Source organism: Bifidobacterium vespertilionis, assembly GCF_008698145.1.
Lineage (GTDB): Bacteria > Actinomycetota > Actinomycetes > Actinomycetales > Bifidobacteriaceae > Bifidobacterium > Bifidobacterium vespertilionis.
Window position 1 is genome coordinate 1 of record NZ_RZNZ01000012.1, and the last position, 57,671, is coordinate 57,671.

45 protein-coding genes and 4 tRNA genes (1 of these 49 running past the window's edge) are annotated in these 57,671 nt (G+C 64.1%); 17 read left to right on the forward strand and 32 right to left on the reverse strand.

The annotated features are described in order from the left end of the window. The 3 genes from EMO90_RS12175 to EMO90_RS08595 all read left to right on the forward strand — a co-directional run. Positions 1–1,505, forward strand: a 1,505-nt coding sequence (locus EMO90_RS12175) for a hypothetical protein (RefSeq protein WP_190973680.1), incomplete at its 5' end; no start/stop codon positions are given. A 459-nt stretch (positions 1,506–1,964) separates the two neighbouring features. Next, a complete protein-coding gene (locus EMO90_RS08590; RefSeq protein ID WP_150355143.1) occupies positions 1,965–3,212 on the forward strand; it encodes a CAP domain-containing protein in 1,248 nt (415 codons plus the stop codon). Between the two features lie 6 nt (positions 3,213–3,218). Continuing rightward, the gene (locus tag EMO90_RS08595) at positions 3,219–5,804 is read left to right on the forward strand and encodes a DUF7657 domain-containing protein (RefSeq protein ID WP_150355144.1); all 2,586 of its coding nucleotides are present in this window, start codon (positions 3,219–3,221) and stop codon (positions 5,802–5,804) included. A gap of 470 nt (positions 5,805–6,274) precedes the next feature. On the opposite strand, the gene EMO90_RS08600 is transcribed toward EMO90_RS08595, so the two are convergent. From EMO90_RS08600 to EMO90_RS12180, 3 genes are all read right to left on the reverse strand, one after another. After that, positions 6,275–7,846, reverse strand: coding sequence for a hypothetical protein (locus EMO90_RS08600; RefSeq protein WP_150354949.1), 1,572 nt, complete (start codon positions 7,844–7,846; stop codon positions 6,275–6,277). Between the two features lie 549 nt (positions 7,847–8,395). Continuing rightward, entirely contained in the window at positions 8,396–8,773 is a 378-nt protein-coding gene (locus EMO90_RS08605; protein WP_150354950.1) for a MarR family transcriptional regulator, read from the reverse strand. A gap of 439 nt (positions 8,774–9,212) precedes the next feature. Further along, positions 9,213–9,377: a hypothetical protein gene (locus tag EMO90_RS12180; protein ID WP_190972106.1), complete on the reverse strand. Its 165-nt coding sequence runs from the start codon at positions 9,375–9,377 to the stop codon at positions 9,213–9,215. Positions 9,378–10,306: 929 nt separating this feature from the next. On the opposite strand from EMO90_RS12180, the gene EMO90_RS12185 reads away from it, so the two are divergent. Continuing rightward, positions 10,307–10,471, forward strand: coding sequence for a hypothetical protein (locus tag EMO90_RS12185; protein WP_190972107.1), 165 nt, complete (start codon positions 10,307–10,309; stop codon positions 10,469–10,471). Positions 10,472–10,650: 179 nt separating this feature from the next. On the opposite strand, the gene EMO90_RS08610 is transcribed toward EMO90_RS12185, so the two are convergent. Beyond that, complete coding sequence (locus EMO90_RS08610; protein WP_150354951.1) at positions 10,651–11,835, reverse strand: hypothetical protein; 1,185 nt, start codon at positions 11,833–11,835, stop codon at positions 10,651–10,653. Between the two features lie 192 nt (positions 11,836–12,027). Between EMO90_RS08610 and EMO90_RS08615 the strand changes: the two genes are divergently transcribed. Continuing rightward, a complete protein-coding gene (locus EMO90_RS08615) occupies positions 12,028–14,139 on the forward strand; it encodes an InlB B-repeat-containing protein (protein WP_150354952.1) in 2,112 nt (703 codons plus the stop codon). Here EMO90_RS08615 and EMO90_RS08620 read toward each other — a convergent pair. The 4 genes from EMO90_RS08620 to EMO90_RS12470 all read right to left on the reverse strand — a co-directional run bounded on the left by EMO90_RS08620 (position 14,126) and on the right by EMO90_RS12470 (position 20,822). Further along, positions 14,126–16,522 (reverse strand): hypothetical protein, encoded by a 2,397-nt coding sequence (locus EMO90_RS08620; RefSeq protein WP_150354953.1) that lies wholly within the window; start codon positions 16,520–16,522, stop codon positions 14,126–14,128. The two genes, EMO90_RS08615 and EMO90_RS08620, sit on opposite strands and share 14 nt — an antisense overlap. 405 nt (positions 16,523–16,927) lie before the next feature. Continuing rightward, positions 16,928–18,967 carry an InlB B-repeat-containing protein gene (locus tag EMO90_RS08625; protein ID WP_150354954.1) on the reverse strand — a complete coding sequence of 680 codons (2,040 nt, stop codon included), beginning with the start codon at positions 18,965–18,967 and terminating at the stop codon, positions 16,928–16,930. After that, positions 18,894–19,439: a hypothetical protein gene (locus EMO90_RS08630; protein WP_150354955.1), complete on the reverse strand. Its 546-nt coding sequence runs from the start codon at positions 19,437–19,439 to the stop codon at positions 18,894–18,896. Before EMO90_RS08630 ends, EMO90_RS08625 begins: the two co-directional genes overlap by 74 nt. Before the next feature lie 105 nt (positions 19,440–19,544). Next, the gene (locus tag EMO90_RS12470; protein ID WP_223849858.1) at positions 19,545–20,822 is read right to left on the reverse strand and encodes a tyrosine-type recombinase/integrase; all 1,278 of its coding nucleotides are present in this window, start codon (positions 20,820–20,822) and stop codon (positions 19,545–19,547) included. 200 nt (positions 20,823–21,022) lie between these two features. On the opposite strand from EMO90_RS12470, the gene EMO90_RS08640 reads away from it, so the two are divergent. The 4 genes from EMO90_RS08640 (at position 21,023) to EMO90_RS08655 (ending at position 24,995) form a co-directional block, all read left to right on the forward strand. Beyond that, positions 21,023–22,339: a DUF2142 domain-containing protein gene (locus EMO90_RS08640; protein ID WP_190972115.1), complete on the forward strand. Its 1,317-nt coding sequence runs from the start codon at positions 21,023–21,025 to the stop codon at positions 22,337–22,339. Positions 22,340–22,669: 330 nt separating this feature from the next. Next, a complete protein-coding gene (locus tag EMO90_RS08645; protein ID WP_263390674.1) occupies positions 22,670–23,983 on the forward strand; it encodes a GmrSD restriction endonuclease domain-containing protein in 1,314 nt (437 codons plus the stop codon). Positions 23,984–24,375: 392 nt separating this feature from the next. After that, complete coding sequence (locus EMO90_RS08650) at positions 24,376–24,627, forward strand: AbrB/MazE/SpoVT family DNA-binding domain-containing protein (protein WP_150355039.1); 252 nt, start codon at positions 24,376–24,378, stop codon at positions 24,625–24,627. Beyond that, positions 24,624–24,995: a type II toxin-antitoxin system PemK/MazF family toxin gene (locus EMO90_RS08655; protein WP_150355038.1), complete on the forward strand. Its 372-nt coding sequence runs from the start codon at positions 24,624–24,626 to the stop codon at positions 24,993–24,995. Before EMO90_RS08650 ends, EMO90_RS08655 begins: the two co-directional genes overlap by 4 nt. A gap of 591 nt (positions 24,996–25,586) precedes the next feature. On the opposite strand, the gene EMO90_RS08660 is transcribed toward EMO90_RS08655, so the two are convergent. Together EMO90_RS08660 and EMO90_RS08665 are read right to left on the reverse strand one after the other, a co-directional pair. Next, positions 25,587–26,903, reverse strand: a complete 1,317-nt coding sequence (locus EMO90_RS08660; protein WP_150355037.1) for a glycosyltransferase family 2 protein — start codon at positions 26,901–26,903, stop codon at positions 25,587–25,589. Positions 26,904–27,397: 494 nt separating this feature from the next. Beyond that, positions 27,398–29,371, reverse strand: a complete 1,974-nt coding sequence (locus EMO90_RS08665) for a DUF4422 domain-containing protein (protein ID WP_150355036.1) — start codon at positions 29,369–29,371, stop codon at positions 27,398–27,400. A 123-nt stretch (positions 29,372–29,494) separates the two neighbouring features. Here EMO90_RS08665 and EMO90_RS08670 point away from each other — a divergent pair, with 123 nt between their 5' ends. Both EMO90_RS08670 and EMO90_RS08675 read left to right on the forward strand, forming a co-directional pair. After that, positions 29,495–30,322, forward strand: coding sequence for an ABC transporter permease (locus EMO90_RS08670; RefSeq protein WP_150355035.1), 828 nt, complete (start codon positions 29,495–29,497; stop codon positions 30,320–30,322). Positions 30,323–30,447: 125 nt separating this feature from the next. Next, the gene (locus tag EMO90_RS08675) at positions 30,448–31,620 is read left to right on the forward strand and encodes a CPBP family intramembrane glutamic endopeptidase (protein WP_150355034.1); all 1,173 of its coding nucleotides are present in this window, start codon (positions 30,448–30,450) and stop codon (positions 31,618–31,620) included. Positions 31,621–31,886: 266 nt separating this feature from the next. Here EMO90_RS08675 and rpmB read toward each other — a convergent pair whose 3' ends face one another. Continuing rightward, on the reverse strand, positions 31,887–32,081 hold the full coding sequence (gene rpmB / locus EMO90_RS08680) for a 50S ribosomal protein L28 (protein WP_150355033.1): 195 nt from the start codon (positions 32,079–32,081) through the stop codon (positions 31,887–31,889). Between the two features lie 215 nt (positions 32,082–32,296). Continuing rightward, on the reverse strand, positions 32,297–32,563 hold the full coding sequence (locus EMO90_RS08685; protein ID WP_150355032.1) for a hypothetical protein: 267 nt from the start codon (positions 32,561–32,563) through the stop codon (positions 32,297–32,299). 237 nt (positions 32,564–32,800) lie between these two features. Here EMO90_RS08685 and EMO90_RS08690 point away from each other — a divergent pair, with 237 nt between their 5' ends. After that, positions 32,801–34,099 carry an MFS transporter gene (locus EMO90_RS08690; protein ID WP_150355031.1) on the forward strand — a complete coding sequence of 433 codons (1,299 nt, stop codon included), beginning with the start codon at positions 32,801–32,803 and terminating at the stop codon, positions 34,097–34,099. A gap of 1,266 nt (positions 34,100–35,365) precedes the next feature. Here the strand turns inward: EMO90_RS08690 and EMO90_RS08695 are convergent. Continuing rightward, on the reverse strand, positions 35,366–36,034 hold the full coding sequence (locus tag EMO90_RS08695; RefSeq protein ID WP_150355030.1) for a GNAT family N-acetyltransferase: 669 nt from the start codon (positions 36,032–36,034) through the stop codon (positions 35,366–35,368). Beyond that, complete coding sequence (locus tag EMO90_RS08700) at positions 36,016–36,411, reverse strand: HIT family protein (protein WP_150355029.1); 396 nt, start codon at positions 36,409–36,411, stop codon at positions 36,016–36,018. The genes EMO90_RS08695 and EMO90_RS08700 overlap by 19 nt, the downstream gene beginning before the upstream one ends. Positions 36,412–36,576: 165 nt before the next feature. Here EMO90_RS08700 and EMO90_RS08705 point away from each other — a divergent pair, with 165 nt between their 5' ends. Together EMO90_RS08705 and EMO90_RS08710 are read left to right on the forward strand one after the other, a co-directional pair. After that, a complete protein-coding gene (locus EMO90_RS08705) occupies positions 36,577–37,683 on the forward strand; it encodes an IS30 family transposase (protein WP_150394995.1) in 1,107 nt (368 codons plus the stop codon). Between the two features lie 95 nt (positions 37,684–37,778). After that, a complete protein-coding gene (locus tag EMO90_RS08710) occupies positions 37,779–38,504 on the forward strand; it encodes a hypothetical protein (protein ID WP_150355072.1) in 726 nt (241 codons plus the stop codon). A gap of 4 nt (positions 38,505–38,508) precedes the next feature. Here EMO90_RS08710 and EMO90_RS12480 read toward each other — a convergent pair whose 3' ends face one another. The 5 genes from EMO90_RS12480 to metK all read right to left on the reverse strand — a co-directional run bounded on the left by EMO90_RS12480 (position 38,509) and on the right by metK (position 42,584). Next, a complete protein-coding gene (locus EMO90_RS12480; RefSeq protein ID WP_223849862.1) occupies positions 38,509–38,886 on the reverse strand; it encodes a hypothetical protein in 378 nt (125 codons plus the stop codon). 446 nt (positions 38,887–39,332) lie between these two features. Beyond that, on the reverse strand, positions 39,333–40,061 hold the full coding sequence (locus EMO90_RS08720) for a class I SAM-dependent methyltransferase (protein WP_190972119.1): 729 nt from the start codon (positions 40,059–40,061) through the stop codon (positions 39,333–39,335). Between the two features lie 125 nt (positions 40,062–40,186). Then, positions 40,187–40,549, reverse strand: coding sequence for a hypothetical protein (locus EMO90_RS08725; RefSeq protein ID WP_150355074.1), 363 nt, complete (start codon positions 40,547–40,549; stop codon positions 40,187–40,189). A gap of 41 nt (positions 40,550–40,590) precedes the next feature. Beyond that, positions 40,591–41,394: a class I SAM-dependent methyltransferase gene (locus EMO90_RS08730; RefSeq protein ID WP_150355075.1), complete on the reverse strand. Its 804-nt coding sequence runs from the start codon at positions 41,392–41,394 to the stop codon at positions 40,591–40,593. Continuing rightward, on the reverse strand, positions 41,391–42,584 hold the full coding sequence (gene metK / locus EMO90_RS08735; RefSeq protein WP_150355076.1) for a methionine adenosyltransferase: 1,194 nt from the start codon (positions 42,582–42,584) through the stop codon (positions 41,391–41,393). The genes EMO90_RS08730 and metK overlap by 4 nt, the downstream gene beginning before the upstream one ends. 445 nt (positions 42,585–43,029) lie before the next feature. On the opposite strand from metK, the gene EMO90_RS08740 reads away from it, so the two are divergent. Continuing rightward, positions 43,030–44,445, forward strand: a complete 1,416-nt coding sequence (locus tag EMO90_RS08740) for an O-acetylhomoserine aminocarboxypropyltransferase/cysteine synthase family protein (protein WP_150355077.1) — start codon at positions 43,030–43,032, stop codon at positions 44,443–44,445. A 175-nt stretch (positions 44,446–44,620) separates the two neighbouring features. On the opposite strand, the gene EMO90_RS08745 is transcribed toward EMO90_RS08740, so the two are convergent. The 3 genes from EMO90_RS08745 to EMO90_RS08755 form a co-directional block, all read right to left on the reverse strand. Next, complete coding sequence (locus tag EMO90_RS08745; protein ID WP_150355078.1) at positions 44,621–45,442, reverse strand: ABC transporter ATP-binding protein; 822 nt, start codon at positions 45,440–45,442, stop codon at positions 44,621–44,623. Continuing rightward, the gene (locus EMO90_RS08750; RefSeq protein WP_223849863.1) at positions 45,439–46,623 is read right to left on the reverse strand and encodes an ABC transporter permease; all 1,185 of its coding nucleotides are present in this window, start codon (positions 46,621–46,623) and stop codon (positions 45,439–45,441) included. Before EMO90_RS08750 ends, EMO90_RS08745 begins: the two co-directional genes overlap by 4 nt. Before the next feature lie 105 nt (positions 46,624–46,728). Next, positions 46,729–47,790: an ABC transporter substrate-binding protein gene (locus EMO90_RS08755; protein ID WP_150355079.1), complete on the reverse strand. Its 1,062-nt coding sequence runs from the start codon at positions 47,788–47,790 to the stop codon at positions 46,729–46,731. Positions 47,791–48,211: 421 nt separating this feature from the next. Between EMO90_RS08755 and EMO90_RS08760 the strand changes: the two genes are divergently transcribed. Together EMO90_RS08760 and EMO90_RS08765 are read left to right on the forward strand one after the other, a co-directional pair. Then, positions 48,212–49,762 (forward strand): amino acid permease, encoded by a 1,551-nt coding sequence (locus EMO90_RS08760; protein WP_150355080.1) that lies wholly within the window; start codon positions 48,212–48,214, stop codon positions 49,760–49,762. Positions 49,763–49,936: 174 nt separating this feature from the next. Continuing rightward, a complete protein-coding gene (locus EMO90_RS08765; RefSeq protein ID WP_150355081.1) occupies positions 49,937–50,398 on the forward strand; it encodes a hypothetical protein in 462 nt (153 codons plus the stop codon). An 848-nt stretch (positions 50,399–51,246) separates the two neighbouring features. On the opposite strand, the gene EMO90_RS12485 is transcribed toward EMO90_RS08765, so the two are convergent. From EMO90_RS12485 to EMO90_RS08815, 10 genes are all read right to left on the reverse strand, one after another. After that, complete coding sequence (locus EMO90_RS12485; RefSeq protein ID WP_223849818.1) at positions 51,247–51,852, reverse strand: DUF2510 domain-containing protein; 606 nt, start codon at positions 51,850–51,852, stop codon at positions 51,247–51,249. A gap of 895 nt (positions 51,853–52,747) precedes the next feature. Then, positions 52,748–53,515, reverse strand: a complete 768-nt coding sequence (locus tag EMO90_RS08775; protein WP_190972076.1) for a class I SAM-dependent methyltransferase — start codon at positions 53,513–53,515, stop codon at positions 52,748–52,750. Positions 53,516–53,783: 268 nt separating this feature from the next. After that, positions 53,784–53,856: transfer RNA gene (locus tag EMO90_RS08780), tRNA-Ala, on the reverse strand. Between the two features lie 16 nt (positions 53,857–53,872). Then, positions 53,873–53,945: transfer RNA gene (locus EMO90_RS08785), tRNA-Val, on the reverse strand. Between the two features lie 46 nt (positions 53,946–53,991). After that, positions 53,992–54,063 (reverse strand) — tRNA-Val (locus tag EMO90_RS08790). A gap of 11 nt (positions 54,064–54,074) precedes the next feature. Next, positions 54,075–54,147 (reverse strand) — tRNA-Gly (locus EMO90_RS08795). 146 nt (positions 54,148–54,293) lie between these two features. Further along, on the reverse strand, positions 54,294–54,617 hold the full coding sequence (locus EMO90_RS08800) for a hypothetical protein (RefSeq protein WP_150354682.1): 324 nt from the start codon (positions 54,615–54,617) through the stop codon (positions 54,294–54,296). Positions 54,618–54,725: 108 nt separating this feature from the next. Next, entirely contained in the window at positions 54,726–55,967 is a 1,242-nt protein-coding gene (locus EMO90_RS08805; RefSeq protein WP_150354683.1) for an MFS transporter, read from the reverse strand. A 377-nt stretch (positions 55,968–56,344) separates the two neighbouring features. Then, a complete protein-coding gene (locus EMO90_RS08810; RefSeq protein WP_150354684.1) occupies positions 56,345–57,343 on the reverse strand; it encodes a sensor histidine kinase in 999 nt (332 codons plus the stop codon). A gap of 18 nt (positions 57,344–57,361) precedes the next feature. Continuing rightward, positions 57,362–57,671 carry the end of a response regulator transcription factor gene (locus EMO90_RS08815; RefSeq protein ID WP_150354685.1) on the reverse strand. It continues 383 nt past the right edge of the window, so only the last 310 of its 693 coding nucleotides appear in the window; its start codon lies off the right edge, out of view; its stop codon occupies positions 57,362–57,364.

The following is a 57,671-nucleotide window of genomic DNA, read 5'->3' on the forward strand; positions in this document are numbered from 1 at the left end:
GCATGGCGGTTTCGGGAGGCGTCGCGACGGCCAACGCCGACGATTACCCGAACTACAATTACGACGTCAAGGCGACGGCGAGCAACGCGCGGGTGTCCGAGGTCGGCGCCCACACGGCCAACGTGACATTCGATTGGAAGATCGACCTGCCGGCCGACCAGATCAAGAGCGTCTGCGCCGTTGCGTCAATCACCCGCGTCACGGACATCACGCCGATCGAGAACCGTTACGCACCTTATGAGCCTGAACTTGGTCCGCTCTACGACAATGACTGCACGAGCGGTACCATCGATACTGAGCTGACCCCGGATCTCTACGATCAGATCCTTGGTCTGCACGAGCGGAATCTGGATCTGCCGGCAGATGAAGATGGTAATGAATACTATACGGCTGCGAAATACACTGCGCAGAATTTCTTCGATTACGACAACCATCTGTGGGATGGCAAGTCCAACGGCGGCACGTTCTCCCTGCTGCTCGACGGTCTGACGCCGGACACCGCGTACGGCAACACCGGTAACACTTTTAACGACTTTGGGACCCTTACCCCCTGGTGGTGGCGGCTGGACGACACGTTCGAGACGCTGTGGCGTCAGGGTGTTCGCACCAAGACCCCGTTCGACCTGCGCGAGGCATCCATCGGCCTGCATGTCGAGCTCAAGGACGGCAGCATGATCCCCCTTGCCCTTGCGGCCACGAAGATCCCCGATTTCAAGACGACGTCCGAGCCGGCTGGCACTCCCGAGTCCGCGCTGACCGACGCTACCAAGGACAAGGTGTCGGTCGAGGGCGGCAAGGTCGAGGCCGGCAAGTCTGCCCGCGTGTACATCAACAGCCTCAAGGACGCGTGCAAGGGCGACAAGTCCTGCTTCTGGTACGGCTACGTCTACTCCGAGCCGACCAAGCTCACCGGCCCGGACGGCAGCCCGTTCCTGACCGTCCAGAAGGACGACGCCGGCAAGTACTACGTGGACGTGCTGGTGCCCGACGGGCTGACCGGCGAGCACAGGATCGCGCTGACGGACGAGACCGGTGCGCTGCAGGGTTGGACCACGGTGAAGGCCGAGGCCCCGGCGAGCGTGGCGGTGTACCGCCTGTTCAACCCGTACATGACCAGCGGCACGACGCATCTGTTCACCACCAGCAAGGCGGAGTACGACAAGCTGGTCGCGGCCGGCTGGCAGGGCGAGGACGTCAAGTTCCATGCCGCCGGCAGCGCGGCGAACGGCGCCAAGCCGGTGTACCGCCTGTACAACCGGTATGACGGCTCGCACCACTTCACCGTGGACGCGGCCGAGAAGGATAACCTGGTGAAGATCGGCTGGACCCTGGAGCCGACGACCTGGTGGGCGCCGGCTGACGGCGACGCGAAGGTGTACCGCCTGTACAACCGGTGGAACGGCGAGCACCTGTTCACCACGGACAAGGCGGAGTCGGACAGGCTGGCCGGCCTGGGCTGGACGGTCGAGGAGTCCGGATTCAGCGTGTACACCCAGGCGAAGTGATTCCGCTTAGGCGGGAGTGTTAAGGATCCTTCGGCTACGCTCAGGATGACGTTGCTGCTTCTGTCATCCTGAGCGCAAGCGAAGGATCCTTCGTCATATCGCACTAAGCCACAGTGCAGGAGGTTAAGGATCCTTCGGCTACGCCCTGACGGGCTTCGCTCAGGATGACAGGAGGGGAGACTCCGCACCGCTCAGGATGACGGAATGCGACTCTTGTCATCCTGAGCGGAGCGTAGCGGAGTCGAAGGATCCTTCGTCATTGCACACTAAGTCATGGTGCAGGAGGTGAAGGATCCTTCGGCTGCGCGCTTCGCGCTTCGCTCAGGATGACAGGGGACGGCCTCTGTGGCACTTCGCTCAGGATGACAGGGGGCGCTGTCGGGGCGCCGCTCAGGATGACGGAGGCGAATGTCGGCGGTAAACTGGGGGCATATCAACGCCCAACGGAGAGGGGACATCATGATCGTGCGCAATCGCAGTTGGAAGAAGGCCGCGGCGACGCTGGCCGCGCTCACGCTGTCGATCGGTCTGACGGCGGCCCCCGCGATCGCCGCCACGGCCGTGGATTCCACGCCCACCCCGGCTCCCACGGTCACGATCGCCAATCCGGCCGCGCTCGGACTGAATGTGGGCAAGCTGGACGCCGACCCGGTGATCCGCAACAGCACGATCGGCTACTACGAGTACATCGGCGCCAAGGGTGCGGTCGCGTGGTTCGACGCGGTGCGATCGGACCCCCAGAAGGCCCAGTACCTCAAGCTCGGCGACACCGACTCCGCCACCTCGCTGGACAACGCCCTCAAGGCCGCCCTGTCGATCAAGCGCGGCAACCTCCTGCGCGTCGCCGACAACAACTTCCCCGGCCGCTCGGCGCTGAAGGTCGATCACACGGTCAACGCCATGGCCCAGACCGCGGCCGATTGGATGAACGCGAACGGCAAGATGCAGCACCAGAACGGTGATGCGACCGAAGCGGGCGATTACTATGCTGCAGGCCAGAACATCGCGTGGGGCTACGCCAACCCCTTCCTCGGCTGGTACACCAAGGAAAAGGCTCTGTACGATCTGGGCGTGCGCGACTTCAGCAAGGTCGGCCACTACACCAACCTGACCAGTTCCGACTTCACTCTCACCGGCTTCGGCTGGTCGGGCAGCTACAGCGCGCAGAACTTCGCCGCCCCGGCCGATCCCAGCTCGAACCCGGGCGTTGACGTGGACGCCTACATCGCCTCCCTGACCCGCTACAAGTTCCTCGCCGAGCACTACACCGGCGAGCAGCCCTCCGAGCCCGACGACGGCGACCGCGTGCCCGTGTACCGCCTGTACAACAAGTACACCGGCATGCACCACTACACGGTGGACGCCTCCGAGCGCGACGGTCTGGTCGAGCTCGGCTGGAAGGACGAGGGCACGTCGTTCACGGTCTCCTCCAACGGTTATCCGGTCTATCGCCTCTACAACCCGTACGATCCCAAGGGCCTGCACCACTACACCATGAGCCGCGAGGAGGCGGACAAGATGGTCCGCGACGGTTGGAGGGACGAGGGCATCGGCTGGTACGTGCCCAAGGACGGCAGCCTGCCCGTGTACCGCCTGTATAACCAGTACTCCGGCGAGCATCTGTTCACCACCAACTTCGGTGAGTATGAGAGCGCCGCCGAGGCAGGCTGGATTCAGGAAAGCGTCGCCTGGATCGCCTTCAAGTGACCTTGGGTGATCGCGACGACCCTGACAACGTCCCAACGTAGTGTCGCCCGCGCCACGCACACGGTGTTCGCCGTATGCGTGGCGCTTCTATGCGCGCTGTACGTGGAATGCTTCCTTCAGGCCGTGGCCGCAGCCCGTTCCGGCGCCGATCGCACGGCTGTATGGTTCGTCGATTTCTCGCGACCATCCTCCCTGTGGCGCATTGCGATCATATGGATGGCGTTCGCGGCGGCGCTGTGCCTGCTGACGTCCGATCATGCCCCAATCCGCGCGTTCCGTCGCTCGCTGCATCGATGGCGTTGGCCGATGGGCGGGCTCATGATCGCGATCCTGACCGCGGCGGGCATCAGCGGCTTCTCCGTGGCCGAATGGTCGTCGCTGGCGGGCGGCGAACCGTTCCAAGGCGTGCTGTGGGGTGTGCCGCGCGGCATCCGCAGCGATGAATGGGTGGTGTTCACCCCGTTCGCGTTCTCGCAATCGCACACCGGCTACGATCCGGTCTCCAGCGTGATCCGCGCGTGGCCCACGGATGTGACCATGCTCTACGCGCAGCCCGCATGGGCGCTGGCTACGTTGTTTCGTCTGTTTCTGTGGGGGTTCATGCTGCTCGGATCCGCGCACGGACTGGCGTTCTTCTGGTCGGCCAGACTGATCGTCCTGCTGCTGGTCTCCTACGAATTCGGCCGGCTGATCACACGCGACGATCGATGGCTGGCCGCCGGCTACGCGATGATGGTGGGATTCGCGCCGATCGTGCAATGGTGGTTCGCGGTCAACGGGATCGCGGAGTTGTTCATCTTCGGGCAGGCGCTGGTGGTGTTGTTCGATCGCTACCTTGCTGCCACGGGCGCGGCGTGCGTATCTTCGTCCACAGGCGCACGATGGCGCTGGGTGCTCGCGGCGGGGCTGGCGTACTGCGCGGGCGGGTATGCGCTGATCCTGTACCCGGCGTGGCAGATCCCGATGTGCTACGTGTTCGCGGCCTGCGGTGCGGCTGTACTGATTGGGCGGCTGCGTGGGTTCGATCGGCACGGCCTTCGCGCGCGATTCCGTGTGCGTGATTTTGCGCCCATGATCGTCGCTGCCGTTGCGCTGATTGGGGTGCTGGCGTTCGTGTTCCTGCGCGCGTGGGACACGGTGTCCGCGGTGATGCACACGGCCTATCCGGGTGCGCGCAGCGAAACCGGCGGCGGATTGCTCAACACGTTGTTTAATTACGTTGCCAGCCCGTTCTCCGCGCTGGACGATGCAATCCCGATGCCGAATGCTTCGGAGCAGTCGACGTTTTACGGCCTGTTTCCGCTGGGGATTGTGCTTGGCGTGCTGGGGCTGAGGCGCAGGCGGGACCCGTGGATTATCGCGCTGCTGGCCGTGGATGCGCTGCTGCTGGCGTTCGGACTGGTGGGGTTCCCGTCCTGGCTGGCCAAAATCACGATGTTCTCCTCGCTGACCGTGGACCGCATCAAACTCGCCACCACCTTCATCGACCTGCTCCTGCTGACCCGGCTCGCCTCCCGTCATCCTGAGCGGAGCGCGCAAGCCGACTCCCCCTGTCGTCCGGATGAGCGCAGCCCGCAAGCCGGCTCCCCCCGTCATCCTGAGCGGAGCGCGCAGCGCGTAGTCGAAGGATCCTTAACTGTCCTCCCTATGACTCAATACGAAATGACGAAGGATCCTTCGACTCCGCTCCGCTTCGCTCAGGATGACAAAAAGCGGTCACCCCGTCATCCTGAGCGGAGCCCGAAGGGCGCAGCCGAAGGATCCTTAATCCCCCGCACTATGACCTTGCGCGAAATGACGAAGGGTCCTTCGACTCCGCTCCGCTGCGCTCAGGATGACAGGGGGAGTCGACCCGTCGCCCAGGATGACGGAGGGGACCGCCGCTCCGCCCAGGATGCCGCCAAAGGCTTCATCCTCGCGGCTCTCTTCGCCGGCGCAGCACTGTCCTGCAACATCGCCCTGTCCGGGCAGCGGCGCGACGGCACGCAGCTGGCGCTGATGGCCGGATTCGCACTGTTAACGGCGTTCGCATTCATTGTGGCGATCGTATGGCCCAAACGGCTTGGATCGCGCATGATCGCATTGGCCGCCGTTCTGATGATGCTTTCCGGCCTGTGCGTCAATCCGGTGCAGCAGGGCGCCCGGGCGCTCACGGACAATCCTGCGGCAAATTTGGTCGCGTCGTCGTTGCGATCGGCCGGTGAAAACACTGCGGACGTTCGATTGGTGACGGACAACCCATTCCTCGGTCAGGCGATGATCGCCAACGGCATCCCGACCATCACGTCGGTCAATCCGGTGCCCGCCCTTGAGCGCTGGGCCACCGTGGATCCGGACGGGAAATACCGGGACGTGTACAACCGGTACGCCTACGTGCAGATCGATGTGGAGAATGATGGGCGCGGGGCATGGTTCGAATTGCATGATGGACAGCCCGACTACGTTGTCGCGCATCTTGCGCCCGCCGATCTCAAGGCGATCGGAGCCACGCACGTCCTGACCACCCGCGATTTGGTCCCGCTGTCCGGTGCCGATGTGCAATTCGCTCCGATTGGTTCGTCGGACGGCCTGACACTCTACCGAGTTGAATGAGTCATAGTGCGGGAAGGTTAAGGATGACAGAAGCAGTTCCCCGTCATCCTGAGCGAAGCGCGCAGCGCGAAGTCGAAGGATCCTTAACCTCCTGCACTGTGGCTTAGTGCAATATGACGAAGGATCCTTCGCTTGCGCTCAGGATGACAAGAGTCACTCTCCGTCATCCTGAGGCGAAGCCCGAAGGGCGAAGTCGAAGGATCCTTAACCTTCTGCACCATGACTTTGCGCGAAATGACGAAGGATCCTTCGCTTGCGCTCAGGATGACAAGAGTCACTCTCCGTCATCCTGAGCGAAGCCCGAAGGGCGAAGTCGAAGGATCCTTAACCTTCTGCACCATGACTTTGCGCGAAATGACGAAGGATCCTTCGCTTGCGCTCAGGATGACAAGAGTCACTCTCCGTCATCCTGAGCGAAGCGCGCAGCGCGTAGTCGAAGGATCCTTAACCTTCCTCGCCTAATTCAGCCCCTATTCCCCTTGGGAATACACGCTGAACCCGGACTCCTCGACCGTCCAACCCAGACCGGCCAGCTTGTCCGACTCGCCCTTGTCCGTGGTGAACAGATGCTCGCCGCTCCACTGGTTGTACAGGCGGTACACCTTCGCGTCGCCGTCCGCCGGCGCCCACCATGTCGTCGGCTCCAGGGTCCAGCCGATCTTCACCAGGTTATCCTTCTCGGCCGCGTCCACGGTGAAATGATGCGAGCCATCCCACTGGTTGTACAGACGATACACCGGCTTGGCGCCATCGGCATCGCTCGCGGCCGCGTAGAACTGGATGTCCTCGCCGGTCCAGCCCAGCTCGACCAGACCGTCGTATTCCTCCTTATCCGTGGTGAACAGGTGGTTCGTGCCGCTGGTCATGTACTGGTTATACAGACGATACACCGCCATGCGCTTGGCGGCGGGCGCGGGCTCCTCTACGCTCACCGTGGTCCAGCCCTGCACCTCGCCGGTCTCGTCGGCCAGCGCGATCGTGTGGTCGCCGGTCAGGTCGGCGGGGATCAGCGCGTCCACGTACGCCTTGCCGGCATCGTCCTTCTGCACGGTCAGGAAGGGGGCGCCGTCCGGGCTGGTGAGCTTGGTGGGCTCGGAGTAGATGTAGCCGTACCAGAAGCAGGACTTGCTGCCCGCGCACGACTCCTTGAGATCGTTGATGTAGATGCGGGCCGTCTTGCCGGCGGTCACCGTGCCGGCGCCGTCCACCGTGATGTTGTCGCGCGCGTCCTCGGGCAGATCGGCCTCGGCCTTGCCCGCGGGCTCGGCGTTGGTGGTGAAGTCGGGCACGGGGGCGGAGCCGCGGTCGAACACGATCACCGATCCGTCGGTCAGCTCGGCGCGCAGGCCGGCGTAGATCTCGCCCAGATCCAGCGGGGTCTTCTCCTTGACGCCGTCCTTCCACAGCTGCTCGAGTTTGGCGGAAAGCTGCCATTCGAGGCCCGTGGAGACCGACGACTCGAAGGTGTTCTTGTACGTGGTTTCCGGTGCCAGGCCGATCACGGGCACGCTGATCGTGCCGCTGCTGGACGTGCCGTCCCACGAATCGCGCATCCAGCGGAAGAAGTTCTGGCCCGTGTACTCGGCGGCCAGATACGCCGACCCGTCCTTGTCCACCAGGCTCAGATCGTGCGACTTGGAGCCGTAGATGCTCTGGTACTCGGTCTGCGTCAGCTCGGAATCGCCGGTGCCGCTGGCGCAGTTAGGCCAGTCGGCCAGGCCGGCCGCGCTGTAGTCGCCATCGTAGTTGAGGGGCGTGATGTCCGTGACCGTACGCACGTTCACGATGAAGCACACGCTCTTGATCTGATCGGCCGGCACGTCGATCTTCCAGTTGTACGTCACGTTCGCCGTGTGCGCGCCGATGTCCTTCACCGATACGTCGCTCACGGAGTACGGGATGTCCGACAGCGTGGGCTGCCCGGATCCGTCGGGCGCGCCGTCGCCGTCCGTGGGATCGGCCGCCTGCGCGACGCCGACTCCTCCGATCATCATGCCCACGACCGCCGCGAACGCGACGATCGCCCTGCCGAGACGCTTCATATGTGGCTCCCTTCGTTGGGGTGCTGTGGTTGTACTTCCCATGGTAGCCGGTGGGCGGGGCGTGGGCGCAGCGTCATCCTGAGCGGAGCGCAGCGCGGTGCGCGCCCTCGGTATCCCAAGCGAGCACCGCGGCGACCCCCTCGTCATCCTGAGCGAAGCCCGGTCACTTCCCGTGTCATCCTGAGCGAAGCGCAGCGGAGTCGAAGGATCCTTAACCTTCTGCATTATGACCCCATGCGCAATGACAAAGGATCCTTCGACTGCGCGCTTCGCGCTCCGCTCAGGATGACAAGAGTCACATTCCGTCATCCTGAGCGAAGCCCGTCAGGGCGTAGTCGAAGGATCCTTAACCTTCTGTACTGTGACTGTGTGTGGAATGACGAAGGATCCTTCGCTGCGCTCAGGATGACGGGTAATCACTCTCATCCTGAGCGAAGCCCGATCACTTCCCGTGTCATCCTGAGCGAAGCGCAGCGGAGTCGAAGGATCCTTAACTCGCCCACTACAGTCTCCCCATCGCCCATTCCAGCGTGACGGCGACTTGTCTAATCACCCGAGGACGCGCCAGACGCCCTTCCTGTCGGACCCCTCGCGCCGGACCAGCCCGCGTTCGCGCAGGGACAGGAACGCGCGCCGCGTGGTGGCGTACGACACCCCGAGCAAGGTGGCCGCCCGCGCGTATGTGATCGAAGGATCCGCACGCAACGCGTCCAGCAGGGCCGCCTCGCGTCCCGACAAGCCGGTTACCTGCTCATTTACCTGCTCATTTACCTGCTCATTTACCTGCTCATTTACCTGCTCATTTACCTGCTCACCGTGGCCGGCGTCGATCCAGCGCACGGGAACGAACGCCTCGAACACGTCACCGTCATCGAGCACGGGATCCTTGCCGGAGTAGGGCTTCGAGTACTTGTACAGGTTGCGCATGCCGCTGCCGAGCTCATCGGCCAGACCAATGTTGCGGAAGAACTTCGCGATGAACCCCGACGTTCACCCGCGCGACACCGTAATATCGGATACCCCGGCCCTCGCCGCCCATGACTTCCCCGTCTCCTACCACTTCCGCCATTTTCTGCTACTTTTCTGCCACTTGTGGCAGAAAGTGAGAGAGCGGGTGGAACTTCATGGGATGAGGCAAGTGGGCAAGGCGGAGCGGTCCGATATCCGGCCCTCGTCTCCCGTCGCGTTGCAGGAAAGACCTACGCCGAGCCCTTTGATTTCCCGTCCCTCGAAGAAGGGGCATGCGGAACTCGTTGCTCGAGGGACAGGAGACCAACTGAAAACGCGGTGATGCCCGCGGCGGGCGACGGGCCTCGCATGCAAAGGGCCCGCATGGGAACGGATTCCCACGCGGGCCCCTGCCGGCTTACCTGCGGCGGCTCTTCCAGTCCGTGACGAGGCCGTACAGGACGACCACGGCGAGCAGGAACGTGAACCACGACCTGTCGGCGTGGGAGACGAGCACGGCCAGTGCGACGACCGCGAACGCGGGGCCGGCGCCGGGACTGCCGGACTGCTGCGATGAAGCCATGATGGCTCCTTTTTACTTGTCCCGGCGGCCGGGCCGGCTGGCCCGGCCGGTCGCACATGCGTTTCGGCCCCCGCTGCATCGGGGGCCCGCCGCGCATGCGCGGCAACGGCCATGCCATCGGCATGCCCGCGTCTTTGTCGGCAACGTATACTGAAAGCGCCGGTGAGGGGCCTCTGCAACTTCGGGGCTCTTTTGGGTGGCCACTTGAAGCTTCGGCCCCGTCGGACCCCGATTCGGCAGCCGGGGCGTGCTGCGCGTCCCCGCTTTGTCCCGGAGGGCCGCTGACCGTGCGAGGTCAACGGCCCTTCGCTTGTTCCTCGGGCTGTTGGAATCTTGGGCTATTAAAGCTTTTTTGCGGTGTCCGGGGGCGTTGCCTCCGCTTCCCGGCAAATCCCGGGACTTGGGTTGAGAAACCGGCTGGGTTGGTCTGCTGCTCTAGAGGAAGGGCATCACGGGACTCGCTCTTCCAGGGACAGGAGACACAATCGCGGCAGGATCGGAGACGAATTGCATAGAGGCGTGAAGGACGATTCGACCGCGTGCGCATCCCGCCGCGGCACCAGACATCGCCCGATCATGGCGGGGAGCGGGCAATGAGCCTGCCGCAGCGACGCAAAGCGAAGGGCCGCCGACCTCGCACGGTCGACGGCCCTCCGGAACATCAACGGGGACGCACAGCGAACGCCCCTGGCCGGACCGGGACCCATCGAGGCCGAAGCTTCAAGCGGCCGCCCAAAAAGAGCCCCGAAGTTGCAATGGTCCCCGCGCCGGCCATTCCAGTATACGTCGCCGGAGGGAACAGTGGCCCGCGCAGTAGGATGTTCATTGCCGCACGCGCGCGGCAGGCCCGTTTGCAATGGGGCCGAAACGCGCGGGCGACCGGCCGGGCCATCCGGTCCGGCCGCCGGAACAATCAACAAGGAGCTGAAATGGCTTCGCAACAGCAATCCGGCGCTCCCGGCGCCGGTCCCGCCTTTGCGGTCGTCGCACTGGCCGTGCTCGTCTCCCACGCCGACAGGTCGTGGGTGACGGTCCTGCTCGCCGTGGTCGTCCTGTACGGCCTGGCCATGGACTGGAGGGGCCGCCGCAGGTAAGCCGGAAGGGGCCCGCGTGGGAATCCGTTCCCGCACGGGCCTTTGCATTCATGGGCCGCCGTCCCGTGGCGCATCCCATGCTTTGGTTGTCTCCTGTCCCTAGAAGAACGAGTCTTCTGCCGGCTCGCGTCCCGGGCCCGAGACCATCCAAGCGCACCGGATTCCATGGTCCGGCGAGCTCACCGCAGGTACGCGAAATTCGCGCGCGTGGACTCGAACGCCTCACGCAGGCTTTTGTCCTTGCCCAGCAGCCGGAAGGACTCCGCGGGCTCGGCCGACATGCGCAGGTTGTTCACGGCGTACCATCTGGAGCCCGGCCGGTAGCCCCCGGCGACCCACTGCGCGGGCAGACGGTAGCCCCGGATCCCCCGGAGGGGATCGGCATCAGCGTACAGCACGATCCTTCTGAGCCGGCCGAAATACTGGTTGCGCACTCGCACGGAATTGCAGAACAGCACCCTGCCCGAATTCTCGAGCGACTGACGGGCCAGCGCGTCCAGCAACTGCCGGGCGCTATAGCGCCCGGCAGCCAGCCGCACGCCGGTGAGCTTGAACGCCGCCGTGCGGATGGGCTCGTTCCTGCGCGGATCGTCGTACGCGACCTGGCGGACCGGGTCGGGGTTGACCCATCCCCGGCCGTACGCCGGATCGATGGCGGCCAGCAGCGACATCACCGCGTCGATGACGCCGTCCGCGTCCACGTACAGCAGGTTCTCGTGATGGGCCTCCCTGTTGCGGATCTCGCGCAGCTGCGCCAGCTTGCGCGCGATGCGGATGCGCCCCGACTCGTCCGCCGGCACGTGCGGGAACGCGTCGTGCAGGACGCTGGCCCACAGCCTCTGGGTGCGTTCGGTCTCGCGGGACGTGACGGGCCTGCCGACCAGCCTGCACCACGTGCCGAACATCAGCTGGGCCAGGACGTCCTCGTGCCCGTATCCCCGATCGGTCCGGGGGCTCTGACGCGCGGCGACCCTGTCCAGCGAGGCCTCGCGGGCGTGCTGGTGGGCCCTGAACACGTCCTGGCGGACCAGCGGGCTGATCGCGGAGGGGATGCGCATCGAGTCCGGTATCGCCCGCTCGCCGTTGTAATGGTAGGAATCCACGCCCGTCCAGTGGGCGGTGCCCATCTGCGCCGCGCCGAGGGCGGACAGCGCGCGGTCCATGGCGTTGCGCAGCGCGATCTCCGCGTAGCCGAGGATGACGTGCAGCGCCCCGGCGTACCGCTCGTTCCACGCGTGGAGGGCCAGGGCCCCGTCCAGGTCCGGCAACTCGCGCAGGTACCGCTCCAGCCTCGCGCGTCCGAGGAAGCGCTCGGCCAGCAGCTCGCGCCGCGCCTGTTCGCCGTTGGTCGATTTCGTGTCCACGATAGACAATGATATGCTGTATCGCGTTCGATGGGCATGACCCATCGGTTGCTTTCACCGGCCCGCCCCGCTACCGAGGCGGGCCGAGTGCTTTCACGCGGTTCCCCCCTTTTTTTGTTTTCCTCTTTCGTCCGCCGTGTCCGTACCGGCGCGGTTGCCTGATTTCCTGTCCCTAGAAGAAAGGTTCCTGACATGACAGGAAACAACAAGTTCTGGCGCGCGTCGCTGGCCGGTCTCGCATCGGTCGCCATGCTCGCCACCATGGGCGTCACGGCGGCCAACGCCGCTGACGCAGCCAAGGCCGCGGAATATGATGTGACGATTGTCAAGGCCGACGGCACCAAGGTTTCGAATCCGAAGGGCAAGTCTTTTGCCGGCGAGACCCTCGCCGACTATTTCGGCGGCTACACGACCGGCGAAGCCCCGTCGAGCGTTGCCGGAACCGCTGAGAAGTTCGTGGGCTGGACCGTCGACGGCCAGTATGTCGATTTCAACGCCACGATCTCCGGTGATCTGACGCTGACCGCTCGCGTGGTCAAGAACAGCGAAGCCGTCCGCGTGCAGTACACGGAGGATACCGGCAAGAACGCCAACCTGCAGTTCCCCGACGGCACCACGACCGGCGACGCGACCTACGGCACCTACTGGTACGTTGAGCAGGGCCAGGCCCTGAACGCGCAGCGCGTCCCGCAGGACGTGGCCGGCGACGGCAAGCTGGTGACCTCCTGGAACGCCGACGGCGAGACCGTCGACGACCTGACCAAGGTCGTCAACGTGACCGATCCGGACGGCTTCTCCATCAAGCCCGCCACCATTGACGCCAAGGCCAAGTCCCTGATCGTCGCGTTCACCGGCTACGGCTACCCGGCCGGCGGCCTGTCCGACGGATACACGATCAGCGGCCTCGATGTCGCCTATGCCAAGGACACCGTCGCGGACAGCCTCACGGTCCCGGCGTTCGTCGTGACCAGCGGCGACAAGACCGTGCGCACTTGGGTCGATAAGGCCAACCCGGATAACGGCACCACCTATGCCGCCGGCGACGCCGTCGACCTGTCGAAGGGCACCGTCACGCTCATCGCCCGCGACACCACCACGAAGCACGTGGTCGCCTTCGATTCCAACGGCGGCACCGCGGTCTCGTCCCAGACCGTCAACGACGGCGACGCCGCGACCCTTCCCGAGACCCCGACCCGCGAGGGCTACGTGTTCAAGGGCTGGCAGTACAACGGCAAGGTCTACTCCACGCAGGTCGATCTGAACAGCCTGCCGATCAGGGGCGACGTGACCTTCAAGGCCCAGTGGGCCAAGACCACGGCCGTGCAGGTCACCTTCACCGACGCGGACTACGTCGGCAAGAACGCCGACGTGAAGGTCACCGTCAACGCGGGCGATGTGTTCACCGAGGACCAGGCGCCGACCTGGACCCGCGAGGGCTACAAGTTCGCCGGCTGGACCAAGGATGGCGTCAAGTACGTGTTCGGCTCCCTGATCGGGGACTCCCAGAAGAACTTCACCCTGACCGCCACGTGGGAGGCCGTCAAGTCCGCCGATGTTGAGACCGCGCTGAAGTATGTGCCGGCCGTGGCGTTCAAGGACGCCACCGGCAAGCAGGTCACGAGCGACCAGGACGTGAAGAACGTGAAGGGCGACTTCACCGACTCCTCCTGGAACGCGTACGAGGCCGAGTACGCCAAGGTCTATCAGGCCTACGTCAAGGCCCAGTACGCCTCCGAGAAGAACACCCTGTCCGACAAGGACGCCGCCGACCTGGTCAACCAGCTCGACGCCGCGCTCAAGGGCCTCGTGTTCGTCAGCGCCGCCGGCACCAACAACGACGGCACGACCAGCCGCTACCAGCGCCTGTACAACCAGTGGGCCGACGACCACATCTACACCGACGGCGTGACCGATGACGTGGCCAAGCTCCAGGAGCTCGGCTGGAAGCTCGAGCCGTCCGCCGGCTTCGTGGCCCTCGACCCGGCCAAGGCCGCCTGGTACGCCGACGAGGACAACGCCGGCCCGGTCGACACGATCGTGACCCGCGTGTACCGCTTCTTCAACCAGTACAACTCCCGCCACCTGTACACCGCCGATAGCGACGAGCGCGTGACCGTGCTCGAGGCCGGGTGGACCGAGGAGCCCAGCGCCGACATCTACGTGCCGGCCAACGGCTCCAAGAGCGTGTACCGCGTGTACAACCCGTACACGGGCGAGCACCTGTACACCCTGGACGCGAACGAGGCCAACGGCCTGGTGCCGCTGGGCTGGATCGACGAGGGCGTGGCCTTCAAGGCCCTGTGATCCTTGGTGATCCCGACGGCCTTGGCCTGAGGGACTCCTGAAACACGAAAGGAGGGGGCGCGCATTCCCGCATGGGAGTGCGCGCCCCCTCCTTTTTCGCGTGTTGCTTGGGGCTTATTGCGTGAATTGTAGCCATGATTGGATGGTCCAATACAGGCTGGGGTTGGTGCCCTCGAGGTCGTGGTAGCGGCCCGGCGCCAGCAGGTTCCAGTACGACACCACGACCCCCGCCAGGACCAGCAGGACCAGGAGCGCGAGCACGAGGCGCGGGGGGACGGCAAGGCCCGTCCCGCCGGCCGGCGATTGCCCGACCGGCCCGTCCGGGCGGGCGGTCGTGCCCCCCCCGCGACGCTGCCCGCTCCGGCTTCGCAAGCCCCGTCCCGTTCCCGTCCGCGCCGGGTGCGAGCGTGCAGGCCGTCAGGATCGCGGCCAGGAGGAGCGTCCACGCGAAGTCCGCGGTGTAGCGCATCGAGATCCCGCCCACGATCGAGTCCACCGCCAGGTTCGCCAACCCCAAACCCAACAGGCACAGAACCAGGGACAGGCGGCCCGTCGCATGCAGTCGGGCCCGCACGCGCCGGCTGGCCGGCAGGACGGCGAGCAGGCTGACGGGTGCGAGGGCGAACAGTCCCGCGTAGTAGGGTTCGAACGGCATCAGGCCCACGAACCCGTCCGGCTTGTCCAGCACGAGCGTGAACGGGTAGTCCGCGGCTATCTGGAACGGCTGGAGCAGGTAGTACCACAGGCCCCATATGACGCGCACCGGGGAGTGGTCGGCGCGGGTCATGTCGAACCCGGTCAGCTGGTACAGGGCCCCGAAATCGAAGGGGGAGCCGAACCGCGTCCGATTCCACCACATCGACGCGAGCCCGCACGCGGCAAGCGGCGCGAGCAGGCACAGCACGTCGCCCACCATCCGCCTGACCACCATCCGCCGGGGGCGCGCGTCCCGGGGGCGCGTCCCCGGCCCGGGCGCGAGGATCCGCGGGCCGAGGACGGGCGGGGCCAGCAGCACGGCGAGCACGAACTGGGGGCGGCACAGCAGGTTCAGGCCCACGCACAGGGCGCCCCCGGCCAGCAGCACCCGCGACGGGCGCGACCGGGACGGGCCCGCGGGAGCGCGCGCCGGGAGGCCCTCCCCGACCCCGCCCGCGGCGGCCTTGAGCCACATGCCCAGGCCCAGCATGGTCAGGAGCATGGAGGCGAGCACGGGCACGGAGTACACCTTCGGCACGAAGACCTGGGTGATGGCCCCGCTTCCCGACACCAGCGCGAGCAGGGACAGGAGGTACAGGCCGAACGACGCGCGGGGCGCATACAGGCGCAGGAGCCAATACAGGCAGTACACGCATGAGGCGAGGAAGCCGAGCGCGAGGAGCGCGACCGCGACATCCGTGCGCAGGCCCCGTCCCGTGAGCAGTCTGTACGGCGCGTACAGGACGAGGGCGGGCAGGGGCCCGAAGTACGAGTAGTACCGGCCGTCCCAATACGCGTAATCCCACAGGGCGGGCTCCCCGCCCGCCAGGACCGCGCGGACGCGCTCGCCGGGATCGTACGGGTTGGCCACCTGGGCGAGCCAGTCGGGCGCGGGGATGTCCAGCCACGCGCGGCCCGCGATCAGGGCGTCGGCCAGGTGCGCGTACTGGTTCTCGTCGTTGAGGAACGCGCCCCCGTCCCCGGTCGCGTACGTCCCCTCGTACATGCGCGCCGGGCGGATCAATTGCGACACCAGGACCAAAGCCAGGCCCTGGACGATAAGGAACCCGGCGAGGCCGATCCTCTGGCGCGGCTCGCCCAGGTCGAGCCGCCACGAGTACATGCGCCGGGAGGGCAGGAACAGCCACACCAGATACGCGGCGGCCAGCAGGCACGACAGCCTCAGGGGCGAGGCATGGAACGGGACCCGGGCGTTCAGGCGCGCGCCCCGCGCATCCAGCACCTGGCCGGCTTGGGCGTCCCGGAGCGTCAGGCGGATAAGGGAGACCCGTCCCGCCGCGTGCAAACGGACATAGTGCGACGCGCCGAGGCGTTCGGAGATGACGGCCTCGCCCATGTCGACCGGGTAGACCGCGTGCCCCCCGTCGAGCACGCTGACCGTGAACCGGAACGATTGCCCCACCGACAGGGGGGACGACGGGGCGTCCACGGGCGCCAGGTCCAGGGCGGTATTACGCGCGTCCGCGGGCGTGGCGGGCGCCAGGTCGAGCCACGCCTCCTCGGGGTCGGTGACCGTGTACCGGGTGCCGGACACCGTCAGGCCCGGGCCCGGCGAGACCGCGACGGCCTGCTCGCCGGGGAAGGCGAGCGAGGCCCAGTGGGGCAGGTTGAACACCAGCAGCTCCAACACGAGCGCGACCAGCAGGGGCGTGAGGGCGGACGGCACGCGGAAACCACGCCATCCGCGGGATCCGGGCGCGGGGTCCGGCGAGCCATGGGATCCCCCGGGCGCCCCTCCGGCGCGACGGGCGCGAACGCCCCCGGGCGCGGTCGCGTTGCCCGGATTCGCGTGCTTGGCCGGTCCCGTGCCAACGCCGCGTGCACCCATCACAACCCCCCAACCGAAAACAACACGAACAAACAAACGATGACAACGCCGGCCCCGCGACCATGCGGGAGCCAGGCGGGCCGAAGCACCAGAACCACGCCACGCGAACGGGCGCGCGTCCGAAGGAACGCGAACGAAACAGGCAAACGAAAGCGGGCAAGAAGAAGGGGCCGGCGGCAACGCCGCCGGCCCCCAAGGGGAAACCCAAGCCTCAGACCCTCACCGGGCCATCAGGCCGGGAACTCACTTGGCGTACGCCTTGAACGCCTCGTTCTCACCCGTCCAGCCGATCTTCACCAGCGAGTCGTACTCGGCCTTGTCGGTCGTGTAGAAGTGCTCGCTGTTGTACTGGTTGAACAGACGGTACACGGTCGCGTCGCCGTCAGCCGGCGCGTAGAACGCCACGAACTCGTACGTCCAGCCCAGCTTGACCAGGTCGTCGCGCTCCTGAACGCTCGTGGTGTAGTGGTGCGAGCCGTCCCACTTGTTGTACAGGCGGTACACCGGGGTGGCCTTCTCGTCGGTCGTGGCCTTGAAGACCTCGCCCTCGCCCTGCCAGCCCTTGGCCGTCAGCTCGTTGTACTCGTCCAGGCTCGTGGTGAACAGGTGGGTCGTGCCGACCTTCTCGTACGGGTTGAACAGACGGTACACGGACACCTTCTGCGCACCCGGAACAGACGGCACATTCGCCTTCACCAGCTTCGCCTGGGCAGCCTCAAGCTTCGGGGCCAGCGCGTCGGCGGCGTCGAACTTGGACTGGCCGGAAGCGTGCTGGTAGGCGGAGTACTCGTCCTGCAGGGTGTACAGCGTGTCTACGTACGCCTTCCAGGAATCCTGGGTGAAGCCGTACTTGTCGGCCAGAGCGTAGTCGGCGCTCTTGTTCTGGAAGGACGGGATCGTCACGCCCAGCTCGTCAAGCTCGCCGATCAGCGGGTACGCGGTCAGGGCCGCGGCGACCTGCTGGGTGCCAGAATACTTCCACACGGCAACCAAGACATGGTTAGGGTTGTAAGACTCCGGGATACCAGCACCGTCGAAGAGGTTGACGCGAGCACCATCGACCCTGTCGAGGGCCCAGTACTGGAACTCGTAGCCGTCGCGGGTCGGGGTCTCGACCACGTCCTGCCACTTCTGAGTGGAGCTCTTGGTGGCGTAGGCGTAGTTGGTGCCGTTCTTGAAGAAACCGCCGTTGGCGTTCAGACGAATCGCGAAGGAGGCGTCCCACTTGGCGTACACGGCGATGGCGGAGGTCACGGTCGTGACCGGGGCATCGTCCTTGACGGCGTTCCAGCTGACGACCTTGCGGGTGGTGAAGTCACCCACGGCCGGGTCCTTCTGGGCTGCGGTCTGGTAGTAGTCCTCAAGACCGGTCGGAGGAACAATAGCGGAATCCTTGACCTGGTAGTTGATGGCCTTGCCGGTCTTGGCAGCGACCTTACCATTGGCGCCGTTTGCGGAATCGTTGGCCTCCATAGCGTTAGGCAGGGACCAGTTGGCGTCGAAGTAGCCGTAGTAGAAGACAACAGGAACGATGTTGTCGCTCTGATCCCAGCCAGCCTTCACGGTCACGGTTCGGGTCGCGGCGTCGGCGCCGGGGATCTCGGAGATCTTGGTGCCGGCCTCGACCTTCTTGCCATCGGCGTACCAGCCAGTGAACTCAGCGCCTTCGGTAGCCGGATCCGCCGGCAGGGAAAGCGCGTCGTCAGCCTTCACGAGCTTTTCCACTTCATAGCCGTTAGTAGGCTCGGTTTCCTTCAGACCGTCGTTGGTGGGGTTGACCCACTTGCCCTTGACATTCTCGCCGAAATCGTAGGTGATGTGCCACGGGTTGGCGTTAGCAGTGTTTACTCCGAGAAGCTTCAGATCGGGATCGTTGTAGTCGAAGTCGACGTTCGGGACGTTGGCGGTGAAGTCGTACTTCTTCCCGTCAGTGGTCTGCCACTCATCCTGCTTCAGGGACGGGTCGGCGCGGAACTCCGGGAACGGACGATTCGCCAGCGTGTAGACCTTCACGGAGTGGGAGCCGGCCTGGTCAAGCTCAACGACGGACACATTCTGCTCATTATCAGCGCCGACGCTAGAGTACTTCTCATACAACGGATAGAGCGTGATGTTCTTCTCGATGGGCTGACCGGTGTAAAGGTCCTGCTTGGTCTGGCTGTCCGTGTAGGTCCAACCCACGAACACATAGTCGTTCTGCTGGCTTGCGTCAATGCCGCGAGGCGTCGCATAGGCAGCCCACTGGGCGGGAGTCAGAGCGCTGGCGGCGGGGGGCGTCGGCAATGTATTCGGTTACGCCGTCACCGGTCTTGACCTTGACGGTCTTGGTGGTGCCGTCAGGGTAGTTAAACGTCACCACGGAAGCGTTCGCATACTGGGCGAACAGCTTGGTGTCGCCCTTGACCGCGATGCCGTCGGAGGAGGCGACATTCTTGCCGGCCAGATCATAGGAGTAGCCGGTCAGAATCTTATCGGCGTCGCTCTTGTACGGGTCGTTCAGTTGACCCGGGATGAACGTCTGGCCATACACATATTCCGGATTAGTAGGGTATCCAGAATACGGCGTATACGGCGTATCGGCGCGGTACACGGCGACGGTGAACTTGCCGCCGCCGAGAATCGTGCCGGTCACGTCCACTCCCGGATTGTTAACCGCGGCGTTGGCGGTGTTTGCCGCCACGCCCATGGTGGCGAGCATGGCGACCGATGCGAGACCGGCCAGCGACGCGCGCCAGAACTTGTTGTTTCCTGTCATGTCAGGAACCTTTCTTCTAGGGCTATAGGTTCATGGGCTACCGCGCGCCGGGAACGCCAGTATTTCCAACACCTGCCGGGCCATCGTCAAACCACGCACCCCGATTTAGCCACGTTTGGACACGAGGGCGGCACTCCGCTCGGCGTCGACGGCGTCGGCGACCTGGCCCAGGCGCTCGGGGAAGAGGAAACCGTAGACGTCGAGGGTGAGGCTGGCGGAGGTGTGGCCCATCTGGCGCTGGAGGATCTTGACGTCGGCGCCGGCCTTGATGGCGATGGCGGCGTAGGAGTGGCGCAGGCTGTGCGGCGTCAATCCTTCGACGTCCTGCAATCCGGAGAGTTCCACGGCCTTGCGCCAGATGCGTCGGCGCCAGTTGTGGTCGTTCACGTGGCCGCCCTTCGCCGCACGGAAGACGTAGGCGGTTTCGGGCTGGCCCTTGATCTGCTCGCGCAATGGTTTCACGAGAAACTTCGGGATCGCCACGGTCCTGGGCTTGCCCGATTTCGGCGGCCCCAATCGTTGCGCCTTGGCGCTGTTCTTCCATGTCCGGCGGATGCGGATCTGCCGGTTGGCGAGGTCCAGATCGCCCACCTGCAGGGCGAACGACTCGTTGATGCGTGTACCTACGTAGCTTTGGAATCGTATGATCAACCCGTCCACGGGCCGCCCGACCACTTCGGCCGATTTCGCCAGATGCTCGATCTCGGGGATGTTCAGGAAGACCAGATCCTTGTATTCGGGCTTGGGTACTTCCACCTCGCGCGCTGGATTTTCCATGAGATACCGCGCCTTCACGGCATATTCCAACACCCCGGCGAAGACCACGCGCACGATGCTCTTGATCGATCTGGGGGACAGGGGCTTGGCCTTGCGATCCCAGTGCAGCTCCACCGGGTACTCGCCGACGGCCAGATTGCCCACCCATTGCGCAATGTCGTCGCGCGTGATCGTGCCGATCGGCACATCGCTCCATCGCGGATTTACGTAGACACGTAGTTCGCATTCATAACGTAGCCGCACGCCTTCGCTCACGTTGTTCTTCGACCGCAGCCACATCTCGGCCACGTCCTTGAACTTCCGCCGCCCATCGTACGGGTTCGCATAGCGGCCGCGGCGCACATCGTCCTCCATAGCCGCCTGGAACGCCTCCGCGTCCGTGAGCTTCGCGAACGACTTCGAATGCTGCCTGCGTGTGGTGCCCTCCACCGTGTACCACCGGCATCGCCATCGCCGCCCGTGCCCGTAGCGCGACGATCGCCACCCGTCCGGCACCTTAGCGCGGAACGGGTCGCGCGACGCCGCCAAGGACCGCCGCGCCTCGGGGGACGGGGGAACGCCGTTGTCGTTTTTGAGCCACAGGTCATCGATCCACACTCGTGCCATGCCTTACATTATCCGCTCGAAGCATGGCCGGCCGCGGATTGCTCGCCCCGGGAGAACGGCGGAAAACCGGGCGTCCGGGGACACGATCCAGACACGATGAAGGGGAAGTGCGGTGGGAGAGTGCGGTGCGGATGCGGGGCGATCGGCTCGTTATAATGGGCAGCGTCTTTCCTGCGAGCCGCCACACGATCGGAATGTTCATGAATCAGAACGGAAATCATGTTTCTCCAACATCCATGCGGGGCGCGGGGCTATGGCGTACTTCCAAGGCGAATGTCGTTGCCGCCGTCGTGTTCGCGATCATTGCACTGGCTGAAGGACTGTTCATGATCGGCGATATCGATGCGAAATCACTGCCTGATCCGACCATGCATATTCCGCAGACCTACGCGCTCGCTACTGGGCAGGTATTCAATCCCACCGAATTTCAAACGGATGAATGGGGAAATCATTTTCGTCGGCAGAATCTCAAAGGTGATTCATACTATTTGGAGCCCGATGGTAATAATTCCTTGCTTATGAATGTGATATCGCAAATTGGTAAAAGCAACGCATATCATAGTGAGGATAATGGTTCACAAACCGTAAGTGGATTGTATCGATCCACGCAGTATTTTCCTGCCTCGTACATACCTCAAGCTGTTGGAATGAAAATCGGCATGATGCTGCACATGTCTCATTACAAGACTTTGCAAATGGCGCGCGGCGTCAACCTACTGACATTCATTGCCATGGTTGCATTTGCAATAATCCTGCTTCCGCGCGGCAAACTACTGATGCTTGCTCTGGGCCTGCTCCCGATGACGGTGTATACGGCGAGCAGCATGATGCCGGATGGGCTGTATTTCGCCGCAAGCGCCTGCATGGTGGCCGTGGCGATGTACGGCTTGCGATCGGAGCGCAGGATGTCCAATGGCCTGTATGTGTTTTTGATTGTCATTTCGCTATGGATATTGCTTGGCAAGAGTCTGTATCTTGTTGCCGCCCTGCCGGTGTTGCTGCTTCCGAAGGTTGTGCTGTCTTGGAAAAGGAAATTGGGATATGTGGGCGTGATGTGCATCGGATTGGTGTTGTATTTGCTTTGGAGCTCAGCGTATTCCGGTGGTTTCTTCGCTGCAAACGTTGCTGACAATAAAGGATATATTCTTCATGATCCGGTGCATTTTGTGATCGTAGTATTGAAGAATGCTCTGCATGTCTATTCTGAATTGATTATCATGCCGCATGGATATTGGTGGGTAGCACTTGCGATCACTGTGATTACTGTGGGCTCTGCGGTTTATGGTTTCGTGACTGATTGGAAGAGGGAACGATCGAACTTCACTGTAGTGTATGTGGCGTCGGTTGTTGTGTCGTTCTTCCTTGGAATCTGCGCGATTTATGCATTTACCGCACTGACTTGGAATGATCTTTCCAATATGAGTCAAGGCATTGATCTTGAAGGATTCCAAGGACGTTATATTTTGCCTTTGCTGCCATCGGCTGCGTTTCTGTCTGTGTGGGGCAAACGCATTTGATGACAAAGCAACGTCATCCTGAGCGCAGCGGTAGTCCCTTTCAAGTCATCCTGAGCGGAGCGTAGCGGAGTCGAAGGATCCTTAATCTTCTGCACTGTGATCTGTGCGTAATGGCCAAGGATCCTTCGACTCCGCCCTATCGGGCTGCGCTCAGGATGACGAGGGGCCGCTTTCCGTCATCCTGAGCGCAGCGCGAGTTTCTTCCGTCATCCTGAGCGTAGCGTAGCGGAGCCGAAGGATTCTTCGACTCCTCCCTGCCGGGCTGACTACGTCGTCAAACGTTTTTGTCAGGTATACTTTTGGTGACCCTTGAGAAGAAAGAGGTGATCGATGAAGATCAGTCAAAAGTTGGGTGCACTGCTCACATCGGCGGCGATGGTCGTCGGGCTCGGTGCCGCTGTAGGGGCGACCGCCACCGCCGCAAGCGCTGCGGGCGTCGGCTGGACCCCGGAGGGTGTGGCGTGGATGGCCCCGGCGTCCGGCGGCGAGAACGTGTATCGTCTGTACAATCCGTACAGCGGCGGGCATCACTACACCATGGATCTTGCCGAGATCGACGCGATGGTCGTCGCGGGCTGGCAGAAGGAGCCTGTGGCCTTCGCTGCGGATTCTTCTGGTGCGGACGTCTATCGTTTGTATAACCCGTACTCCGGCGAACACCATTACACGATGGACGCCGCCGAACGCGACAATCTCGAGCGTGTGGGCTGGAGGCCGGAGGGCGTGGCCTGGCATGTGAGCACCGCCGCCAGCGTGCCTGTCTATCGTGTCTACAACCAGTACACGGGCGAGCATCTGTGGACGCAGGACAAGACCGAGTACGAGTTCCTCACCGGCGTCGCCCCCACGCCCACCGCCAAGGACGCCCTCGCCCAGCTCACCGTTTCCGACTACCTCGCCCCCGGCTACGAGCGCGAGGAGTTCGGCAAGACGTGGGTCGATGTGGACGGCAACAACTGCGGCACGCGCGACGACATCCTGGCCCGCGATCTGACGAACATCACCAAGAAGGACGATTGCAGGGTCGCCACCGGCACGCTGAATGATCCGTACACCGGCACTGTCATCGACTTCGTGCGCGGAACGGACGGCGGCAATGACGGCGGCGTGCAGATTGATCATGTGGTCGCCCTGTCCAACGCGTGGAAGTCGGGCGCGAACGGCTGGACCCGCGACCAGCGCATCGCCTACGCGAACGATCCGTACGTGCTGCTCGCCGTGGACGATCAGGCCAATCAGGACAAGAGCGATTCCGCGGCCGACAAGTGGCTGCCGTCCAACACGGCCTACCGTTGCGACTACGTTGCCCGCCAGATCGGCATCAAGAGCAAGTACAAGCTGACCGTGACCAACACCGAGCGCGACGCCATGAACCTCGTGCTCGCCACCTGCCCCGCGCAGACCGTCCCCGCCGGCGTGGGCGCGCCCAGCGTGCCCGCCCCGCCCGCACCCGCTCCGAAGCCCGCTCCCAAGCCGGATCCCGATCCTGCGCCCAACCCCGAGCCGAAGCCGGAGGTGCAGTACGGTATCCGTCCCGGTGCGTGGTGTTCTCCGGAAGGGGCGATCGGCTACAGCGCCAAGGGCGTTCAGTATGTTTGCCGCCCGAGTGACAGCGGTAAGTCATTGCATTGGCGAAGGCCGTAAGCCGGGTTGGTTTGGTGCGGAGTGTTAAGGATCCTTCGACTTCGCTACGCTTCGCTCAGGATGACAAGAAGCAACTCTCTGTCATCCTGAGCGCAGCGGAGTCTCTCTCTGTCATCCTGAGCGGAGCGCGCAGCGCGAAGTCGAAGGATCCTTAACCTTTTCGCGTTGTGACTTTTGCGTGAAATGGCCAAGGATCCTTCGGCTCCGCCCTCGATGTCCGGCTGCGCCGGACCGTCGCCGCCTTGGCGGCGGCTCCCTTCGCCTACGGACAGCCCACAGGGCTGTCCGCTTCACGGCTCAGTGCTCAGGATGACCGGGTCACCTTTCCCTCCGCTCGGAATGACCGGGCCATCTAGGTATATACTTAGTGTATACAGTGATGGGAGGGCGTTATGGCCACTACGACATTGGTGCATTGGGGCAACGGGCAGGGTATTCGTCTGTCCAAGGAGCTGATCAGCCAGGCTGGGCTGAAAGTCGGCGATGAATTGGACGTGCAGGTCGAAAATGGGGGCATTCGCATCACTCCCGCCCGGAATCGGTATATAGGCATTGTGGATTACGAGAAGCTGTTCGAGGGGTATCAGGGGCCGCAGCCGACCGAGGACGGATTCGCTTCGCCGGCCGGAAGGGAGCGGATGTGAGCGACTGGCGGTATGGGGATGTTGTGTGGGCCGATTTGGATCCATCCGCCGGACATGAGCAAAACAAACGCAGGCCGCTGATCGTGGTGAGCAACGATCTCTACAACCGCTTCAATAATCTGCCCATGACCGTGCCTGTGACGAGCAATCGCGAATATCCGCTGCATGTCAACATTGGGGTCATCCCAACCGAGGATGGCGGCGAAATCCATGGATGGGCCGAGATCGAACAGGCGAAATGCCTCGATCTTGATGCGCGTCATGCCGCTCGCGTGGGTGATCTCGATGAGCATGTGCTCGATGAGATCACCGAGTTGCTCTTGAGCGGTCTGATGCAGCCGACAATGCGCATTGAGCGATTTGCGTAAGGATGACGGAGGCGTTCATCCTGAGCACTGAGCCGTTAAGCGGACAGCCCGGTGGGCTGTCCGTAGGCGAAGGGAGCCGCCGCCAAGGCGGCGACGGTCCGGCGTAGCCGGACGCCGTAGCGGAGTCGAAGGATCCTTGGGATTCCGCATTGTGACTTTGTGCGGAGTGCCGAAGGATCCTTCGCTGCGCTCAGGATGACGGGGAATGCCACTTGTCATCCTGAGCACAGCGCGCAGCGCGGAGTCGAAGGATCCTTAATCTTCTTTACGGGTTGGCTTGGTACGAAATGGCCAAGGATCCTTCGGCTTCGCCCTGTCGGGCTTCGCTCAGGATGACCGGGGGGCCGCTTTCTGTCATCCTGAGCACTGAGCCGTTAAGCGGACAGCCCAGTGGGCTGTCCGTAGGCGAGGGGAGCCGCCGCCAAGGCGGCGACGGTCCGGCGTAGCCGGACGCCGTAGCGGAGTCGAAGGATCCTTAATCTTCTCACGGGTCCGCTTGGTGCGAAATGGCCAAGGATCCTTCGCTTCGCTCAGGATGACGAAAGCGGCTCAGGATGAGAAGCGGCTCAGGATGACGGCGAGCAGGGCTGCCTACCGCCCCAATAGCCGCGCGATCAGGGCGCGCAGTCCGCTGGGCTGCGGAGGTTGCGTGGCCTGATCGGGCTCGGTGGCCTGATCCCCGGCCGGCTCCCCAATCATCCCCGTGTCCTTGAGATGGCCCATGGCGACGGCGCGCAGATCGTGATAGTGGGCATTGGCGGGACGGCCCGCCGGATCGGACCGCTCGGCGAGCTCCGGATGCTTCGCCTCGATGCGCAGGGCCATGTCGCGGAACCGCTGGGCTTCGGTGCGATCATGCGCGGCGGCGGGGGAATCTCCCCGACCCTCGCGCTGGGCGACGAGTAGGGCGTAGGCGTGATCGCGCACGTAGCGCCAGAGTTCTGCGGCGATGGCGTCTGGATCGGGGGAGAAATGGGTGAGGATGCGCTGCAGACCGGCCTCCTGAAGGGGCGCGGGGAGATTGTCGTGCCACTCGTTCATCGTGTGCTCGGCGAGGCGGTCGCGCACGTCGGCCACGCGGGCCGGCCAATCGTCACGCGCGATCGCGAGGTCATTATGCCCGGCGGCGCAGGACTCCGCGAACCGCCGGATCAGCCGGAGAGCCTTGGCATCGCGGTCGGCCATCGTATCCATGGCCTCCACGGTGAGCTGGGCGCCGAATGTGTCGCCGCGGCCCAGATGGTACACATACCAGGATGATTCGGGGACGGCTACGTAGGAACTGGCGAGCGAATCGACGATGAAGCTCATGAACAGGTCGTCGGACAGCAGCAGGCGCGTGTCCGGGGCGAGGGCGTAGGCGCGGCGCAGCAGATCGCCGCGGAACATTTTGTGATGGATGTGCCAGTCGAAGCCGCCCGACTGCGCGAACTGCGTGCGCAGGATTTCCGCGCCCTCCAGCCTGCGCGGCGTGGGGTTGAGGAAGCCCGTCATGCCGGCCGCGGCCTGTTGCGCGGCTTCGTTCGCTGCGTCCACGCGCACGCCGTAATGGACGATGTCCGCCGGATGATCGCGTACGTAGTCGAGCAGTCGATCGATGGTACCGGGCTCAAGTTCGTCGTCCTGATCGACCAGCAGCACCCAGTCGCCGACCGACGCCAGCACGCCGGTCTTGCGCGCGGCCAGCGTGCCTTGGTTGCGATCGTGACGGATCGGGTGAACGCGCGGATTCTCGGCCGCGAGCGATTGCGCGACGGCGAAGGTGTTGTCCGTGCTGCAATCGTCCACGACGATGACCTCGTCGGCCTGCGCGGCCACGCTGCGGACGCACTGCGGCAGATAGCGGCTGTTGTTGTACGCGGGGATCACCACGGAGACGGAGGGACGGGGGCTGTTGCTGGAGCTCATGGGGCTTAGTGTAGCGCTGGTGGGGGCGAAGCGGGATGAAGCGGCACCCTGAGCGGAGCGAAGGATCCTTACCTTGTGTGCTGGTTGGTTTGGTGCGAAGTGACGAAGGATCCTTCGGCTTCGCTGCGCTGCGCTCAGGATGACGGAAAGCAACTACCCGTCATCCTGAGCGCAGCGCGAAGCGCGGAGCCGAAGGATCCTTGGCCATTGCGCACTTAGTCGTGGTTCCAGCTGGTGCGGGGAAATTAAGGATCCTTCGGCTTCGCTCAGGATGACAGGGGTTGCACTTCGTCATCCTGAGTGGAGCGAAGCGGAGTCGAAGGATCCTTAATCTTGTGCATGGGTTGGCTTGGTGGGAAGTGACGAAGGATCCTTCGGCTTCGCGCTGCGCGCTTCGCTCAGGATGAAGAAGGGGCTGTCCGTTTAACGGCTCAGCGCTCAGGATGACGGTTGGCGGTCGCTCGCCAACCGCCAACCGGCCGCCCCGCCAACCGTCACTTCTTCCCCTGGATCTTCCTTGCAAACACCTTCATGAGCTCGCGCTGCTTGGAGCCGATCGGCGCGACCACGTCCACGTACTTGCGGATCGGGCTGTCCTCGCGGATCGCGCGCTCGTGGTGCAGCGGGGCCTCGGGCTTGTCCACATCGGCCAGGATCGCCATCATCTGCAGGGAGAACGGGGTGGAGTGGGCGTAGTGCCAGTAGAGCGGGCCGAAATCGCACCACGGGTTGCGCCAGGGCTTGTCGTAGCCGGCGTAGTGCACGATCTTCGCGGCCTCGCGCGACTTCATGTACGCCTTGTACACCGCCGCGGGGGCGAAGTTGAAGATGCCGGAGACGCGGCCGCCGCAGTCGTGCATCACGTTCCAAGCGTAGTCGAGGTACTTCACATCGCCCGCGCACTCCTGGTTGAGGATGTCCTGATCGTTGTAGATGTAGTCCGGATCGGACGCGATCCGCAGCCACTCGTCCACGCTGTGCAGCTCGCGCATGCGATCGAGGTTCATCACCAGCACGCCGGCCTGGAAGTAGCCGTACGGGTCCTTGAGGCCCAGCTTGCGATCGGAGTAGCGGCGGCGCTCGCCATCGGGCATGTTGAGGTTGCCCAGAAAGTCGATGTCGCGCACGGCGGCCAGCGCGTGGCCCTCAAGGTCCGTGTCGTACAGGCCGGACACGTCCCCGTTGATGATCAGATCGGAATCGAGGTACAGGATCTTCGAATAGTACGGCAGCGCGTCCTGGATGATGAAGCGGTAGTAGGTCTCCACGCTGATGTGCGCGTTGCTGGTGGTCAGGTTGTAGCCGTCCACCACCGGCAGCACGTCGTAGAAGCGCACGGTGGCCTGCGGGAACTGCGCGAAGTACTCGCGGATCAGCTGCTGGTTGGCCCGCGTGATGTCCTTGTGCAGCACGATCACGTCGTAGAAGCGCTTCGGGTCGGCGTTCTTCAGCATCGAGAAGATGGTGGTGGTGAGCATCGGGACGTAGTTGTCGTCCGCGGCGAACACCACCGGGACCGTCAGGCGCGGGTTCGTGCTCAGCGGCTCGAGCTGCATGCGCGGCTCGGGGTTGGTGAAGTGGACGCACTGCAGGGTCTTGACCTTCCAGTCGCGCCCGACGCCCGTGCGGCGCTGATGGGCCAGCCAGATGTTGAGCAGGCGCTCGGACAGGTGGCCCGGCGTGCGCAGGGTCTCCACGTCCGCGTGCGTGAAGTCGGTGGTATCCACGAACTCCTTGAGGATCGGGAACAGCCACTCGCAGTAGGCGAAGAAGATCTCCTTGCGCATGATGAACATGTTGCAGAACGCGGCCGTGTGGCCGTTGAGGAACTGGTCGGCGTCCTCGCGGTACTCCGGGTGGCGGCTCACCAGAATGTCGTACGTGTGGCGCAGATCCTTCAGGCGCAGGTGCCTGTTGCCGGCCCAGTGCTCCTTCATGTTCACGCTGCCGTCGATCAGCTTCGTGTCGTTCACCGGCGAGGTGATCACGTCCCATCCCGTCACGGCGCGGGCGATCGTCGCATCGTCGAACCCGTACTCGCGCGCGGCACGCTCGTCGATGAACGTGTCGTCGATCTCTCCGTAGTCGTTCTGGTGGTGCGGCGTGTCCGTGAAGTCGAAGTAGCGGCGGTAGTGGCAGAAGCCGTAGTAGTCGGCGTTCGCGTTCTTCCACGCCCAGTACTGGGCGGTCAGCTCGCAGTACATGGGGTTGAGCTCGGAGATGTTCTCGCCCACGTTGTCGTACAGCGTGCCCTCCAGCGGCTGCTCGGCGATCTCCGCGCCCACCTGGATGGGCATCAGCGAGGCGCAGTCGGGGAAGGCCGCGGGCTTGTGCGCGCTGATGAAGATGCGGATGTGCGCGGGCTGGGCCGGCTTGGCGGGCTGCGGCGCGGGCTTCGTTGCGGGCTCGATTGCCGGTTCGGAGGCCGCGGTCTCTCCGGCCGGCGTGGTGGCGTCTGTGTTGGTCATATGGGTATTCTCTCCGCTCATTCGCGATTATGACTGCTTCCCTCTAGAATAATGACAGTTTTCCCCCAATGGGGCCGGGCGCGGCAATCGCGTCCGCGGCGGCGCTAGTAGGATAGGACGATTGTGACTGACGTATTCAAGAAACTCGCCGAGAAGTACCGCTATTCGATCGTGGTCTTCAAGGAACTCGTGAAGACCGATTTCCAGCTGCGCTACCAGGGGTCCTTCCTCGGCATGGCGTGGTCGGTCCTCAAGCCGCTGATGCTGTTCGGCGTCATGTACATGATCTTCGTGCGCTTCCTGCACTTCACCGATGGCACGCCCACCTTCCCCATCTCCCTGCTGTGCGGCACCTGCCTGTGGAGCTTCTTCTCCGAGGCCACGTCGATGGGACTCATGTCGATTGTGAATCGCGGCGATCTGCTGCGCAAGGTCCACTTCCCGAACTACATCATCGTGGCCGCCACCACCATGGGCTCCATGATCTCCCTTGGTCTGGGCCTCGTCGTGGTGATCGTCTTCGGCTTCTTCGCGCACGCCGAATACACGTGGCGCGTGGTTCTGGTGCCCTTCAGCATCATCCAGCTCTACTGCCTGGCGCTGGGCGTGGCGCTGATTCTCGCCACCATGTACGTGTACTTCCGCGACATCCAGCACATCTGGGAAGTCGTGCTGCAGGCCCTGTTCTATTCCGTCCCGATCATCTACCCGCTGTCGATGGTCTCCAAGAACTACCCGACGGTTGCGAAGATCATGCTGCTCAATCCCATCGCGCAGCCGATCATGGACATCCGCCACAACCTGCTGTCGCCCAAATACGTGCCGACCGTGTGGACGGAGATCAACTCCTGGTGGATCCCGCTGCTGCCGTACGGCTGCACCTTCGTGATCCTGGCGCTGGGCATCTACCTGTTCCGCCGCAACAGCGCGCGATTCGCCGAGGTGCTGTAGGCCCGGTCTGAGGCAGCGCGCTTGGCCCCTCGCCCGTGTGACATCCGGCGTCGCATCCGTTACCGCGTCCGGCGGCGCGTCCGGTGTCGCGCCCGTTACCGCGTCCAAACTGAAAGGCGGTTCCCATGAATCCGCAGCAACCCGCGCCTCCGCAGTTCCCCGGGCAGCACTGGCAGCCCGGGCAGATTCCGGGCGCGCCTTCGTCGGGGCAGCCGGGGTATTCGGGGCAACCGGGGCAACCGCCGGTTCCGGGGTCTGTGCCGCCCGCGCCCCAGCCCATTCCCCAGTCGCCGCAGCCGTATATGACGCCGCAGCAGGCGGCCCGTGCGATCATGCGGCGCGCGGTGAACCGGCCGGCGGGCGTGGTGCTCCTGTACGCGGTTGTGGCGCAGGCGCTCGGCGTGGTGTTCAGCGGCGTGGCGATGCTCATGTGGCTCGCCGCCCAGTCCGGCGACCCCGCGCGCGCCCGGCAGTACGTGATGCTCAAGCTGAATGACGCCTACAGCGCGGTCATGCAGTACATGGGCGTGATCAGCCTGGCGAGTTTCGGCGTGGCCGCGCTGATCCTGTTCCTGCTGCGGCGGCGCATGATCGCCCGGCGCGGCTTCTGGGTGGGTGACCATGGCGAGGCTCGGCGGATGCGCGCGGCCTGGGCCCTCGACTTCCTGATCCTCACCGTGAGCGCGCAGGCCGTGTTCGTGCTGCTGCAGACGCTGCTCTCCGCAGCGGGGGTCGATCTGGTGTCTCCCAGCATGGAGGCCCTGTCCGAGTCCGCCATTTCGTGGGAGATGTGGCTGTACATCGGACTGGTGGGGCCGGTGATCGAGGAGCTCGTGTTCCGCGGGGTGCTCATGCAGTCGCTCGCTCCGTACGGGCGCAACTTCGCGATCGTCACCTCCGCGCTCATGTTCGCGCTGTATCACGGCGACTTGGTGCAGGGCTTGTTCGCGTTCGTGATGGGCCTGGTGCTGGGCTTCGTGGCCATGGAGTACTCGCTGGTGTGGTCGATCGCGCTGCACGTGTTCAACAACGCGATTCTGGGCGGGGTGCTCTCCGAGTACGCGGCTTCATTTGGCGATGCGGGCAACAATGCGTACGCGCTGGCGCTGGTGGTGATTGGCGTGATCGGCGGCATCGCGGTGTTCGCGCGGCATGGTCGCGAGATGCGGGCCTACCGCGACGCCAATCGATCGCCGCGCGGGACGTACTGGGGGTGGACGGCCCCGTGGTTCCTGACCTATGTGATCCTGTCTGGCCTGCTGGTGGCGGTTTCCTTCGCCGGGGCGGTGCTGGGGTAGCGCCGGGGTGACTTGGGCGGCTTTGGGCGGCTTTGGGTGGCGGCCCGGCTCTGGGCGGCTCTGGCCTCCGGTTCCCCGAGCCGCCCAGAGTCCGGTGCCCGGCTCCCCTCGGAGTTCGACCGCCCGGCTCTCCGCGGCGACCGGCACCGCCCGGTGCCCAGCCTTGTCTCTGCCCATCCCACCTCCGCAGACAAAGCAAAACCCCGGGGCCGACGAACGACTCCGGGGTTTGAAGCACTAAAGCGCTAGGCTGCGGCGGGCGTGATTCACGCGACGACGCGCTGCACCTTGCCGGCCTTCAGGCACTTGACGCACACGCGGATGCGCACGTTGGCGCCCTCCACGGTGGTGCGAACCGGCTGAAGGTTCGGGCGGAAAGTGCGCTTAGTGCGCCTGTGCGAATGCGAAACGCTGTAACCGGTCTGCGGTCCCTTGCCGCACACTGCGCAACGAGCTGCCATGATGGACTCCTTGATTTGGTTTGTTCCAAGTCTTTCGTGTCCGTCGCTCGCGTTTTGCCGCTCGGCCGAACACACAACTTCACAATGATACAGCGGAATCGCGAAGAATGCAAATCGGGGCGGTTTCGAGGTGTCTGAGCGGCGGCCATGGGGTGATCGGCGACCGCTGCGGCAGCCTCTGGCGGCCTCTGACGGTCGCCCGGGAGCCGTTTTCGTCATTTTTGCCGGCGCTCCAGTTCACGATTTGAAGAGCCTCGCAAATCGTGAACTGGCTTCGCACAACATCGACCATAATCGAACATGAGAATTGGCGGAATTCCAAGGCTCCCATGTTCTCTTGAGAACGTTTCCCAGTTCACGATTTGGCGGTCCTTGAAAATCGTGAACTGGAAATCAGCTCCGACGCTCGTCGGCGGCCCATCGGAGTTCTCGAGCACCAATTGTCCATCCCCTTGCGCGATCGTTCCAACCTGCCCGCTCATTTTGCCAAGTTGGAAAGAATCTGCAGGCTGGAAGCTTGATCGGGGCACTCACGCGCAGAATTGTTCCAACCTGCGATTTTGAGGGCGCAGGTTGGACAATTCTGCAGGGCGGGGCGATCATGCAGGTTGGAATGATCGATCGGCGGCCGTAGAAGTTCACCCGCTGTTCATCCCCATCCGCCCGCCGCGCATCGCGGAACTTTAGGATGAAAGGTGGTTCGAACGTCAGGAGCTCCTATGTCCACTAACACCGTCACCCCGGCCGCCGCGCCCGCGCCCGAGACCACGCCGGCCGCCAACGCCAAGCTCACCGCCCGCGAGAAGAAATGGATCGTGTACGACGTGGGCAACTCCGCCTTCGTGCTGCTGAGCACCGCGGTCGTGCCCATCTATGCCAAGTCCCTCATGCCGGCCGACGGCAACATCGTGTCCGCGTGGGGCTACGCGCAGACCATCGCGTCGCTGGTCATCGCGCTGCTCATGCCGCTGCTCGGCTCGATCGCCGACGTGCAGGGCATGAAGATCAAGTTCTTCCTAGGCTTCTTCGGCACCGGCGTGGTCATGTGCCTGGCGATGTCCCTGCCGCTTATGTGGCTGCCGTTCCTGATCGTGTACGTGCTCGCGACGATCGGCCTCAACGGCTCGCTCACGTTCTACGATTCGATGCTGATCGACACCACGTCGAACGATCGCATGGACAAGGTCTCCTCGCACGGCTACGGCTGGGGCTATGTGGGATCAACCGTCCCGTTCCTCGTCTGCATCGGGCTGATCTTCGGCGGCCCGTCCCTGCTCGGCTGGACCACCGAGGCCTGCACGCGCGCCAGCTTCGTGATCACCGCCATCTGGTGGGTGGCGTTCACCATCCCGCTGATCACCAGCTACCGTCAGGTCCACTTCCGCGCCACCAGCGACCACGCCTCCGAGGCCATCCGCGGCACCTTCCGCGAGCTCGGCTCCACGTTCGGGCGGATCGTGAACGACAAGCCGCTGTGGATGTTCATGATCGCGTTTTTCTTCTACATCGACGCCGTGAACACGGTCATCTCCATGAGCACCTCCTACGGCACGCAGCTTGGCATCGACTCCACCCAACTCGTGGTCGCCCTGCTCGTCACGCAGTTCGTCGCCTTCCCGTGCGCGATCATCTACGGGCGTCTGGCCGGCCGATTCGGTTGCAAGCCCATGATCGTGGCCGCCGTGATCGCCTACATGTGCATCGTCTTCTTCGCCGCGTTCTTCCTGCGCTCGGCCGCCGAGTTCTGGATCCTCGCGATCCTGGTCGGCATGTTCCAGGGCGGCATTCAGGCCCTGTCTCGCTCCTACTACGGCAAGATCATCCCCAAGGACCGCGCCAACGAGTACTACGGCTTCTACGATATCTTCGGCAAAACAGCCTCGATTCTGGGCACGTTCCTCGTGGCCACCACCACGACCCTGACCGGCAATGCGTCGATCGGCGTGCTGTCCATCGCCATTCTGCTCGTGGTGGCGCTGGTGTTCCTGACGCTGCAGAAGGATCCGACGCGGGGCTGAGCCTAGGCGACGTCTGGGCGGCGGCTGGGCGGCGGCGGCTGGGCGGCGGCGCTGAGGGCCCTTTGGAGTGGGCCTGAGTGCGGCGGGCTCGTGAGGGTGACCTGAAGTCTGGGGCATCTGAGTGGCCGGTCTGGGGCTCCGACTGGTTGCAATGAATCGAAGGGCATGATTCTGCGCGGACTTGGATTGCTCCGGGATCCCTCTGATGCCCGTGGCGCGCGGCCCGCAGGTGCTTCGAGCGCATTAGGGGTGCCAACAACGTAGTATCCTGCGCTTCGCAGGCGTCAACTACGTCCCGCGATGCTTCGCCGGCCAAACTACATCGGGTAATTCCGATTTGTGCATGCGTTTTTCCGGTTCCCCCGGATAGCATCCGCTGAAAACCGGCGGAATGGCGGCATGTCTATATGCCCCACCCGGGAAAATCGACCGCACAAATCGGAATTACATGTTGGCCGGCCGTCGTTCGGCCCGGTCAAATGCCCCGCGGGCGCGTAGAACATGGGAAAGCAACGTTGCTGGTCCGTTGTCTAAGCTGTTTCGGGTACCTTGAGCAGTTCCGACGTGCCGGCAACATGCGGATCCGGCCCCTCCTGGTTTGCCCGGGTGATGCGCGATCGGACACTTGGAGGAGGAAGCATGAGCGTGGACGGGCGCAAACTGGGCATTCCGGGACGTTGGCTTCTCAAACTGGGCAGTCTAGGCCATCTAGACGCTCAAATCAGCTTCTAAACGTTCCGATGTGCCCAGTTTGTGGCGGCGATGTCCGGATTTGCCCAGTTTCCCTGACTTGCTGCGCAAACTGGGCACATCGAGACTTTGGGACTTGACGGGAAGAACCAAGGGGCGTAACGCGACACAGGTCGTGACTCAGCGCGTGACATGGGGCGGGTTGCGGTCTGAAGCGTGACATGGCGTGTGACGGGGAGTGCGACTGTGACGTGGGGTGTGACATGGTGTGGGCGCACCCGGTCACAGGCTCTGGAAAACCGCCATTTTTCAACGGTTTTCGAAGGCTGTGACGCGGTGTGGGCACGCCGTGTCACACGCCCCCACCCCGTGTCACGCGCCGGGCCACAGTACAGCCCAGGTCCACGTCATGTCACGCCCCGTGTCATACGCCAAGTCGCGCATACTGTGTCACGCACACTGTGTCACGCATACTGTGTCATTGCCATGTCACGCACACTGTGCCACGTCCCAAGTCACGCCACAGTTCCGCCCGTACCCCCTGATCATCTCAGATCTCTTTCAACAAACCGTTGATCACCGTGACCTGGCGCCGCCCATACCCCTGACCATCAGATAGTTCACAAACGCCACGCGGCCAATGTGCGGGTGTCGGATGGCGACGACTCGGAATCCGTGTCGCTCGAAGAACGGCCGGGCGGTGATGCTGGCGTGGACGCGAAGCTCCCCGATGCCCTCCCCGGTGCAGCCCTCAGCGCTGCGCCGGATGCCGCGCCCAGCGTCGTACCCAGTGCCGTCCTCGGCGCTGCCCTCAGTGCCTCGTGCGGCGGCGAATCGCTCAACGGCACCGAGCAGCGCGGTGGCCACGCCTTGCCGGGCGCAGTGCGGGGCGACGAACAGCATGTCGATATAGCCGGAATCGTCCACGTCGATGAACCCGACGACGGCACCCGAGTCCGTGCAATCCCCGTCGCAATCCCAACGACGCAAATGCCCGTCCGCAGCGCCACGATCGACGGCCACCCACGTGTGCACGGCGGTCCGTCGCGCGTTCCATTGTTCGATCGTCCCCGTGCGCCCGGCCCAGACCGCGATCTGCTCGGCGCTGTAGTCCGCCGCGGCCAGATGGATGACGGCATCGCGGAAGACAGCCATCGTCGCGGCGGCATCGGCGGGGCGATAGGGGCGGACTCGGCAGGAACCGCGCGAGGGCAGTGACACGGGGTTCAGCGCGTGCGATGCCATGCTTCGTCCAGCGGGATTGTGCGCTCGGGCAGGGCGGGCCATGTGTCCAACCCGTCGCCATGCGCGCGGGGCAGCAGATGCACGTGGAAATGAGGCACGGATTGAGCTTCCGCGAACGAGGTGCTGAGCAGATCCACCCCGTCGAACCCGCAGTCCGCGACCAGATGGCGTGCGACGCGCTGCGCCAGCTCGGTCACCGCTTGCAGGGATTGGGGGTCGCAGTCGAGGATGTTGACCACATGGCGTTTCGGCACGACCAGAAGGTGGTAGTCGGGCCGGTCGTCGATCGACACGAAGCACAATGCCAGATCGGATTCCTCGATCAATCGGCATGGCGCATCGCCGTGGACGATGTCGCAGAATACGCATTCGCTCATCGTTGATCTCCCTCCGCTCCGTGGGTCCGTGCGCGGGACGGCGTTGCCGTTGCCGTCCTCTTCAGCCTTCCGACGATCATACTTCCGCCCGGGTTCTAAATAGAAGCGCAACACCCGTTCTATGGTTGGAAGTGTTCAAGTTCAACCCAGGAAGGTGCTGCGCCCATGAAGAAAGTGTATTCCCACCTGTCGGCCGAGGAACGCGTTCGGATCGACGAGCTGCGCAACAGGGACGGCCTCGGGGTCAACGAGATCGCCCGCAGGATCGGCCGCGACAAGTCCACCATCAGCCGCGAGCTGAGACGCGGCCTGTGGTTCGCGTCCAACGAGAACGACTCCTACCGTCCGTACCGGCCGAAACGCCTGAAGACCGGCGCATGGACCGCGCGCCCGTTCTACTCGGCCATGACCGCGCAGCGCAAGGCCGAGACACGCGCCCGCAGGTCGCGCAAGCCCCTGCGCATGGCGTACGACCCGCTGCTGTCGTGGGTGATGGACGCGCTGCGCAAGGGATGGACGCCGGAGCGGATCGAGGGACGGCTCAAGGTCCAGTTCCCGGACGACCCGCGCATGCGGGTAAGCCATGAGTGCCTCTACCGGTGGATCTACGCCAAACCGCAGCAGACGCTGGATCTCAGGCAGTACCTGCCGCGCGGCAAGCGGCGCCGCACGCGCGCCAAGGGCCGCGGATCGAAGGGGCCGAGGATCCCCATGCGCGTGCCGATCGCCGACCGGCCCAAACGCGTCGACTCGCGGCATGAGTTCGGCCATTTCGAGTCCGACACCGTCATCGGCACGGCCCCCTCGAAACGGTGCATCGACACGCAGGTCGAACGCAAGAGCCGCAAGCTGTTCGCCCGGTTCATCCCCGACAAGAGCGCGCTGGCGACCGCGCGCGCCGAATACGACATCTACAGCCGCATCCCCGCGCCCGCGCGCATCGACCGCACCTGGGACAACGGCACGGAGTCCTCCTGCCACCTGCTCGTGGACGAGGCGCTCGGCATGCCCGCCTACTATGCGGACCCGTACTCCTCGTACCAGCGCGGCACGAACGAGAACCGCAACGGCAGGATCCGCCGCTACCTGCCCAAGGGGACCAGCTTCGACGACATGTCGGACGAGGACCTGCAGGCCATCGTCCAGGAGATCAACGACACCCCGTTGAAGGTCCTCGGGTGGGAAACGCCCAACGAGGTTTGGTACCGCGAGCTCGGCAAGGTAATGTCAAAGACAAGCCACCCAAAGACGAGTGTTGCACTTACAAATTGAATCCGGGCCGAGCGGGAATTCCGAGCGGGAACGGTATGATGGAGGGGACGGACGGCGATGCGGCTGCCGCGCGTATTTTCGGGGAAAGGGCGATTATGGGACGGGCGCATAAAGATGGTTCGACGATCGCTCACGCCACGCTGTTCAAGGCAATCGCCGCCGCGCTGATCGGCGCACTCATGCTGTCCGGTTGCGGGGGATCATCAGGTGGTACCGCCGCGGGCACATCGTCACCAGCCGGTCCGCAGCCATCCATTGCTGCGTCTCAGAATACCCCGACCGCGGCCGTGCCCACGGACTGCTCCACGCTCAGCAATGAATCGCAGGATGCCGTGGACAATGATTCCGGAACCGCCTCCCACACCGTCTCGCCCCGCGAGCAGTGCGAGGCAGCGCAATACTGGTCGTCCGGTCGCCTTGCCCCGTGGACGCCGCAGAAAACCGGTGCAGGGGAAGCGGGGGACACCGCAGCCGATGGCCGATTACCGCGCGTGGAGGATGCGTATGCCGCCGATCGCAAGGATGAAGCGCTGTCCAGTGCCCCGAATCTGGACAATGAGCGCGCGCAGCCGATCATCAGCTATGCGCCGGTTGCGGCCGATCGGCTGCGCATCTACTTCACCGGCGGCGTGTGCGATGCATACCGGGTCGCGATCGAGGAGACCGGCGATCACGTGCGCCTAAATCTGTTCGCGGGTGCCGAGCCTCGCACGGGCAGCACGGGTGCGCAGGCTGGATCGTGCACCGAGCAGGCCGCCTACCAATCCGCGCTGGTCGCCCTGCAAACTCCGCTCGCAGACCGGCCGGTGATCTCGAAGTGACCGTTCAGCGCCCGAGCAGGCCTGAAATCTGGCCGATCACGTCAGTTGGCAGCCCCACGCGCTCGGCGATGGCCCCCAGATCGAGGTTCTGGCCCTGCTCCTGGATCATGCCCGCCACGTTGCCGATCTGATCGGCCGAAATGTTCTCCTCGGCCAGCGCGGCCAGATCGCCCACCTGGTCTGCGTTGAGATGATCGCCGGCCACCTGCGCAATCTCGCCCAGCTGCTCGGCGTTGAAGTGCTCGCCGATCACCGCCGGCAGCTGCTCGCCGAGATTCCCAAGGTTGCCGAGCGCACCCAGGTCGATGCCCTCGGTGACGTTGCCGATCGCATTGCCCAGCGCCCCGGATGCCAGATTCCTCAGCCCGTCGAACAGACCCATTGTGCCCCCTTTATTGCGTGATTTTCGAAACCACTGTACGGCATCGAGGTAACGTGCAAGTCATCCTGAGCGGAGCCCGCTAGGGCGGAGCCGAAGGATCCTTGGCCATTGCGCGCCAATCGGTATATGCACTAGTGCGTAAAGTTAAGGATCCTTCGACTTCGCCCTAGCGGGCTTCGCTCAGGATGACAAAAGGCATTCCCCGTCATCCTGAGCACTGAGCCGTTTAGCGGGCAGCCCGGTGGGCTGTCCGTAGGCGAGGGGAGCCGCCGCCAAGGCGGCGACGGTCCGGCGCAGCCGGACACCGAAGGATCCTTCGTCATATCGCATAAAGTCACTATGCAGGAAGTTAAGGATCCTTCGACTGCGCGCTGCGCGCTTCGCTCAGGATGACGGTGGGAGGCCGCTTCACGGCTCAGTGCTCGCCCCGCATCGCCCAGCGGACGCTACTTCTCGGCCACGATCGCTACGTAGTTGCCTTTGGTGTAGCCCTCGATCGGGTCCTCCACCTGATCCTTCTGATAGAGCGGATTCGCGAGCACGGTCTGGTAGAAGCGCAGCTCGCCGAACCCGATGCGCGTGAGCAGGTCGGCGTACCAGGGGATCGGATGCCAGTTGGGCTTGTACGAATGGGTGTCGATGTTGAAGAACGACGTGCCGGAGAGCAGCTCGGCGAAGTCCTCGCGTGGCACATCGTAGCGCTGCAGGGTCTGCAGGATGATGCCCAACGCGCTTTCCGCGGGCACGTCGGTGAGCACCAGCCGCCCGCGTTCGGAGAGCGCGTCCCGGTTGCGGGTGAATACCCCCTCGATCTCGTCGTCCGGGATGAAGCCGAAGCTCGACCCGTTGTACACGATCGTGTCGTAGGGCGCCCCGGCGTAGTCGTAGTCCTGCGCGGTGCTCTGCGTGACCGCGAGCCCCTTTCTGCGCGCCTCCGCACCCAAGCTCTCCGACGGTTCCACGGCCTCGGCGACCGTGATGTCGTACCGCTTGTTGAGCAGCGTCTCGAAGATGCCCGAGCCGATGCCGATGGACAGGATCTTGCCCGGATTGCGGTCCACGAGCGCGCGGTGCAGCAGACGAAGCCGCGACTCGTAGATGTTCGGCCGGGCGCGCCAGGTGTCATCCAGAATGCGTCCGTTGCTGTGATAGTGGTCGATGAACGGCGTTGCCATGTAATGTTCCCCTTCCGATTGCCTATGCCATCCGATTGCCATTGTTGTGCCGTGCGTGCGATGTGACCGTGCCGCCGACCGTGGCGTGATGCTCGTCCGCATCGCACGCACGTTGGCGGTCCGCGCTATTCGTTGCAGCAGCCCGATCCGCCGCCGGTCGATGCCGCCGTGGTGGCCGGCGATGTGGTATCCGTCGCCGCGGAATCGCCCGCAGTCGCAGTATCGGCGGCCGCCTGATCGGCCTGCGTCGCGGTGGCGTCCGCATGTTCTGCATGCTCAGCGTGATCCGTATGATCCGCATGCCCGCCGTCCGCCGGCCCACTCGTCGCCTCCTGAATGACGATCGAACTGTCCGGCTGAGCTCCCGGGTTGGCGGCTGACGCATCGGACCCGGCAGGAGCGGCCGTCCCACAGGCGGCCAGTCCCGCGAGCAGCGTGGCGCAGATCGCGGCCGCGGCCATCCTCGCGATTTCCGATTTCCTCATCATGTACTCTCTCTTCTCTCTGCGTAATCTCCGCAGCCCAACCGCTATTTCCGCGCGACCAGCGCCACGTAGCTGCCTTCCTGATACCCATTCACCACCGGCTCGGGCGCATCATTCTGGTAGATCGGATGCCTGAGCAGCGTCTGCCAGGTGGCGAAGCGCGAGAACCCGCTCTCCTCCAGTAGATTCCGGTACCATTCCGTGGTTCGCCAGTACTCCTTGCGCGGCACGCGATCGGCGTACCAGCTGCTGCGCAGCACGCTGCCGATGTACGATTCGCCCTCGATCAGGAACGACGCCTGCACGGCCAGTCCCAGTGCGCTCGCCGGCGGCACGTCGAGCAGCGCGATCACGCCGCCGTGCTTGAGCTGCCGGTAGTGGGCGCGGAACACGGCACGCAGCGTGTCTTCGTCGATGAATCCGAACGCGCTGCCGTTATAGAACACCGTGTCGATCGATTCGTCGTCGAAAGCCACGTCCTGCGCGTAGGCCTGGGTCACATTGAACCCGCGGCGGCGGGCCTGCGCGGCCAAGTCGGGGGAGGGCTCAACGATCCGGTTCACGGTCACGCCCGCTTTCTCCAGCGCGGCTTCGTACGATCCGGTTCCCGCGCCCACGGAGACCGTGTAGCCGGCGTCGCGGATGCCGTCGAGCGTGATCGCGGTCTTCAGCAGAGCCAGTTTCGAGGCGAAGATGTTCGGATGGTCGCGCTCGAAGTCATCAAAGTACTCGTGCCGGAAGCCGTCGGAATTTGCCCCGCCGGGGTTCGTTCCACCGGAGCCGGCCGCGCCCGCGTCCCCGAACCCGGCCGCGCCCACGCCCGTGCCCACGTCTGCGGAATCGCTCATTTCACGTTCCCCCTCAGCTCCTCGACCTTGTTCGTCCGCTCCCAGGTGAAGTCGGCGTCGTCGCGCCCGAAGTGGCCGTACGCCGCGGTTTTGCGGTAGATCGGCCGGCGCAGATCCAGTTCGTCGATGATCGCGAGCTGGCGGAAATCGAAGGTCTTGGCCACCGCGCGCTGGATCTTTTCGCGGTCCACGGTTTCGGTGCCGAAGGTCTCCACGTCGATCGTGATCGGGCTCGGCGTGCGGTTGAAGTAGCCCAGCTGCACCTGCGCGCGGCGGGCGAGCCCGGCGGCCACGATGTTCTTGGCGGCCCATCGCGCGGCGTACGCGGCCGAGCGATCGGGCTTGCGCGGATCCTTGCCGGAGAACGCGCCGCCGCCGTGGCCGGCGATGCCGCCGTAGGTGTCCACGATGATCTTGCGTCCCGTCAGGCCCGCGTCCGCCTTGGGACCGCCATTGATGAACGGGGAGCGGTTGATCACCACCTCCGCCTCGGAGGCATCCACGTCCAACGTGGCGAGTACGGGCTCCAGCACCAGCCTGCGCACCTGATCGCGCACGTCTTCCAGCGACAGCTTGTCCGAATGCTGCGTGGAGATGAGGATGTGGCGGATCGCCTTCGGATCGGTCACGTTGTCGTTCGCGTACTCCACGGACACCAGGGTCTTGCCGTCCGGGCGCAGCAACGGGATGATGCCATTCTTGCGCACGTAGGCGAGGCGCTCGGCGAGCCGGCTTGCGGCGTAGATGGGCAGCGGCAGCAGCGCCTTGGTGTCGTCGGCCGCATATCCCACCATGAGCCCCTGATCGCCGCCGAAGGTGTTGTACGCCTCCTCGCGGCTGAGCTTCGCGTTGTCGCCGTAGTTGCCGTACGCGCCGCCGTCGGTGCTGTCGAATGCGCGCGGGCGGATGTTGTTGATCACGCCGGCGCCCTCGGCGTCCAATCCGCTGGCCGCGTCGGTGTAGCCGATGTCCGCGATCGCCTTGCGCACAATCGCCACGTGGTCCAGCGTCCTCGGCGCGGACACCTCCCCCTCCACCACGACCAGACCGTCCTTGGCGGAGGTCTCCACGGCCACGCGCGAATCCGGGTCGAGGGTGAGGTAGGCGTCGAGGATCGAATCGGAGATGATGTCGCACACCTTGTCCGGATGCCCTTCGGTCACGGATTCGGAAGTCAGCAGTCTGGTCATGGTAAGTTCCCTTCTCAATATGGCGATGGTATGCGGCGATGGTATGCGGTTATGTCATTGCTGTTGGGTGATTCAAATAGAGGGGGCGATGTGCAATGCACCGGCCATCCCCGTCCAGTGCACTGCGCATCGCGTGATTGACATCATATGCGCGCTCTTGGTATGCGTCAACGCGCATCAACGCGTGCCAACGCTATAAACTCAGGCATGAATGCGTGCTCATGGGCAATCCGGAGTAGGGGTTCCAAGCATGCAAAACAGTCGATATAAATCGAGGTGCGGCACGGCCATAACCAACGCATATAATCGATCTCATCATCGAGCATAGCCATAATATCCGCATGGGCTCTTCTATTAATTTTACCGATGACGATGCTGGAATGCCCAACGCCCAATCATGATACATTGTCAACCATTCCGGCAACCACATGAGAAGGGGTGGCATATGCCAAACGGAACCAATCAGAATACTCAAAGCAACAAGAATACTCAGAACATCCAGAATGCCCACTACCATCCGTCCACCGCCCAGGTGCACGCCGGCTTCGATCCCGGTTCGAATGCGGATTCGGTGACGCCGGTCGTCTACCCGAACGCCGCATTCTGGTTAGAGGACGTCGATCACGGCCATCACGTGGCCAACGGCGACATACCGGGCTTCCTGTACTCGCGCGTGGCGAACCCCACGGTCGGCTTCCTGGAGCGACGGGTCGCCGCGCTGGACGGGGCCGCAGAAGCCGTGGCCGTCGCATCCGGCATGGCTGCGATCACCTATGCGCTGCTCAATGCGGCGGAGGGCGGCGGGCGGATCATCGCCCCCTACGACATCTACGGCGGCACGTTCGATTCGCTGCGCACGCTGCTGCCGCGCTTCGGGGTGACGACCACGTTCGTCGACGACATCAACGACACGAAGCGCATCGAAGCGCTGATCGCAGGCGACAGCCCGGACGCCCTGGATGCCGAAGGCCGGAACGCCCCGGTGAAGGCGATTTTCGCCGAAACGGTGTCCAATCCGCGCACGGTGATCACCGATGTGGAGGCGCTCTCCGCCGTGGCCCACCGCAACGGCATCCCGCTGATCGTGGACAACACGCTGCCCACGCCCCACCTGTTCCGGCCCATCGAGCACGGGGCCGACGTGGTCGTCTACTCGGCCACCAAGGCCCTTGGCGGGCACGGCAACGCGATCGGCGGCATCGTGACGTCCGGCGACTCCTTCGACTGGGCGAACGGCCGCTATCCGCAGTTCACCGAGCCGGAATTCATCCTGGGCGAGGCGGCCGGTCGCGCGCCGCGCAGTTTCGTCGACGCCGCCGGACCGCTGGCGTATATCCGCCGGCTGCGACTCAAGTACCTGCGACTCACCGGCGCGGTGCTTGGGCCCTTCGAGGCGTACCAGCAGCTGCTGGGCCTTGAGACGCTGGGCGAGCGCGTGTCCAAGGAGACCGCGTCGGCCAAAACGGTGGCCGACTGGCTCTCCCGCCGCGATCATGTGACGGCCGTGCACTACACCGGCCTGCCCTATGGGCCGCAGCGCGCGCTGGCCGACCGGCTGTTCCCTCTCGGTGTGGGATCCGTGCTCTCCTTCGAGCTGGAGGGCGACGACGCGGCCGATCAGACCGCGCGGGCCAAGGAGCTCATCGATCACGTGCGGCTGTTCAGCTACCTCGCGAACATCGGCGATGTGCGCTCGCTGATCGTGGACCCGGCGAACATCACCCACCGCGAATTCACGCCTGCGGCCCGCGCGAAGGTGGGGATCACCCCCGGTCTGATCCGCCTGTCCATCGGCCTTGAGGATCCGCGCGATCTGATCGCCGACCTCGACCAGGCGTTCGACGCCGCCTATCTGGCCTGAAAACAGAATCGTTCCAACCTGCGCACCCGAAATCGCAGGTTGGAACGATTCTGTATGTTGTGCTGTGATGTGAGCGCTCACAACCGCAGAATCGTTCCAATCCGCGCCGAAGTGGGCGCAGGTTGGAACGATTCTGCAGTTGGCGAAGGTTGTGGCGGAGGTGCCGCAACCTCACTCAGTGCTCGTGCACGTCGAAGTGCAGCTTGGTGAGCAGCGTCTTGCGGTAGCCCAGGAAGGCGTCGGATACGCGATCGCGCTCGGGCAGATCGATCGGCACGATCTCCTTGATGTGCCCCGGCCTCGGGCTCATGATCACCACTCGGTTGCCCAGATAGATCGCCTCGTCCACATCGTGCGTGACCAGCACCATCGTCATGTGGTACTGCTCCCACAGGTCCAGCAGGCGATCCTGCAGATCGGCGCGCGTGAACGAATCCAAGGCGCCCATCGGCTCGTCGAGCAGCAGCACCTCGGGGTGGTCGATCAGCGCGCGTGCGATCGCCACGCGCTGGGCCATGCCGCCGGAGATCTGATGCGGATAGGCGTGCTCGAAGCCGGTCAGGCCCACCTTGGCAAGGTAATCGTCCACCTCTCCGGCATGCTCGCGGTACTTGCCCTGCGCCTTGAGCCCGAACGCCACATTCTCGCGCACGGTGAGCCACGGGAACAGGCTGCCCTGCTGGAACACGTAGCCGCGCTCGGGATTCGGCGCCTCGATCGGCCGGCCCTTGAACGTCACGGAGCCCTGCTGCGGCTTGTCCAATCCGGCGATCAGGCGCAGCAGCGTCGTCTTGCCGCAGCCCGACGGGCCGATGATCGACACCAGCTCGCCTGGCCGCACGTCTAGGCTCACATCGCTCAACGCCTGCACGCGCTGGCCGTTCGGACTCGTGAAATCGCGCTCCACATGGCTGATGCTCAGCAGAGGTGCCTGCGCGCCCGGATCGTCCGTCACCGTGCCCGCCTGTGCCTGTGCGCTCGTTGCGATCGTGCTCATTTGATCAGTCCCTTTTGCCAGCGCAGCACATGGCCGCGCACCAATTCGATGAGTTTCATGATCAGCGAGAACAGCACGGCCATCACCACGATCGCCGTGAGGATCTCGTTGTAGGCCGACCACGATTTCGCCTGATCGATGTAGTAGCCCAGACCGCCCGGCTGGCCCATCATCTCGGAGATCACGAGCGTGAGGAACGACAGGCTGTTGGCCATGCCGATGCCGGTGAAGATGCTCGGCATGGCGTTCGGAATGGCCACGTGGAACAGGATGTACGGGGTGTCCGCGCCCAGCGTGCGCGAGGCCTCGATCAGCATCTTCGGCGTGCTCTGGATGCCCTGGGCCGTCAGGAACGCCACCGGGAACCAGGAGCAGATGACCAGCAGGAACATCGCCGCGATGAACGGGGTGGGCATGAGCGTGAGCGCGAACGGCATCCACGCCACGGCCGGGATCACGCCGGTGATCTTGAGCACCGGGAACACCCAGTAGTAGGCGCGCGCGAACCAGCCGATGATCACGCCGGTCACCACGCCCAGGAACACGCCCACGATGAATCCGGCCGCGAACAGGCGGACCGAATAGAACGTGTTGAGCGCGATGTAGTCGCCGTCCGTGAGGAACGGTTCGATCACCTTCGACGGTCCCGGAAAGAACGGCTGGGGGAGCGTCTGCAGCTTGGTGCCGGTCACGTCCCACACGGCCAGTGCGAGGCCCGCGGCGAACCGGAACTGGGCGCGCTCGCGGAACCGGGCCACGTCCGCAGGCCCGCGGCGGGCGTCCACCACGCCGATGACCACGTACAGCAGCGCGAGGATGACCAGCAGCGCGCGGTACGCCTCCTCGCCGTTGAGCAGGAAGATCCACAGCTGGCCCTGCTCGAATTCGACGGGCTTGACCTGCGGGAAGAACACGTTGACGAGCGCGGCGATCAGGAATCCGGCCGCGGTGAAGGCCACGGTCAGCGGGTAGGGGAGCGCGCGGCGGGCGGGGCGGTCGGCCTGTGCGTCGGTGGCCGGCAAGGTTGCGGCGGCGGTTGGCTGATCGGTGGCTGCGGCTGGTTCGGCGGGCCCTGTCTGCCCGGCCGCATTGGGCGTGGCCGCGGTCTTGGTTGCGGTTTTGGTTGCGGGCGTGGCTCGCCCGCGTGCCTGCGCGGCGAATTCGGTGATGGTGGTGGTCATATGCGTTCCTTTCAACGCGAAGGTTCCGGTTCCCGCGCGGGGAGCCGGAACCATCTGGCTATCGGGGCAGTCGGTGTGCGAATGCGCGATCGGGCGCGCCCGTCATCAGTGCTCGACGTCCTTGTAGATCTGCTTGGCGAAGCCGGCGGTGTCTCCGGTCTCCAGGAAGCCGATCTTCTTCAGACCGTCCACGAAGTAGTTCACGTCGTCCTCGATGATCTTGTTCTCGTCCGTCTGGACCGAGTAGTCGTAGTCCTTGAGCAGCTTCGTGGCCAGCTCCTGATCGGTGATGGAGGAGTAGTTCTTCTCGGCGATGATCTTCGCGGCGTCCTCGGGGTTCTGCGCGATGTAGTCGCGGGCTTTGTCGAGGGCGCGCAGGATGGCGGCCATCTCATCGGGCTTCTCCTCGATGATCTTGTTGGAGCCGTAAAGGAAGCAGCAGAAGCGCTTGGCGAACTTCGGGTCGGAGCCCAGGTCGAAGACGATGTCCACGGTGCCCTTCTGCTCCTGGATGGTGGGCAGCGGGTCCCACAGGGCGGCGGCATCGATCTGGCCCTTCTGCAGGGCCTCGAACTCCAGGCTGGCGTCGTCGTACGGCAGGTACTTCACGTCGCCGTTCTTCGGATCGACGTTCAGGCCGGCGTCGCCCAGCCACAGGTTGGCGGCCATGTACGGGGTGCCGCCGATCTCGTCCACGCCGATCGTCTTGCCCTTGAGATCGGCCGCGGTCTTGATGTTGGAGCCCTTCTTGACGGCGATCTTGATGCATCCCTTGTGCAGGGCGCCCACGACGCTCGTCTTCACGCCCTTCTCGATGGACGGGAAGAACTGGAAGTCGCCGTTGGTGACCGGGAAACGGCCGGTGTCCAGACCCACCTTGCGGGTCTCCGCGTCGGCCGTGACCAGCTTCGCGTCGATGCCCTCCTCCTTGAAGAAGCCTTTCTCCAGGGCGATGGCGATGGGGGAACTGCACAGCGAGCTCGACTTCGGGAACTCGACGGTGCCATATTTATAGCCCTCGGTCGCCACGGAATTGGCACCCGCCTCGGCCTTGGCGTCGGCGGCGGAATTCGAGGTGGTTACGCCACAGGCATCGAAGGCCAATACGGCGATCAGCACGCCGAAAATGGCCGTTCCCTTTGCGATAATGCCATGTTTGGAAAGCATTGTTTCTCCTCCCCATATCGTTCCATGACATGCGTTGAATACACGTATCCCATAGGGCGATTGTTTGTTTTGTGAATAGGCGTTATATGCACACGCATATAACGCATGAGATCCCTTCTGTGTATTCCACTGCGGTTCGCCGATTGTGGCCTACGATCCGTTCCCCTTGTGGAATTGATTTCAGCATACTCCTCGCTTGGAACGCGGAAGGTTGATTTTCATGAACTCGTATTCGTCATAATGGATACCCGCGTATCGAGCGCGGTTATACCTTTTCGTGAGGCGGCTGGTTTTCCGCTGCTTGGTTTTCCGTCCGTCTGCCCCCTTCCCCATCCGCCGTCGCTCGCGTATACTATTCGGGGCCCATGGCCGGGTTCAGGGCCCGTTGCGGGGCCGCCAGCACGCCAGTCGGAGGAAATGCATGAATCACAGCCAGTCGGGGCATGAGCCGGGACGCGAACCGGAGGAACAATCGACGCGGGACGACCACGGCCACAGCCAGGACCACGATCGCGCTCAGGGCCATGGCAGCGCTCAGGCCCACAATCCCAATCAGGCCCACGATCACAATCGGGCCCACGATCATGCCCTGCACACCAATCTGAAGCGCGGCATGGAATCGCGCCACCTGCAGATGATCTCCCTGGGCGGCGTGATCGGCACGGGCCTGTTCCTGAGCTCCGGCTACACGATCCAGCAGGCCGGGCCCATCGGCACGATCCTCGCGTACGGCATCGGCGCGCTGATCGTGTACCTCGTCATGCTCACGCTGGGCGAACTGTCGGTCGCCATGCCCGTCACCGGATCGTTCCACGTCTACGCGGACAAGTTCATCGGGCCGGCCACCGGCTTCGTGGTCGCCATCCAGTACTGGCTCACCTGGACCGTGGCGCTCGGCTCCGAATTCACCGCCGCGGGCCTGCTCATGCAGCGATGGTTCCCCGAAACGCCCACATGGATATGGTCGGCCGCGTGCATCGTGCTGATCTTCACCGCGAACGCCCTGTCCGTGCGCTTCTTCGCCGAGGCCGAATTCCTGTTCGCGAGCATCAAGGTGTTCGCCATCTGCGCGTTCATCGCCATCGGCCTGCTCGCCATCTTCGGGATCATCCCCATCGCCGGCTACACGCATGCGCCGCTGTTCGGAAACCTCGTCAAGGACGGCATCTTCCCCAACGGCTTCATGCCGGTGTTCGCCACCATCCTCACCGTCAACTTCGCGTTCTCCGGCACCGAGCTGATCGGCGTGACCGCCGGCGAGACGCGCGACCCGGAAACCGCCGTGCCCAAGGCCATCCACACCACGCTGTGGCGACTCGTCCTCTTCTTCATCGGCTCGATCACCGTGATGTGTGCGCTCATCCCGTGGCGCGAGGCGGGCGTGGGGGAGAGCCCGTTCGTGCTCGTGTTCAATTCGATCGGCATCCCGTACGCCGGCGACATCATGAACTTCGTGGTGCTCACGGCCGTGCTCTCCGCCTCCAACTCCGGCCTGTACGCCTCCACGCGCATGGTGTGGTCGATGGGCAACGAGGGCATGATCCCGCGCTGGTTCGCCAAGACCAACCGCCGGGGCGTGCCGATGCTGGCCCTGTGCGCGGCCATGGCCGGCGGTCTGCTCGCGCTGCTGTCGTCGGTGATCGCCGCCTCCACCGTCTACCTGGTCCTGGTGGCCCTCTCCGGCCTGTCCGCGGTGGTGGTGTGGATCGCGATCGCCTACTGCCAGATCGTGTTCCGGCGTCGATGGCTTGCCTCGGGCCATACCGTGGAGGAGCTCAAATACCGCACGCCGGGCTACCCGTGGGTCTCCTGGGCGGCCTTCGCGCTGTGCACGGCCTCGTTCATTCTGGTGGTGTTCGACGAGTCGCAGCGGTTTGCGCTGGTGGCCGAGCTGGTGTTCATCGTGGCGTGCTACGCGGTGTACTTCCTCACGGCCAAGTTGCGCAAACCCCGTGCGGATTGGCAGCGCTGAGGCCGATTCTCCCTCGGGCCGGGGTACCGTGACCTTTATGGGACGGCGTTGGTGACCGGGCTGTGAACCGGCGCGGAAGGCGGGACTATGGATCAGGGAGCTTCAAGTCAGGGAACTTCAGGTCAAGGCCAGCGGGATCGTTCGCGGCGGGCCGCATATGGGAAGGCTCTGGCCGTGTTGCTGGCGGCCGTGCTGGCGACGATCGCGGGCTTCGGGCTCTGGTCGCATTTCCGGCAGGCGGACACCAGCCATACGGTCATCGGGATCTCCGACAGCACCAAATTCACGCGCGCCCAGTTGGACGATGCCGGCGCCGTGCTGCTCAAGGACAAGCGATCGTACAAGGGGTGCACGATCGACCGCATTTCCTACGATGAGCAGTGGTCCGACGACCGATTGGGCGACGAGTGGCGCTCTGTGGAGGACAATCCGGGTTCCGGCTCCTCGTTCCATTCGGCGATCGCCCAATACGGCATGGACAAGGTGCTCATCTTCCGCTCCGACTTCACCTGCAACGACGCGTCCGACAAGGGGTTCAGCACCGGCACCACCGCCGGCTGGGAGGACTTGCTCGCATGGGCGCCGGCAGACGCGAAGGCCGATCGCGGCTGGGTGTGGATCGACGGCGGGTTCTAGCGGGAATTCGGCGCGCGGCGCGTGGCTGTGCGGTGTGGCGGCTGGCTTCGCGGTGGCTCGCTTTCGCGGTGCGGCGGATGGCTGCACCGCGGAGGGCTCTGCGGACTTCGCGGCGGCGAGTTTAGCGTTCTGCTGTCTGCTGTCTGCTCCGCCAGACATCCGATCTGCTCATTCTGACCCCGCCCGCTCGCAGAATGAGCAAATCCATTGCGGTGGGGCTCTGATTCATGCCGCAAGCCATCGGATCTGCTCATTCTGCGATTTCATGGGCATAAAGTGAGCAAATCTGATGTGGCAAGTGGCTTGTGCAGGCTTGTGCGGTCTGCTGGGCATCAGATTTGCTCACTTTGAGTCCGGTTATCCATAGAATGAGCGAATCCGATGCGGTAGGGCCTGTATTCGTGCCGTAGGGCATCCGATTTGCTCATTCTGCGTTTTCGCGGGCATAAAGTGAGCAAATCTGATGTGGCGGTGGGCTGGCGCGGGCCGTAGGGTATCGAATTCGCTCACTTTGCGATGCGTCTGGTGCAGGATGAGCAGATTTGATGCGGTGGGTGGCTGATTCAGGGCGCAGGACATCCGATTTGCTCGTTCTGGTCCTGTCCGCTTGCATAATGAGCAAATCTGATGCGGCAAGTGGCTTGTGCAGGCTTGTGCAGGCTTGTGCGGTCTGCTGGGCATCAGATTTGCTCACTTTGAGTCCGGTTATCCATAGAATGAGCGAATCCGATGCGGTAGGGCCTGTATTCGTGCCGTAGGGCATCTGATCTGCTCATTCTGCGTTTTCGTGGGCGCAAAGTGAGCGGATCGGATGCGATGGCACGGGCGGCGGACTGCGAAGCCGGGCGCTAGTTGTCCCGCTGGCTGATGAGCAGCAGGATGCCGGCGATCACGCTGCAGAAGATCAGATCGCACACGGCGAAACCGGTCGTATTGCGCCGCTCGCCCTGGTACAGCCGCCAGCTGTGCACGGTCATCGGGATCATCCACGCCAGCGGGATGATGAGCCAGCAGGCGCCGATCGTACTCAGCACGTTGAGCACGAATGCCGCGAGTCGCAGATTGCGATCGGATTCCGACATGTAGTAGCCGGCGGGCGTTGGAATGCCGTATGCCGGGCCGGAGCCGTAGTTCGGGGCGTAGGGCTGCGGGTTGCCGTAGCCGCCAGCCGCAGGATTCGGCTGTGCGTAGGGCTGCTGCGCGTAGTTCGGCTGGCTGTAGTCCGCCTGCGCATAGTCGGACTGGGTGTTCGCGCTTTGGCCGGCGTCGAACGGGTTGGTCTGCCCGGTCTGGTCGGTCTGCGAGATGGGCTGTGCGGCTGACTGTGAAGCCGTTGCGGCGGGCGCCGGCGCATAGTTGTCGGTCCACTGGTTGCCGTCCCACCAGCGCAACTGCGTGGGATGCACCGGGTCTCCGGCGGGATCCGGGTACCAACCGGGCTGTGCGTCGGCCATATGATCTCCTTGATCGTCGAAATCTTGTTCACTTTCAACAATACCGCCGGTGGAGGTGTTTTTCAGAGGTCAGAGGTGTTTTTCGTCATCCTGAGAGAAGCCCGCTAGGGCGAAGCCGAGGGATCCCTAACTTTCCGCCCTAAGGGTTCTTCGCTGCGCCCTTCGGCTTGCGTTCGGGCTCAAACTTCTTTCCGGAAGGTGGGCTGGCGTGTGACCGGGTGTGCGTGACCGGGCGTGTGGTGTGACTGGGCGTGTGACATGGCGTGTCCATTCCCGGTCACGGGGATTTCAAAATGGCTTTATTCCAACGATTCCGGTACCCCGTGACCGGGCGTGCCCACGCCGTGTCACGCTCCCGGTCACGCCGCACGCCGTGTCACGCCCCCGGTCACACGCCGTGTCACACGCCGGGTCACGTCGAATCCCGGAACCGGCCTGATCTGCCCGGTTCTTGCCCGGTTGGTGCCCGGTGTGCGCCTGATCTGCCCAGTTCGTGTCCGATCGCGCCGCAAACTGGGCAGATCGGGCCTCTCGCCGCGCAAACTGGGCGGATCCTGCCGTCTGGAGGCCGAAAACCGGTCGTAGAAGACCGGATCTGCCCAGTTTGCGAATCCAGTGTCCCGATTTGCCCAGTTTGTGGGTGGGCCACCGCAGATGGCACTTCATCCTGGGTGTGGCTTCATCCTGGGCGCTGAGCCGTGAAGCGCAGTCGAAGGATCATTCATTGCACGTACAGTTAAGGATCCTTCGACTCCGCTGCGCTTCGCTCAGGATGACGAGGGACGGTTGCGCCCACGCTCGGGATGAGGAATGTAGCAACTGAGGATTCAGGGGTACTTTTCGGGCTTTGCGAACACCTATTCGCATAAATCAGGGTGCCCGGCGGTCTCCTCCGTCACTCCCCGAACCGCACGAGCTCTCTGGCCATCATGCAGGTCGTGTCGTCGGTGAGTACGTCATCCACCGCGCGATCGTCGAAGAGCGTGTCCACCCACGCCCTGTGCGCGGGATAGTCGGGGGAGCCGGGCAGCGGGCTGTGCGAGTGCGAATCCATGTAGATCCGCCACGATTCGCGTGTGTAGTGGATCGGATTGGGGAACGATCGGACCACGGGGTCGCGGAAGAATGCGGCCTTTGTGTCGCCGAAGTGCCTGATGCTTCCGGCCAGCTGGGCGTTGTGCTCGGGACTGTCGTTCTTGAGCGCGGAGTCGAACGATGTGACGTTGTACAGCGAAATGAGCAGATACCGGCCGCCGCGCGCGATCCTGCGGCACTCCGCCGCGAACGTGTCCGGCTCGAACCAGTGCAGGGCTTGTGCGACGACGATCACGTCAACGCTGTGCGATGGCAGTGTGGTGTGGGCGGCCGTGCCGTCGATCACCGTCACGTTCGCCAGGGCACGGGTCTGATCAATCAGCACACCGCGCATGTCCGCGTCGGGCTCGACCGCGAACACCGGCAGCTCGAGCCCGGCCAGCGGCACCGTGAGTTTGCCCGTGCCGGCGCCGATCTCCGCGATCGTGATGGGGGATGCGGCACTTACCGCACCGGCCGGAAACGTTGTGCCGATCATGTCCCGGATGCAAGCGATCGCCGCCGCCGGGTACCCGGGCCGTCCCGCCGCGTATGCCTGCGCCTTGCCGTGGAATTTCGTCTGCTCCATGCCGCCCAGTATGACAGGGTTTGTCATACTGGGCGAGCGGGGCGAGTCGAAGGATTTATGGCTTCCTGCACTGGTCGGCGTGCCCAGCTGATGCGCAGTGGCCAAGGATCCTTCGCTGCGCTCAGGATGACAAAAACCTCCCGCTGTCATCCTGAGCACAGCGCGAAGCGCGGAGCCGAAGGATCCTCCGCTGCGCTCAGGATGACACAGGAAGATATACGCGAAATCCCCGCGGAACGTTGCCATTCCGCGGGGATTCCAGTATCTGTGGAGCTAAGGGGATTCGAACCCCTGACCCTCTCCATGCCATGGAGATGCGCTACCAGCTGCGCCATAGCCCCGTAATTCGCCATTGGGTGGGCGATGTAGGAATCGAACCTACGACCCCTTCGGTGTGAACGAAGTGCGCTAGCCGCTGCGCCAATCGCCCGATCCCTTACGGTATTCAGTTGTAGGCCGGATTGCTCCGACTTGCGTGGGCGATACAAGATTCGAACTTGTGACCCCTTCCGTGTCAGGGAAGTGCGCTACCACTGCGCCAACCGCCCGGGTTGTTGCGAGCGGACAACGGGACTCGAACCCGCGGTCTCAACCTTGGCAAGGTTGCGCTTTACCAACTAAGCTATGTCCGCAGTGCTACCGTGAAAGGCAACAGGTAGATAATTTACACGACTATGCCCCGAATGCAAAATCCCGGCGTGTCGCGGTGTCTGCCGCGTACGCCGGGATTATGCGAAAACCTAGAAAACCCTTGGAATTTGGCCGAAAAGCCGTAGCTTCAGCCGCGCTTCTCCACCAGTTCCTCGGAAGCCTTGTCCAGCGTGGCCATGATCGCGGTCTGCGCGTCCCTCACGTACGCGAAGCCGTTGGCCGCGGCGAACTTGCTCTTCGTGGAGGCTTCCTCGGAAGCCGCGCGGGTCACGCGGGCGATGGCCACCAGCACATTCGGCAGCTGGGAGTCGGGGACGTCGTTGCCAAGCTCGCCGTAAAAGCGGATGGTCTCAACGTCGTTCGGGTTGGCGTCGTTGCCGGGAGCAGCCTTGAGCGCCTCGACAATGCCACCGAGATATTGCTTCATCGGATACTTCATTGGAATGCTCATGGCTCCCATGGTAGCGCTTTCACGCCGTCCCGCCGGAGGAGGGGAGCCCGATTTTACCGTGGGGCAAATCGGTCGTGATCGTCCATGGCCCGCGACGCGCGCACCCGATCAGCGTCCGCTGCTGCGCTTGCGATCGTCGATCTTCAGCCACAGCACGCTTCCCGCGGCCAGCAGCGCAAAGATCGCCCCGAACGGCCCGAGCCAGTGCATGCCCACGGTGTCCGTGACCAGGCCGCCCACCGCGGAACCCACCGCGATGCCGATGTTGAACGCCATCGAGTTGAACGACGAGGCAAGGTTCAGCGAGCCCGGATGCGTTTCGGCCGCCACGTCCATGTACAGGATCTGCGACGGCGTGTTCTGCAGGTACATGAAGAAGCCCAGCACCAGCAGCAGCGCGCATCCGGCGATGGGGTTCATGACCGCGAACGGCAGCAGCGCCAGCAGCACGGCCTGCACGAGGTAGATGGGCAGCACGCCGATCAGGGGCTTGGTGCCGCGCCCGCGATCGCCCAGTTTGCCGCTGTACAGGTTGCTCGCCAGACACATCAGGCCGTAGGCGCTCAGCGCGATGCTCACCATGGACGCCGGCATGCCGATCTCATCCTGCAGAATCGGCGAAAGATAGGTGTAGAACACGTAGGTGGCCGCCGCGCCGCACACCACGGAGATGATGCCCGCCCAGATGCGCGGTTCGGTGAAGATGAAGAACTGCGCCAGGAACCGGCTGCGTGGGCCGTAGTGGTTCTTGGGCAGCACCCTGAACATCGCGGCGATCAGCACCACGGTCATCGCCACGATCACGTAGAACGCCCATCGCCACCCCAGCGCGTTGGCCACTGCCGTGCCCACCGGCACGCCGAACACCGCGGCCACGGAGAAGCCGGAGAACACCCACGCCACGAATTTGGTGCGGTTTTTGGGACTGGCCACGTCGTCCACGAAGGTCATGGACGTGGTGACGGTGGTTCCGGAGATGAGCGCGATGATCACGCGCGCCACCAGCAGCACCGCGTAGTTCGGCGCGACGGCGCACAGGATGTTGCCCAACAGGAACACCGCCATGAGCGCGGCGATCACATGGAACCGCTCGAACCGGGAGGCCAGTGCGGCGCCGATCGGCGTGGCCGGCGCGTACACGAAGGCGAACAGGGAGACGAGCCCGCCCGCGGTGGTCAGGGGGATGTTCAGGCCAGTGGCGATGTCCGGCAGGATGCCCACGATGATGAACTCGCTCATGCCCAGCGCGAAGCTGATCATGATGAGCGTGACCACGGCCGGCGTGAAGAAGCGGTCGTTACGGGTGGAATTGGCCGGAGCGGCCGGCGTGCTGACCTGTGCGTTGGACATAAGTGTTCCTGTTACGTCAAAGGTTTGATTGTGAACCAGAATCATCCTACCCACGCTGATGTGCCGACTGAAATCGGTTTTCGCAGCGTGTCGATGGGGTGTCGTCATCCTGAGCGAAGTCGAAGGATCCTTAACTTCCCTCACTGGTTGGCGCGTTTGGTTGATGCGTAATGGCCAAGGATCCTTCGCTGCGCTCAGGATGACAAAAGCCGCCCGCTGTCATCCTGAGCGGAGCGAAGGATCCTTCGTCATTTCGCACAAAGTCACAGTGCAGGAGTGTTAAGGATCCTTCGACTCCGCCCTACGGGCTGTGCTCAGGATGACGAGAGCCGCCCGCTGTCATCCTGAGCGCAGCGAAGGATCCTTAACTTCCTGCATTATTCGTCCCCGCCCGCCAGCGGGATCGTGATGCGCATGGTCGTGCCCGGGCCATTGGTGGGCGCCGCGTCGATCCAGCCGCCGTATCGCACGGCGATGTCGCGGGCCAGCGCGAGCCCGAGCCCGTAGCCCTGATGGTCTGAGCCGCCGCCGGCCCGTGAGAACCGGTGGAACAGCCGCTCCGGGTCGTCGCCCAGTCCCGGTCCGTGGTCGCGGATGATCACCACGGCCTGCCCGCGTTCGGCCTTCACGCGCACCTCCACCCGCGAGCCGGCGGGGGAGTGGGCGATCGCGTTGTCCAGCACGGCCACCACGCAGCGCGTGATGCCGGTCGACCCTCCGGAGACGATCACCGGATCGTCCGCATTGGGCAGCGAGACGTCCAGCGCCACCTCGTGCCGATCGGCCAGCAGCCGGATCGAATCGGCCGCCGAGGACACGGCCGCGCCCACATCGGTCGGCACGTGCTCCAGCGCGCTGGTGGCGGCGAGCAGCAGATCGTTGATCACCTCGTTCATGCGCGTCACATCGTCCTTGAGATCGGCGATGGTCGGTTCGATCGGCCGCCCGGCCTTGAGCCGGTGCTCGAGCAACTCGGTGCGCGCGCCGATCACCGCGAGCGGCGTTTTGAGCTCGTGGCTGGCGTCGGCCACGAAGTTGCGCTGCAGCCGCATGGCCTCCTCCATCGGCGCGATCTCGCGCTTCGAGAAGAACCATCCCACCACGCCGGTGGCGATGATGATGCACACGCCGAAGATCACGATGAGCAGCAGCGCCTTGCGACTGTCGATCACCCACGCGCCCTGGACAATGCCGGCCGCGGGATTCATCGTGTCCGGATCGAGCCCGTGCTCGCTGAATTCGTGGCGCGATCCGATGATCACGCCGGCGATGAGGATCAGCAGGCCCACCGCCGTGATCGCGCTCATGGCGATCACCATGCTCCGGCTGATCGACGTGGCCGCGCGGGCGGCCGATGGGGACGAGGGTTTCGCCATGCGGGATCCTTTCCGGGTCTACTCCTCCGGCGCGCCGATCCGGTATCCGCGCCCGCGGACCGTGATGATCAGGCCCTTGGTGGTCTTCTGCCGAATATACGACACATACGTGTCGATCGTGCCCAGTACGTCGTCCGGGTGAAAGGCCGCGGCCAGTAGCTCCTGACGGCTGAAGACGTGCTCCGGGGAGGCGCACAGCACGCGCAGCAGCGCCGATTCGGCGGCCGTGAGCCGGATGCGGGTGCCGTCGAATCGTTCGACCTCCTCCGATTCGGCCAGGAACGTCCAGTCGCCGATCGCATACGACCGCTGGTTGGCCGTGGAGCCG

Bases quoted from the DNA above. Each gene is read 5' to 3' on its own strand.
- EMO90_RS08590 (WP_150355143.1), top strand. From the start codon at position 1,965: ATGATCGTGCGCAATCGCAGTTGGAAGAAGGCCGCGGCGACGCTGGCC.
- EMO90_RS08600 (WP_150354949.1), bottom strand. From the start codon at position 7,846: ATGAAGCGTCTCGGCAGGGCGATCGTCGCGTTCGCGGCGGTCGTGGGC.
- EMO90_RS08605 (WP_150354950.1), bottom strand. From the start codon at position 8,773: ATGCGCAACCTGTACAAGTACTCGAAGCCCTACTCCGGCAAGGATCCC.
- EMO90_RS12180 (WP_190972106.1), bottom strand. From the start codon at position 9,377: ATGGCTTCATCGCAGCAGTCCGGCAGTCCCGGCGCCGGCCCCGCGTTC.
- EMO90_RS12185 (WP_190972107.1), top strand. From the start codon at position 10,307: ATGGCTTCGCAACAGCAATCCGGCGCTCCCGGCGCCGGTCCCGCCTTT.
- EMO90_RS08615 (WP_150354952.1), top strand. From the start codon at position 12,028: ATGACAGGAAACAACAAGTTCTGGCGCGCGTCGCTGGCCGGTCTCGCA.
- EMO90_RS08630 (WP_150354955.1), bottom strand. From the start codon at position 19,439: ATGACAGGAAACAACAAGTTCTGGCGCGCGTCGCTGGCCGGTCTCGCA.
- EMO90_RS12470 (WP_223849858.1), bottom strand. From the start codon at position 20,822: ATGGCACGAGTGTGGATCGATGACCTGTGGCTCAAAAACGACAACGGC.
- EMO90_RS08640 (WP_190972115.1), top strand. From the start codon at position 21,023: ATGAATCAGAACGGAAATCATGTTTCTCCAACATCCATGCGGGGCGCG.
- EMO90_RS08645 (WP_263390674.1), top strand. From the start codon at position 22,670: ATGAAGATCAGTCAAAAGTTGGGTGCACTGCTCACATCGGCGGCGATG.
- EMO90_RS08650 (WP_150355039.1), top strand. From the start codon at position 24,376: ATGGCCACTACGACATTGGTGCATTGGGGCAACGGGCAGGGTATTCGT.
- EMO90_RS08660 (WP_150355037.1), bottom strand. From the start codon at position 26,903: ATGAGCTCCAGCAACAGCCCCCGTCCCTCCGTCTCCGTGGTGATCCCC.
- EMO90_RS08665 (WP_150355036.1), bottom strand. From the start codon at position 29,371: ATGACCAACACAGACGCCACCACGCCGGCCGGAGAGACCGCGGCCTCC.
- EMO90_RS08675 (WP_150355034.1), top strand. From the start codon at position 30,448: ATGAATCCGCAGCAACCCGCGCCTCCGCAGTTCCCCGGGCAGCACTGG.
- rpmB (WP_150355033.1), bottom strand. From the start codon at position 32,081: ATGGCAGCTCGTTGCGCAGTGTGCGGCAAGGGACCGCAGACCGGTTAC.
- EMO90_RS08685 (WP_150355032.1), bottom strand. From the start codon at position 32,563: ATGAGCGGGCAGGTTGGAACGATCGCGCAAGGGGATGGACAATTGGTG.
- EMO90_RS08690 (WP_150355031.1), top strand. From the start codon at position 32,801: ATGTCCACTAACACCGTCACCCCGGCCGCCGCGCCCGCGCCCGAGACC.
- EMO90_RS08695 (WP_150355030.1), bottom strand. From the start codon at position 36,034: ATGGCATCGCACGCGCTGAACCCCGTGTCACTGCCCTCGCGCGGTTCC.
- EMO90_RS08700 (WP_150355029.1), bottom strand. From the start codon at position 36,411: ATGAGCGAATGCGTATTCTGCGACATCGTCCACGGCGATGCGCCATGC.
- EMO90_RS08705 (WP_150394995.1), top strand. From the start codon at position 36,577: ATGAAGAAAGTGTATTCCCACCTGTCGGCCGAGGAACGCGTTCGGATC.
- EMO90_RS08710 (WP_150355072.1), top strand. From the start codon at position 37,779: ATGGGACGGGCGCATAAAGATGGTTCGACGATCGCTCACGCCACGCTG.
- EMO90_RS12480 (WP_223849862.1), bottom strand. From the start codon at position 38,886: ATGGGTCTGTTCGACGGGCTGAGGAATCTGGCATCCGGGGCGCTGGGC.
- EMO90_RS08720 (WP_190972119.1), bottom strand. From the start codon at position 40,061: ATGGCAACGCCGTTCATCGACCACTATCACAGCAACGGACGCATTCTG.
- EMO90_RS08725 (WP_150355074.1), bottom strand. From the start codon at position 40,549: ATGATGAGGAAATCGGAAATCGCGAGGATGGCCGCGGCCGCGATCTGC.
- EMO90_RS08730 (WP_150355075.1), bottom strand. From the start codon at position 41,394: ATGAGCGATTCCGCAGACGTGGGCACGGGCGTGGGCGCGGCCGGGTTC.
- metK (WP_150355076.1), bottom strand. From the start codon at position 42,584: ATGACCAGACTGCTGACTTCCGAATCCGTGACCGAAGGGCATCCGGAC.
- EMO90_RS08740 (WP_150355077.1), top strand. From the start codon at position 43,030: ATGCCAAACGGAACCAATCAGAATACTCAAAGCAACAAGAATACTCAG.
- EMO90_RS08745 (WP_150355078.1), bottom strand. From the start codon at position 45,442: ATGAGCACGATCGCAACGAGCGCACAGGCACAGGCGGGCACGGTGACG.
- EMO90_RS08750 (WP_223849863.1), bottom strand. From the start codon at position 46,623: ATGACCACCACCATCACCGAATTCGCCGCGCAGGCACGCGGGCGAGCC.
- EMO90_RS08755 (WP_150355079.1), bottom strand. From the start codon at position 47,790: ATGCTTTCCAAACATGGCATTATCGCAAAGGGAACGGCCATTTTCGGC.
- EMO90_RS08760 (WP_150355080.1), top strand. From the start codon at position 48,212: ATGAATCACAGCCAGTCGGGGCATGAGCCGGGACGCGAACCGGAGGAA.
- EMO90_RS12485 (WP_223849818.1), bottom strand. From the start codon at position 51,852: ATGGCCGACGCACAGCCCGGTTGGTACCCGGATCCCGCCGGAGACCCG.
- EMO90_RS08775 (WP_190972076.1), bottom strand. From the start codon at position 53,515: ATGGAGCAGACGAAATTCCACGGCAAGGCGCAGGCATACGCGGCGGGA.
- EMO90_RS08800 (WP_150354682.1), bottom strand. From the start codon at position 54,617: ATGAGCATTCCAATGAAGTATCCGATGAAGCAATATCTCGGTGGCATT.
- EMO90_RS08805 (WP_150354683.1), bottom strand. From the start codon at position 55,967: ATGTCCAACGCACAGGTCAGCACGCCGGCCGCTCCGGCCAATTCCACC.
- EMO90_RS08810 (WP_150354684.1), bottom strand. From the start codon at position 57,343: ATGGCGAAACCCTCGTCCCCATCGGCCGCCCGCGCGGCCACGTCGATC.